Below are 56,224 nucleotides of genomic sequence, written 5' to 3'. Positions count from 1 at the left end.
CCCTGATCCCGCTGGCCGTACCCCGCGACCGCTACCTGGAGACCTGGATCGCGCGCGCGGTCGCCAACTGGAAGGAGACCCGCGCCCGCGAACTCGACGTCCGGATCACCGAAGGCGCCGACGGCACACCGGCTTTCACCGAGGTGGTGCGGGCGCTGATGCGCGCGGACGGCGACCCGGTCACCGCCAGCCCCCGCGCCTTCCGCAGTCCGGCCTGGTCGAAGATCCCCGAGCACACCGCCCACATCCTCGTCTGCCGCGGCCCACGCTGCACCGTCTACGGCGCCGCCGAACTGCACCGCACCCTCCGCCGCGACCACCCCACCGCCCTGGTCACCCCCACCGGCTGCCTCAACCCCTGCAACCTGGGCCCGCTCTACATCACCTATCCCGACGGCGAGTGGCACACGAACGCCCTCGACCAGGTACCGGAAGCAGACGCCTAGCGCAGCGCCCGGTTCCGGTGGTCTCGGCTACGGGAATCGCCGGGTGATCGCCGTCGCGATCTCAGTGGGTGCGTATTCGGGTACGAAGTGGCGTGCCCGGGGCAGCTCGAGGATCTCGAGGTCGGTGAAGGCGCTGCGCAGGCGGGGCAGGCAGGCTTTCGGACGGAACACCATGTCCTTCATGCCCCACACCGCCAGCGCGGGCTTGTCGCCGAGCAGGGCAGGCACGTCGCGCTCGAGCTGGGCCAGGAGCGGGCGGGCAGCGAGGATCTGACCAGGTGTCACGGCCAGAGCGGCGCGGGCCGCCGGGGTGGGTTGCACGGCGCGGTAGTGCTCGGCCTCGGCATCGGTGAGTACGCCGCCCAGTTCACCGAGCAGGACGCGTTCGACGAGAACGTTGCGTTCCAATATCCGCCGACGCATCGGGCCGCTGCTCATGACCCGGCTGAATGCCCGATTGATCGGTGCCTCGATCGGCCAGAACGCGGTATTGCCCAGGGTGATTCCGCGTACCCGGTCCGCGCGCGGTACCGCCGCGCCGAGGCCGATGGGTCCACCCCAGTCGTGGCCTACCACGACGTAGCCGTCGAGGTCGAGGTGATCGATGAGTTCGCCGACCACGGCGGTGTGTTCGGTGATGGTGTAGCCGTAGCCGGCGGGACGTTCGGACAGACCGAAACCCGGGTAGTCGACAGCGACGCACCGGTATCGGTCGCGCAGCGCGGTGATCATCCGGCGGTACAAGAAGCTCCACGCCGGCGCGCCGTGACAGAACAGGATCGGCGGTCCCGATCCCTCGTCGATGTAGTGCACCCGTCCTGCGGACGCGTCGAACCAGCGCGACCGGAACGGGTACAGACTCTGGTCGGGAACGAAATCGATCAGCATCGGGCCTCCCCCTCGGACATCCTCGCTGCACCCTAATGCACGGCCGCGGGGGTGCGGGATCGCCGGTGCGGGAGCGGGAATCACGAAGTGGCCCGCAACATTTCGGCGGCCGTCTACGATGCGAAGCTCATGCGGGTGATGACACAGGACGACGAGCAACAGCAGGTGGCCGGGTTCGGCGCGTTCACTGTCGTGGACGTCGAGACCTCGGGCCTGCGGCCGCACCAGCACCGGGTGCTCTCGGTCGCGGCACTCACCCTCGACAGTGCGGGCCGGGTGAGCGAGGAGTTCCACACGCTGCTCGATCCCGGCTGTGATCCCGGACCGGTCCACATCCACGGCCTGACCGCCGACGTGCTGCGTGGATCGCCGGAGTTCGGTCAGGTGCGTGACCGCCTGTCCGGGTTGCTCGACGGCCGGGTGCTGGTGGCGCACAACGCGTTGTTCGACTACGGATTCCTCGCCAGGGAGTTCGCCAGGACAGGTGCTCGGCTGCCGGTGGACCGCCGCCTGTGCACCCTCGCGCTGGCCCGGCGGGTGGCGCCACCGACCCCGGACTACAAGCTGGGCACGCTCGCGTCGTATTACGGTGTGCCCCAGCGCAAAGCCCACGACGCCCTCGACGACTCCCGGGTGCTCGTTCAGGTGCTGCGCGCCTTGATCGCCGATGCCGCGCACCTGGGTATCGCCGCACCGCTGCTCGACTGCGCCGACGACACAGCCCGCGCCGCCGGACCCCGCTGGCCCGTCCAGCGGCGCGGCCCGAAACAGCCGTGCGCCTTCGCCTATCCGGGCACGATGCCCGCCGGAGGGCCGCTGCGGCAGGGCATGAAGGTCGCTTTCACCGGCGAGACCCGCATCGACCGGGAGGAACTGGTCGCCCGTGCCGAGGCCGCCGGGCTCGATGTGACCGGGGCGGTGAGCAGGCGCACGAGCGTGCTCGTCACCGACGATGCGGCCTCGGGGAGCGGGAAAGCCCGCAAGGCAGCCGAATTCGCCACTCCGATCGTCGGCGAGGCGCGCTTCCTCGCCCTGCTCGACGCCATCGAACCGGGACAGCCCCGCTCGGCCACAGGACAGCCCCGTCCGGCCGTCGAGGGCCGAACCGCGCCGCGTCCCCGGCCGCCGACCGGTCCGCTGTCGGGGCGCCGGGTGCTGGTCCTCGGCGGCACCCACGACGAGGCCGCCGCCGCGCGGGCGCGGATCGTCGCGCTGGGCGGCTCGGTCGCGGTGAACCTCTCGGCGACGGTGACCGATCTGCTCGTGCTCGACGGCGGCGACACCGACCGCCGCCTGCACAAGGCAGCCGACCTCGCGCTCACCGTCCACGGACCGCGACTGCTCGAATCCGGCGCCACCGCACCCCGCGAGCAACCGGCCCCGGAACCGGACGTGACACAGCTGTCGCGCGGCCAGGTGGTCGACCTACCCGCCACCGACCGCACCTGGGCACTGCGTGCCACCTGGAATCAGCTCGACGACCAGGCCGTCGACCTCGTCGCCTTCCTGGTGGACGACACCGAAAAAGTCACCGATTCCGACGATTTCGTGTTCTACAACCAGCCCGAAGCGCCCGGCGCCCGGCTGTCCGAGGACGGCCCGAACGAGCAGGCCATCACGATCACCCTCGAAGATCTGCCCGAACACTGCCGACGCGTCGTGTTCGCCGCCGCGCTCGACGGCGTGGGTCGCACCTTCGGCGAGGTCGGTGCCGTCGAGCTGGAGATCGCCACCGGCCCCGAATCGAGCACCCTGTTGCGTGCCACCCTCGACGCGGCGACCACGGAACGCACCCTGCTGCTCGCCGAGCTCTACCTGCGGGCCGACACCTGGCGCCTGCGGGCGGTCGGCCAGGGCTACGAAACCGATCTGGCCGCTCTCGTCGATCGCTACGGCGTGGAGGTCGCCGACTGACCTCGGGGACAGCGCTCGGTGTGAGTGTCGTTGCGGCCGAATAGGATTCGCGACGTGTCACATATCTTGCAGGTGTATCTCGTCGACCTGGCGGACCTCGAGGCCGTCATCGGTTCCGGGGACGAGGAATTCCTCCGACGGCTGCTGGCGGATCTGCCCGAGCACGATGCGGAGGACGAGTGCTGCGAACCGTGCGGTCTCCCCGAGTGCGAGGGTGCCGAGTGCGAGGAGTGCTACCTGTGCGAGGACGCCCAGGCGCCTCGCGCGCTGCGAGCGATCTTCGCCGGTGGGCCGTATACAGAGAGTCACGCGCACGCCTATGTCTCCGCGCTCGAGTCGATCTGCGCCGAACTGGGTGCGGGCATCGGAGGCGTGAGCTTCTGGTTCGGTTACGACGGCCTGCCCGATGTGATCCTGAGTCTGGCCGCCGACATGAACGGCGAGGGCCCGTTCCCCAGCACGGAGGAGAACGGCTGGGGCCACATCGGTAAGCGGAGGTGCGAGGAACAGCTGGCCGAGTGGGAGGCCATCGCCGCCGGACCCGACGACCACGGCGGCTATGCCGACGACATCGTCGAGTGGTTCCGCGAATCCAAGGCCGCCGACAAGGATCTCATCGGTTTCTGGGCCGGGTAGCGGCCCGAGGTTCAGTGGCCGAAGGCGGCGCGGACGGCGGTCTCGTCGCCATCGATCGCGATCAGGCCGAGAGCGCGGGCGTCGTCGAGGGGGATGGCGCCCGCGGCGAGGCCGAGAATGTAGGCCGGGTCGGCGCGCAGGGTGGCGTCGAGCGGTCGGCCGTCCTGCGGGGTGACCTCGAAGCCCGCCGAAGTCGCGCTCAACTGCAGCGGGGGGTCGCCGACCTCGATACCGATCGTCACCGGCGGAGGGTCGGTGACCCGGGCGTCGAGCAGTGCGGGGAGGGCGAGCGCGAGCCAGCCGGGGCGGAAGGCGTCACCGTCGGCGGGGCCGCGCGTCATCAGTGGGGTGGACCAGCGAATGAGCCCCTCGATCGGTTCACGCAGCTCGGCACCCCACGGTGTCAGGGCGTATTCGACCACGCTGCCCGCACCGGTCAGCCTGCGCTCCACCACACCCGCGGATTCGAGATCCCGCAGCCGGTCGGCGAGCAGGTTCGTCGCGACCCCGGGCAGGCCCGCGATGAGATCCCGGTAGCGGGCAGGGCCGACGAGCAGCTCGCGGACGATGAGCAGATTCCACCGATCGCCGACCACTTCGAGCGATCGGGCGAGCCCGCAGTACTGGCCGTAGCTACGCATCATTTCCTACATTCGCTTGAAATTCTCCAGTGCGCGTGAGATTCTCAAGTATACCTGTTGTCGAGCCCTGGAGGGGGCCGCCATGACCGGAACCACCGAAAGCGTGCGGCCCGGCTGGGTCGACGACGAGCTGTTCCCGTTCGAGAGCCGATTCCTCGACGTCGATGGGCACACCGTGCACTACCTCGACGAGGGATCGGGCCCCACGCTGCTGTTCCTGCACGGCAACCCGACCTGGTCGTTCCTCTGGCGCGACGTGATCCGCGATCTGCGCGCCGACTTCCGCTGCGTCGCCCTCGACTACCCGGGCTTCGGGCTGTCGACACCGAAGGCGGGCTACCGGTTCCTGCCGGAAGAGCACGCCGACGTGGTCACCGGGTTCGTCGACGCGCTCGGCCTCGACGCGGTCACGCTGGTGGGCCAGGACTGGGGCGGGATGATCGGCCTGGCGGTGGCGCAGCGGCGCCCGGGTGTCTTCGATCGGCTGGTGCTCGCGAACACCTGGGCCTGGCCGGTCAACGGCATCCCGCACTTCGAGGCGTTCGGCCGCATCGTCGGTGGTCCGCCTGCCCGCTTCCTGGTCCGCCGGTTCAACTTCCTGGTCGATACCTTCATCCCCACCGGCCACCGCAGGCGCAAGCCCACCGCGGCCGAGATGACCCACTACAGCAAGGCGCTGGACACCCCGGAACGCCGCCAGGCCTCCGCCGTACTGCCCGGCCGCGTGCTGGCCAGCCGGGACTTCTTCGCCGAGGTCGAGACCGGGCTCGCCGACATCGCCGACCTGCCGACACTGATCGTCTGGGGTGACGCCGACATCGCCTTCCGCGCCCAGGAGCGCGAGCGTCTGGCAGCCACCTTCAGCGACCACACGACCGTGATCGTGGAAGGCGCGGGGACCTACGTCGAATCCGATGCGCCCGAGGAGTTCGTCGCCGCGGTCCGCGAGTGGGCCGCGGCGACGAACGGGCAGGGGTAGCTCAGCGGCCGAAGGCGTCGGCCACCATCGCCTCGGTCAGGCCGTAGTCGGCCAGGGAGTAGCGGTGGGTGGGTTTGCGGTCGCCGGTGCGGCTTTCGTCGTCCAGCGCGGTGATGGCGGCGCGGGCCGCCGGGGTGAACTCGGCACCGATCTCGGTGTAGATGCGGTCGACCACGCCGGCGGGGTCGGCGCGCAGGTCGTCGAAGTCGACATCGAGGAAGGTGGCGTCGGCGTGCCGGGCGCGGGCGGCGGTGAACTCGCGCAGGCCCCGCGACCACAGGTCGAGCTGGGTGCGGCCGATGGTCTCCCCGGTGAACACGGTCGACCAGCCGCGCGTGGCGTGCTCGTTGAGACTGCACACCGACGGGATGATGGTGGCCGGGTCGCGGTGCGTCTGGATGACGATCGCGTCCGGGTAGACCGCGAGCAGCGCGTCCAGGCAGAACAGGTGACTCGGGTTCTTGAGCACCCAGCGCCGGGTGTCGTTCATCCCGATGAGCTGTAGATTGCGGCGGTGCCGCGCGTAGGCGGGCGTCCAATCCTGACGCGAGAGCCATCGCGCGTAACTCGGGACGTAGGCCAGACACTCGTAGGAGTGCGAGGTGCCCGACTGGCGTAGCAGCTGCCAGCATTCCTCCACATCGGCGGCGCTCATGTAGTGCAGGCCCATGAATTCCGGGTTCTGCACCTGATGCTGCTTGAGGCCCGCGTCGATCTGCCGGTAGGCGGGGTTGCTGTCCCAGCTCGCGCGCGGCGGGCGCGGCTGCGGGAAATCGGTCAGCCACATCTCGAGGCCCTGGTTCGCGGGGTCGGCGGCCAGCAGCCGGTGCAGGGCCGTCGTGCCGGTGCGTGGCAGTCCGGTGACGAAGATCGGCCGCGTGACGGGCGTGTCGACGTAGCCGGGGTTGGCCGCCCAGGCGGCTTCGCTCAACGCGCGGGCCACGAGGGTGCCGCGCAGGAAGAACCGCGACATCTTGCTGCCGAGCTCGGTGAGCCCGGCCTCGTCGCGATACGAGTCGAGCAGCACCTGGAGTGCCTCGGTGTAGTCGTCGGTCCCGAAATCGGTGAGACCGGTGAGTTTGGTGGCGGAGGCGTGCAGGTCGGCCACGGTGCCGACATCGGTGCGCACGGTCATCGGACAAGCTCCTAGTTGTGGTATTCGCCGCAGTTGACGTCGAGGGTCTGGCCGGTGATCGCCGAGGACCAGTCCGAGGCGAGGAACACCACGGCCCTGGCGATCTCCTCGGGCTCGGGCAGCCGCTGCAGATCCGATTTCGACGCGGTCTGCTCGTAGACCTGTTCGACGGTGATGCCGTACTTCTCGGCGACCTGCGTGAAGTACCACTTCAGCTGATCGGTCCAGATGTAGCCTGGCAGCACGCTGTTGACCCGCACGCCCTTGCCGCCGAGCTCGGTGGCCAGGGTCTGCGACATGGCCAGTAGCGCGGCCTTGGTCAGCTTGTAGCTGCCGTAGCGCGGTTCGGAGTGCCGCACCACCATCGAATTGATCATCACCACAGCGCCTTTGGACTCGGCCAGGGCCGGGGCGAACGCCTGGGTCATGCGCAACCCGCCCAGGACCGTCATGTCCAGGCTCAACCGGATGTGGTCGAAATCGGTGCGGTCCAGCGGCTTCATCGACGGCACCGAGAACGCGTTGTTGACCAGTGCGTCCACCCGGCCGAACGTCTCCACCGTGCGGCTCACCAGGTTCGCCACGGCGGCGTCGTCGGTGATGTCGGTCGGCACACACAATGTCGCGCCCCCGGCGGCCTCGATCTCGGCGGCCACCTCGAGCAACCGCGATTCGGTCCGCGCCGCCAGCACGACCGTCGCGCCCGCGGTCGCGGCCTCCAGGCAGATCGACCGGCCCAGGCCCGGGCCGACGCCGGAGACGACGACGACCTTTCCGTCCAGCAGTGCCCCGCTCATCCGAGCATCCTTTCCGCGAAAGCCCGCTGCCGGGCGGCGATCCGGTCGCGCCATCCGTTGGCGTCGATCCGGTTGTGGTCGAAGTGGGGGAGGTGTTCGGCGATCTCGTCGAACGGCACGACCGTCGCTGTCGGGCCGTCGGCCTCGGTCATGGGCCGGTCGGTGCGCTGCCAGCGGAACTGGAGGATGCCGCGGGTGCGACCGGTGGTCTCGATCCAGTTGGCGAGGCCGGGATTCTGTTTGCTCACCACCATCCGGATCAGGCCGTCCGGATCGACCTGGGCCTGGGTGTGGTTGAGGCTGGTCTGGTGGTTGACGTAGTCGAGCGAGATGTACCAGAGACTGCCCAGCTGGAAACCCTGGTACGGCGCATCCGATTTCGGCACGGTGATCACGAGTGCCTGATCGTCGGCGAGATCGAAATGACCCACCGACGAGTACTGGGTGCTCAATCCACCCGGAGTGAGCCGGGGTGCGGTGAGGGTGTTCACCGGCAGGTCCAGATAGAACCACTTCGGGAAGTTGAACCAGGTGTGCACGCGAGTGAGCAGCATCTTGGCCGCGGCGCCGTAGCGTTTGCGCATCCGGGCCAGGTCGGGCTCGACCGGCGCGGTGCCGAGGGTGTCGACGCGTTCGATCCGGATCGAGCCCTTGCGTTCGGTCCAGTCGCCGTAGACCTCGCGCACGGCCAGCATCGACGCGCCCTCACCGAGCGCGAAATAGCCGGGCTCGGCGGACGGCTTGGCCGGGCCGAAACGGATCGAGAAACTGCCGTCCTCGGCGATCGGGATACGCCGGTCGTCGAAGGCGTCCTCGCCGCCGGGAACCTCGGTCGCGGTGTAGTCGCCTTTGAGCACCTGGAAACTGAGGTCGACGGTGCTGCCGCGCACGCCGCTCACCACGTACTCGGCGCCCGGTTCGATATTCGCGTGGTAGTAGAGGGTGTCCGGATTGTCCAGGCCCATCTTGGCGTAGGGGCCGGTCGAGGACACGAAATACGGGTGGCTGGTGCCGTGCGCGCCGGACAGCCGCAGGCAGGCGGCGACGCTCGCGGCCAGATAGTCGTAGCCCTCGGCGAGATCGGCCTCGCCGCGGACGAATTCGGCGCCGGCGATGAGCTGTTCGGCCTGGGCCACCGCGGCTGTGAACGGCGCGGTGAGGGATTCCGGTGGCGCGGTGCTCCCGGCTTCGGTGGCGGTGCTGGAGTGGGTCAACGGACTGTGATTCCTAGCTCTCGGAGGATATGGGCGGCGATCTCGGCGGGGGAGCCCAGATCGGGGGTGATGACGAGATCGGCGTTCCCGGGTCGCTCGTAGGGCGAGCCGATGCCGGTGAAGCCGGGCAGTTCGCCCGCGCGGGCCTTGGCGTAGAGGCCCTTGGGGTCGCGTCGCTCGCATTCGGCCAGGGACGTGTCGACGAAGACCTCGTGGAACGGCAGACCCCGCCCGGTGTGGGTGGTGCGCGCCGCGGCCCGCTGGGCGGCGAACGGGCTGATCACCGACACGATCGCCACCGCACCGGAATCGGCGAACAGGGCCGCGACCTCGGCGACCCGGCGCACGTTCTCGTCCCGGTCGGCCGCGGAGAACCCGAGACCGGCATTGAGCCCGTGCCGCAGATTGTCGCCGTCGAGCAGATAGGCGGCCCGGCCCGCCGCGACCAGCAGACGCTCCACCTCGACCGCGATCGTCGACTTGCCCGACCCCGACAGTCCGGTGAGCCAGATCGTGGCGCCCGCGTGCGCGCGGTCCGCGCGTCCGACCGCCGAACGATGCCAGACCACCGTCGCCGAGGACGGATGCGTGCCGGTGTCGCGACCGGTGACCATGCCCGCGGCGACGGTCTGATCGGTCACCGGGTCGACGAGGATGAAGCTGCCGGTGCGCCGGTTCTCCCGATACGGGTCGAACAGCAGCGGCGCACGGCTGCGCAGCCGCACCCGAGCGATGTCGTTGAGCGACAACGCTTCTACGTCCTCGCGCCGGTGCAGGGTGTTCACGTCGAGCTGGTAGTCGATGGCGGTGACCTCGGCGGGCGAGATCTGCGCCGCCGTGCGCACCAGGTAGCGGGCACCCTCGCGCAGCTGGGTGGTCTCGGAGAACCAGCACACCATCGCGTCCAGGTCGGCGCCCTGCTGCGGGCGGTTGCCCGGCCGGGCCAGCAGATCGCCACGGCCGATATCGATCTCGTCGTCGAGGGTCAGCGAGATCGCCATGCCGGTGAAGGCTTCGTCGACCTTGCTGCCGCCGGGGCCCCAGATCTCACGCACCCGCGAGGTGTGCCCGGCGGGCAGCACCACCACCTCGTCGCCGGGTTTGAAGATGCCGCCCGCGACGGTGCCCGCGTAGCTGCGGTGATCGAGGCCCTGCTGCGCCCGGATGACGTACTGGATCGGCAGCCGCGCGTCGATGAGATTGCGGTCCGAGGCGATGTGCACGTCCTCGAGGTGGCGCAGCAGCGGCGGGCCCGGATACCAGGGCATGTGCTCGGAGCCCTCGACGACATTGTCACCGAGCAGCGCCGAGACCGGCACGAAGCTCAGATCACCGACGGTGAGCTTGGCGGCGAAGGTCGCGAACTCGGCCCGGATCTCCTCGAACCGCTCCTGCGACCAGCCCACCAGATCCATCTTGTTCACGCACACCACCAGGTGCGGTACGCCCAGCAGCGTGGCCAGGAAGGCGTGCCTGCGGGTCTGCTCCGACACCCCGGTGCGCGCGTCGACCAGGATCAGCGCGAGATCGGCGGTGGACGCACCGGTCACCATGTTGCGGGTGTACTGCACATGGCCGGGGGTGTCGGCGATGACGAACTTGCGCCGCGGGGTGGTGACATAGCGGTAGGCGACATCGATGGTGATGCCCTGCTCGCGTTCGGCCCGCAGCCCGTCGGTGACCAGTGCCAGATCGGCTGTGTCGCCCCCGCGTTCGGTGCTCAGCCGTTCGATGGCGGCGAGCTGGTCGTCGAAGAGTGACTTGGAGTCGTAGAGCAGCCTGCCGATGAGGGTGGACTTGCCGTCGTCCACGCTGCCCGCGGTCGCCAGGCGCAACAGGTTGCGGCTCATCAGAAGTAGCCCTCTCGCTTGCGGTCTTCCATGCCGGTCTCGGAGATCCGGTCGTCGGCGCGGGTGGCGCCGCGCTCGGTCAGCCGGGTGGCGGCGGTCTCGGCGATCACCTTCGCGGCGGTATCGGCCTCGCTCTCGACGCAGCCGGTGCAGGTCGCGTCGCCGACGGTGCGGAACCGCACCGTCGCTTCGACGGTGCGCTCGCCGGGGTGGGGGGTGACGAACCGGCCCGCCGAGAGCAGCATGCCGTCGCGTTCGATGACGGTCCGCCGGTGGGCGTAGTACAGCGTGGGCAGCTCGACGGCTTCACGATCGATGTATTCCCAGATGTCGAGCTCGGTCCAGTTCGACAGCGGGAACACCCGGATGTGCTCGCCGGGCTGATGCCTGCCGTTGTAGAGGTTCCAGACCTCCGGGCGCTGGGCTCGCGGATCCCATTCCCCGAACCGGTTGCGGAAGCTGAACACCCGCTCCTTGGCGCGGGCCTTCTCCTCGTCGCGGCGCGCGCCACCGAACACCGCGTCGAAGCGGTGCTCGCCGATGGCGCGCAACAGGGTGGTGGTCTGGAGCGGATTGCGGGTGCCGCCGGGGCGTTCCACCACGCGGCCCGCGTCGATGTCGTCCTGGACCTTCGCCACCAGCAGGCGCGCGCCGGTGCGTTCGACGGTGCGGTCACGGAAGGCGATCACCTCGTCGAAGTTGTGTCCGGTGTCCACGTGCAGCAGCGGGAACGGCAGCGGCGCGGGCCAGAAGGCGCGCCGGGCCAGATGCAGCAGCACCGCCGAGTCCTTGCCGCCGGAGAACAGCAGTCCCGGTCGGTCGAAGGTGGCCGCCACCTCCCGGAAGATGTGCACCGATTCGGCCTCCAGGGCCGCCAGATGCGACAGCTCGTACCCCGTCTGCACTCGTTCACCCACTTCGTTCGCGCAATCCGTGGGCTGCTCCAGCCCTCGGGTTGCGATGTCGAATATTCGACGCTATTGTTCGATATTGTGACACCGACGATAAGCCGGGCCGAGGGCGCCGGTCAAGAGGTGACGGCGGATCCGGGTGCCGTCTCGCCGCCGACCCAGCGCGTCGTGAGGGTCATCGAGCTGCTCTCACGCCATGCCACCGAGCGGCTGTCGCTGGCGCGGATCGTGCGCGAGGCCGGACTGTCGCGGGCCACCGCGCACGCCGTACTCACTCAGCTCTGCGCCGACGGCTGGACCGTGCGCGACGACGACGGCTGCTACGGCATCGGCCTGCGGCTGCTCACCGTCGCCCGGCGGGCCGAGGCGGCATTCCCACTGCGGCACACCGCCGCCCCGCACCTGCGCGCGCTCGCCGGACAGGCGGGGGTGCCGGTGTTCCTCGCCGAGCGCGACGGCGCGAGCATCGTGGTCACCGAAGTGGTGGGTGATCCCTCGGCGGGCTGGATCAGGCCGGGCCGCCGCCTGCCGCTCGCGCCACCGGTGTGCCGCGAATTCGTCGCCTGGGCACCGGAACCCGAACAGCGGGCCTGGCTGGCGCTCGCCGACCCGGCCCACCGTGCGCGCCTGACCCAGGTGCTCGCCGAGATCCGCAGTCGCGGCTACTCGGTCGAACGGCTCGTCGACGACTCCACCCCGATGCTGGAAGCCTTGGCGGGACTGCGTGATTCACCGATCACCGCCGCCCTGCGTGCCCAGCTCGGTTCGGTCATCACCGAACTGATCACCATCGACTACCTGCCCACCGAACTCGGCGCCGAGAACGCGGTGGTCACCCTCGCCGCACCGATCCGCGACGAGCGCGGCGCCGTCGTCGCCTCGGTGGTCGCCTGCCCGGACACCCGGCTGTCGAGCGCCGAGCTGGCCGGTCTCGGTGCGGCGACCGTCGCTGCGGCGGAACGGATTCGCGCGGGCACCTCGCTCGCCGTCGAGGCGAGGTGAGAGCGAAGCCGACGCTGGGGTCACCCGCCCGGGGGTCGCGCCGTTAGGCTGAAAGGGGACCCTGACCGGACGCGTTGTCGGGCAGGTGATGAGGAGGGACAGCTCGTGGCAGACAATGTCGATCGGTGGTGGGAAGCGCCCGGATTCTCGGAGCCGCCACCGGACCAGCAACCGGGCACCCCGCCAACCCCTCCCGGCCCGCCGGGCACCCCGCCCTCGGGCGCGAATTCGACTGTCCTGTACGGCGCGGGCCAAGTCCCGCAGCCCACTGCTCCGCCCGGGTCGGGGCAGTTCGCCCAGCCCGGTTTCCCGCCGCCGACGGGCGAGCAGCCCGGCGCGAACTCGACGGTGCTCTACGGTGCCGGGCAAGCTCCGCAGCCGACGGCGCCGCCGCCCGCCGGGTCGGGGCAGTTCGCCCAGCCCGCCTTCCCGCCACCGGCCGGTGACCAGCCCGGCGCCAATTCGACCGTGCTCTACGGCGCCGGGCAAGCTCCGCAGCCGATGGCCCCGCCGCCTGCCGGTTCGGGACAGTTCGCCCAGCCGGGCTTCTCGCCGCCCGAGCAGCCGGGGCCGAACTCGACGGTGCTCTACGGCGCGGGCCAGGCGCCACAGCCCATGGCTCCGGGTGGTTCGGGGCAGTTCGCGCAGCCCGCACCGGGGTATGCCGACCCGAATGCGCCTGGTGCGTACGGCAATCCGGGGTATCAGGGTGGATATCCGCAGCAGGGAGGGCAGTACCCGCAGCAGTTCGGCGCGCCCTACGGACAGCAGCCCTACGGCTATGCGCAGCAGCCACCCCGCAAGAGCAACACGGGGGTGATCGTCGCGGTCGTCGGCGTGGTGGTGGCGCTGGTCGTGGTGGTCACCGTCGCGGTCGTCGTCGGCAGCAAGGAACCCGACAAGACGACGGTCGCCGCGACCACGACAGTGACCACCACCGCGCCGCTGTCGGGCACCACCACCGCGCCGGTCTCACCGGGGTCGCAGGGCGTCCTCATCCCCACCTATCGTGTGGCCTACGACGTGCCCGCGAGCTGGTCGATCTCCTCGGCCGCGGACACCATGGACTTCTACAGCATCACCGGCAGCATCTCCGGGCGCGGCCGCAGCTACGACGGCGAGAACTACTGCCCCGGCTCGGCATACCGGGGACTGGCCGGTGTCACCACCGTCGACGAGACCGACCTGGCGGCGGCCGCGACCGAGGCCGCGACCATCGCCGCCGAAGGCGGATACTCGAGCTCGACCCACCACGGCCGCACCGTGCCCACGGCGCTGACCACCGCCAGCGGCGTCGTGGGGCAGTTCGTGGAGGGCGGCGGCCCGTGGGCCCCCTCGGCACCGGGCTGCACCGCCAACGCCTACTCCGTCTACTCCTTCGCCTTCAAGAACGCCGCAGGCGCCACACTGGCGTTGGCCATCCTCATCGACCGCGGCACCACCGGCGAACTACCGCGAGAACAGGCCAGGGCAATGATCGACAGCCTGCGCCTGGTGTAGCGGAACTACTCCGCCGGGCTGCCCGATTCCGGCAGCTCGGCGTAGAACTCGCGCAGCGCCGTGGTGATTCCGGCGAACACCCGATGGGCGGCGGCCAGGTCGGCGTCGGGTAGGTCGGCCAGGGCGGCGCGGGTGCGCGCGCTGAGGGGGCCGAAGAATCCGGCGGCCACCGCCATGCCGTGCTCGGTGTATCCGAGGTGGACCCGGCGCCGGTCGGTGGTGTCGGGGACGCGGGCCAGGTGCCCGGACTCGATCATGCGCTCGACCAGGTAGGTGACAGCGGGCGCGGACACGCCCATGAGCTTGCTGAGCTGTCCCGCCGTGAGCGGCGCTCCCTCCGCCTCGGCGGTAGCGATGTGCATCAGTGCGCGGAAATCATTGGGGCGCAAGGTGTTCGAGCGGGCGAAGACGTGCCCGATCTGTTCGGAGATCGCGGTCAGCGCGCGCAGATCGCGGGCGATCCCGATTTCGAGTTCCATCCGGCCGTCCGGCCCGGTGTTCGCGGCGTCCACCCGCTGCCTCCTCTCGCTTCCGGCTGTGAGCTTAACCGGTGACCGTCCGGACATTGCCATGTAGTTAAGTATCTGAAATAGTTCAGCGCGTGATGCGAGTGAACGAGGAACAGGGCTGGGACCGGTTCGCCCGGCTGGTCACCGGTCGGCGATCGTGGGCGGTGCTGCTGGCCGTGGTGGTGGCGGCGCTGGCCGTCATGGCGCTGGCGGGCGGCAACGACAGCGCGGGACAGGCGCCGGTTTCACTGCCGTCGTCGGCGGAATCGGCCAGGGCGGCCGCGGCGAAGGACCAGTTCCCGAACGCGGGGGAGTCGGCCGCGATCCTGGTCGCGACCCGCACCGACGACGCCGCCCTGACCGCGCCCGATCTCGCGGCCCTCGATACCGCCCTCGACCGCGCGGGTGTTCCCGCGAGCGACGGACCGCGTGTCGTGCCCGCCCCCGACGGACGCGCCGCGCTGGCCCCGATCCCGATCTCCGCCGAACTCAACGGATTCGCCCTCACCGACCGCATCGACGCCCTCCGCACCGCCGTCACCACCGATCTGCCCGCCGACCTGCGCGTGCAGGTGACCGGCGGACCGGCATTCGGCGCCGATATCGCCGACTCGTTCTCCGGCGCCAACACCCTGCTGCTGATCGTGACCGCGCTGGTGGTGATGGCGCTGCTGATCCTCACCTACCGTTCCCCGGTGCTGTGGCTGGTCCCGCTGACGGTGGTCGGGCTGGCCGATCGCGTGGCCACCAGCGTCGGCACCGCCCTGGCCGAGTTGACCGGCCTGACCTTCGACGGCTCGACCGCGGGCATCACCAGCGTCCTGGTGTTCGGCGCCGGAACCAACTACGCGCTGCTGCTGGTCTCGCGCTATCGCGACGAGCTGCACCGCCACACCGACCATCGCCTGGCCCTGCGTGCCGCGGTCCGCCACGCCGCGCCCGCCATCGTGGCCAGCAATATCACCGTCGTCCTCGCCCTGCTGACGCTGCTGCTCGCGCTGCTGCCCAATACCCGCAGCCTCGGTGCCTTCGCCGCGGCCGGACTCGTCGTGGCCCTGATCTTCGTCCTCACTGCCCTGCCACCCGCCCTCGCGCTGTGTGGGCGGCGGGTCTTCTGGCCGTTCGTCCCCGCCGCCGACGGCGAAGATCCCGCCGAGCAGGGCGTGTGGGCGGCCGTGGCCACCCGGGTGGTGCGCCGTCCGGCCGTGGTCGCCGGTGCCGCCGGGGCAGTGCTGCTGATCTTCGCGACCGGGCTGGCCACCACCGATATCGGTCTCTCGCGCACCGAGCAGTTCCGGGTCGAGGCCGAATCCGTCGACGGGTTGCGCACCCTGGCCGAGCACTTCCCCTCGGGCACCGCCGATCCGGCCGTGGTGATCGCGAACACCGCGGCCACCGGCGCGGTCCAGGAGCAGCTCGACGAGGTGCCCGGCGTCTCGCGGGCGACGGTGAACGGCGTCTCCGGCAGCGGCACCACCCGCTGGTCGGTGGTGCTGGACGCGGAACCCGGTTCGGCGGAGGCGTTTTCGACCGTCGAGGCGATCCGGAGCGCGCTGGCGCCGGTCCCGGACGCGGCGGCGCTGGTCGGCGGGTCCGACGCCGAGGCCCTCGACATCCGTGACGCCGCACAGCGGGACCAGGCGCTGGTCATCCCGCTGATCCTCGCGGTCGTGCTGCTCGTGTTGCTAGTCCTGTTGCGGGCTGTCCCGGCGGCCCTGCTGCTGGTCGGCGTGACCGTGCTCAGCGCGCTCGCCGCGCTCGGGGCGGGCAGCTGGATGAGCGGCGCGGTCTTCGGTTTCCCGGCGCTGGACACGAATGTGCCGCTGTTCGGGTTCCTGTTCCTGGTCGCCCTCGGCGTGGACTACACGATCTTCCTGGTGACCAGGGCGCGTGAGGAGGCGGCCACCCACGGCACCACCCGGGGCATGGTGCGCGCGGTCGCCTCGACCGGCGCGGTGATCACCAGCGCCGGAGTGGTTCTCGCCGCGGTGTTCTGTGTGCTCGGCGTGTTGCCGCTGATCACGCTGACGCAGCTGGGCATCGTGGTCGGCCTCGGTATCCTGCTCGACACCTTCGTGGTCCGCACGCTGGTGGTTCCGGCCCTGTTCGCCTTGCTGGGCGACAAGGTCTGGTGGCCCACGAAACCGGGAGGGCCGGCGACGGACACGAGCGTCTGACATCCGGGCCGGATCGTGGATCAGGGTGAACAGGGTCGGGCCCGTGCACCCTACGGCCGAATCTGGCCGACGGCTGTAGCACGGTATGCGGCAGTTCAGGACGTTTGTGAAAACGGCCTGAGTTCCCTTCCGACCCGGTTCAGCATCTGGCCGAGTAGGTGGGCAGATCGGGCTGATGTCGGCGCTGCGCGAGGGGTGCCCGCCCAGGCGGCGGTGGTGAGCGATTCGACGGCAGTGAGGGTTCGGGCGTTGTTCCCGGCGGCCAGTACCAGAATGAAGCGCACGTAGTCGCCGATATCGGTGCCCTGTGGGTGTTGCCCGACAAAACACTCGAGCCGCGGGGTCAAGGCGGGCAGCGTTCGGGCGGTGGGGAACACCACGGCGAGGGCTGCGAGTGCCAAGCGGACGGCCGGGCGTTCGGATGCCCATCGGGCGAGCAGGTCCGGGGTGCAGGATCGGACCGCTTCGCGGGCTTGGTTCTCGTTCCCAGGATCCGCGTAGGGTGTTGTGCCGGGCCAGTATTCAGCCACGTGGCGGTCCGTGACGGTGGCGATGTCGAACAGCAGGCTGATCACCCGGAAACGCTGCTGTGGTGGCACGCGGTCGTCTATGGCCAACGCCGCCAGTAACGGGACGCCGTCCGCGGTATAGGGCAAGCAGGTGTCCTGATGGAGGATCTCGCTGTAGAAGTCTGCGAGGAAGAACCGATCGTCGGTCCAGAACGGATCGACCGAGGACTGGAACAACATCGCCGCCTGCGGTGGGCGCGGGTCTGTCAGGCGATCGCTGATGACCTCCCGGAAGACCCGCCGGATCGGCGGCTCGTCGGGAAGGTCGTTTCGGTCGGAACTACGCGTCATCATGGCTATCGCCCGTCGATATCCCAGGCCCTGGCTCGACTCGTTGCCTGGATCCCGATCTGGGGCCTTCGGTGGGGTCAGCCCGCCGACTTCTCCGTGCTGCGGATCTCCACGATCGGCAGCACCAGCGCCGCGGGCGCGCCCTCGGGCACGACCGGCTGCACCGGGGCGACCGGCGCGATCCGGGTGTACCCGGCGCTCTGCTCGGGACGGGTGTCCACCTCGCCCTTGTTGGGCCAGTACGCGGCGGCGCGCTCGGCCTGCGCGGTGATGGTCAGCGACGGGTTGACGCCCAGGTTCGCCGACACGGCCGCACCGTCGACCACGCTCAGCGTCGGGTACCCGAACACGCGGTGGTAGGCGTCGATCACGCCGTGTTCACGGTCGGCGCCGATGGCCGCGCCGCCCAGGAAGTGCGCGGTGAGCGGAACATTGAACACCTCACCCCAGGTGCCGCCCGCGACACCGCCGATCTTCTCCGCCACCCGGCGGGTGACATCGTTGCCCGCCGGGATCCAGGTCGGATTCGGTTCGCCGTGGCCCTGTTTGGAGGTCAGCTTGCGCCGGCCGAACAGTCCACGCTTGGTGTAGGTGGTGATCGAGTTGTCGAGGTGCTGCATCACCAGCGAGATGATGGTGCGCTCGCTCCAGTTCTTCACGCTCAGGAAGCGCAGCATCAGCAGCGGGTGCAGCAGCACGATGCCCAGGAAGCGCAGCCAGCGCGGGATCTTGCCGCCGCCGTCGACCATGAGCGTCTGCATCAGGCCCATCGCGTTGGAGCCCTTGCCGTAGCGCACCGGCTCGACGTGGGTGTCGGGGGTGGGGTGGATCGAGGAGGTGATCGCCACGCCCTTGGTGAAGTCCTGGCCGGGCGCGAGGGTCTTGGTCGCGGCACCGACGATGGACTCGGAGTTGGTGCGGGTCAGCAGACCCAGCTTGTCGGAGATGTTCGGCAGCGCACCCTCGTCACGCATGGCGTGCAGCAGCTTCTGCGTACCGAGCGTGCCCGCGGCCAGCACGACCTGCTTGGCCGTGTAGGTCTTGGGGTCCTTGCGGACCCAGGCGCCGGTGCGCTCGGTCGCGACATCCCACGAGCCGTCGGGCAGCGGGCGCAGCGCGGTCACCGTGGTCATCGGGATCACCTGTGCCCCGGCCTGTTCGGCCAGGTACAGGTAGTTCTTCACCAGGGTGTTCTTGGCGCCGAACTTGCAGCCGACCATGCAGTCACCGCACTCGACGCAGCCGGTGCGCTGCGGGCCGACGCCGCCGAAGTACGGGTCGGACACGGTCTTGCCGGGCTCGCCGAAGAACACACCGACCGGGGTCTGCACGAAGGTGTCGCCGACGCCCATGTCCTCGGCGACGGACTTGAAGATCTCGTCGGCGGGTGTCATGTGCGGGTTCTGCACGACTCCGAGCATCTTCTTCGCGCGCTCGTAGTACGGGGTGAGCTCTTCGCGCCAGTCGGTGATGTCGCGCCACTGGGCGTCGCGGAAGAACGGCTCCGGCGGCACGTAGAGGGTGTTGGCGTAGTTCAGCGAACCACCGCCGACCCCGGCGCCGCCGAGGATGAGCACATCGCGCAGCGGATGGATGCGCTGGATGCCGAAACAGCCCAGCTTGGGCGCCCAGATGAACTTGCGCAGATCCCAGCTGGTCTTGGGCAGTTCGTCGTCTTCGAAGCGGCGGCCCGCCTCGAGAATGCCGACCCGGTAGCCCTTTTCGACCAGTCGCAGCGCGGTGACACTGCCACCGAATCCTGAACCGACGATCAAGACGTCGAAATCGGTGGTCCGCTCGGACATAGAGGAGCTCCTCGGTCGTGTCAACAGTGACGCCGGTAACGCTAACGGCGACAGTGTGGACTGTCAACGTAGGTAACCCTGCGCTCTATGCTGGTCGCGTGCCCCGATACACCCGCGCCCAACTCGCCGAGATCAGCGGCGTCGCGGCGCGCACGATCCGCTACTACCACTCCCTGGGTCTGCTGCCCAAACCCGGCCGTGCGGGCAAGGAAGTGGTGTACACCGCCGAACATCTGGACCGCCTGCGCGACATCGTCGCCATGCAGGCGCGCGGGCTGCGCCTGGAGGCGATCCGCGAGGTGTTCGACGCCGAACCCCAGGCCGGCGCCACCGGCGACTGGCGCTCGCTGTTCGATCCCCGGGTCGGTCCCGCCGAGGCGCACGCGGCCTCCATCGACGACCTCGAACTGGTGGCGCTGCTGGTCGACCGCGACGGTGACGTGCTCACCGAACTCGTCGCCGCCGGCTATCTCGAACGCCGCGGTGACCGCTGGCTCGTGCACGACCGCACCATGCTCGAGGCCGCACTGGTGCTCTACGACGTCGGCATCGACATCGCGCTCAGCGGCGTGCTGCGCACCCTGATCCACGGCAGGCTCGCGACCCTGGCCGACGACGTGGTGCGCACCGTGCGCGACGCGGCGGGCGCGGGTGGCTACGGCGGCGAGGGAGTCGCGGTCGACCTGGACCGCTTCCGCGACCGGTTGCTCGCCATGGCCTGGGGCGTCGCGGGCGCCACCTTCGCCGCCGAGATCCAGCGGGCCGCGGGCGAGGACGACACGATCGGGCGCCGCGATCTGTCCGGTGCCGCCGGTGGGTGATGATCGGGGGATGAGTTCCGACAGTCCCGGCCCCCGCGCCCGCGCTCGCGCCCAGACCATCGCCGACATCAAGCGGGTCGGCCGCGAGCACCTGGCCTCCGAGGGTGCCGCGGCGCTGTCGCTGCGCGCGGTGGCCCGGGACCTGGGCATGGTCTCCTCGGCGATCTACCGGTACGTGCGCAGTCGCGACGACCTGCTGACCCTGCTCGTCGTCGACGGATACAACGCCCTCGGCGACGCCGTCGACGCCGCTGTGGCCGAGGCTCCCGCCGACCCGGCCGACCGCTTCCGCACCGCCGCGCGCGCGGTGCGGGCCTGGGCACTGGCCGAACCGGCGTGGTACGGCCTGCTCTACGGCTCCCCGGTTCCCGGTTACGCCGCGCCGTTGGAGGACACCGTCGCCCCCGGCATCCGGGTCATCGGCGCGCTGCTGACCATCATCGACGACGCTCACCGCGCGGGCCTGCTCACGCCGCCCGCGCCCGCACCGGCGCTGTCACCGCGCACGGCCGCCGATTTCGCCACCATCCGCGCGCAGTTCGGTCTGACCGTGCCCGACGGGCTGATGACCGCCGCGCTCACCGCCTGGACGACGCTGTTCGGCGCCGTGAATTTCGACGTGTTCGACATGTACGGCGCCGACACCTTCGCCGACCGCGCCGAGGTGTTCGAGCAGCAGGTCGATCAGCTGTGCCACCTGCTCGGATTCCGCGCCGACGCGGCCGCCCGGCCGGTACCGGCGACGTGATTCCGGATCGAGCGGACCGATCGGTACGGTAGCGGGAGAGGTAGTTCCCGCGGTATGTGGGGAGAGGAATGTAGGACCGGCGACAGCGGTCGCCAACGAACGGGAGTGCCCGAGTGAATTCTCGCGAGGAGATCTTGCGCCGCGTCCGCGACGGGCTGCTCGACCTACCCGACGACGCGCGCCGGGTGCCCATGCGGCGCTCCTCCGGCGCCGCCCCCGCGGTCGACCCGGCCGAACGCGCCGCGGTGCTGGCCCGCTTCGCCGACCGCCTGCGCGAGTACGGATCGCTGGTCCGCACCGTCGACCTGGCCGGCCTGCCCGCCGCGGTGGCCGATGTGCTCTACGGGATGAGCGTCACCTCGGTGCTGGCCGCCGTGGAACCCGGTCCGGCCTGGCTGGACCACTGGGCGAGCGCGCCGGGGCACCAGGTGGTGCACGGCGGCGCGGCCTCGGCGAGCACCGGTGACGCGGTGGTGCGCGACGCGGTCGCGGGGGACGCCTCCAGCGGCTCGCTGGCACTGGAGGTCGACGGCGCGCCCGCCGTCTCGGAAGCGGTGCCGCAGGTGTGCGTGGTGCGGGCCGACCGCGTCTTCGGGTCCCTGACCGACGCGCTGGATCAGCTCGATCCGCGACGCCCCCTGATCTGGCTCGGTGGGCCCGGTGATGTCGAAATGGCCCGTCAGCTGGTGGTTCTGCTCGTCGAGTAGCCGCTCGTCTCGATGTGGACTCGCCGGGCGCCAGGGGTTGTCTGGGACCCGAAGTCTCAGTTATTCTCGGTGGTACCGGTGTGACGGCGCTAACAGCGCGCCCGCCGGACGCGAACCGAGGAGGCACCGATGACGCTGACCGAATCGAGCCGCGGCGGACTCATCACCGAGGAGTACCGAGATGCGCTGGCGACCCTGTCCCAGGGGTCGGTGGACCGGCATTTCGATCCCTACCTCGACATCGATTGGGACTCGCCCGAGCTCGCCATCGACCCGGACGACCCACGGTGGGCACTGTCCCCCGACGTCGACCCGCTGGGCGCCACCCAGTGGTACCGCGATCAGTCGCTCGAGCGGCAGATCGCGATCGGCAAGTGGCGCACCGCCAACGCGATCAAGGTGGGCGCCGCCTTCGAGAGCATCCTCATCCGCGGCATGATGCAGTACGCGATGAAGCTGCCCAACGGCTCACCGGAATTCCGCTACTGCATGCACGAGATGACCGAAGAGTGCAACCACATCCAGATGTTCCAGGAGCTGGTGAACCGCATCGGCGTGGACGTGCCCGGCATGCGGCCGCTGTTCCGGGCGCTGTCCCCGCTGATCGGCGTGGCGGGCGGCTTTGCCTACGCCATCCTGTTCATCGGCATCCTCGGCGGTGAGGAACCCATCGATCACTACCAGAAGGCGGTGATCCGCGAGGGCGAGCGGATGCCCCCGATGGTGTTGCGCACCATGCAGATCCACATCGCCGAGGAGGCCAGGCACATCTCCTTCGCCGGAGAGTTCCTCGCGGTGCACGTGGCCCGCATGGGCAAGTTCAACCGGGGTGCCTGTTCGGTGGCGTTCCCGATCGCCATGCGCTGGCTGGCCGGGGAGATCATGGCGCCGCCGCGCTCGTTCGCGCGCGAGTTCGGCATTCCGCGCGAGGTGATCGAGCAGGCGTTCTGGAAGTCCGAGCACTCGCAGCGCATCCTGTCGGGCTACTTCGGCGACATGCGCAAGCTCGCAGGCGATCTGGGCCTGATGAATCCGGTGGCCAAGCGGCTGTGGAACGCGCTCGGGGTCGGCGGTCCGGCTTCGCGCTACCGCAGTGAGCCCGAACGGCACGGACGCCGCGCGGCCTGAGCGCGGGTCAGGTGCCCGACATCAGCTGATTGAGGACCGTGGTGAGCGGTTGCTCGGCGTCGAGGGTGAGCCCGTGACGCCGGGCGACGCCGTCGACGACGTGCCACGCGTAGTCGGCGACCTCGTCGATGAGCTGTTCGCGGGTCAGTGCCGGATCGGGGTCGACCGCCCAGCGGGTGACGGTGGCCTCGGTCATCGACACGATGGCGAAGGTCATCGTGTCGGCCGAGCCGTCGTCGGCCACACCCACCACCCCGGCCAGACCGGTGACCAGGGCCCGGGTCGAGGCCGCGATGGACGCGATGAGGGCGGTCATCGCGTCGACGTCGGGCTCGGTCTCCGAGGGCCCGGTGCGCAGGAACTCGTGCAGGCGGGGGTGATCCTGGATCCAGGTGACCACGCCGCCGACGGTGCGCACCAGGATCTGATGGATCGAGCCGTCGCCGATGTCGAGGGCGTCCTCGATGTCGGCGGCGAAGCGTTCGGCGATCTCGCTGCGGATGCGGCGGTCCAGTTCGTCGCGCCCGGCGAACTGGCGGTAGACCACCGACTTGGCCAGCCCGGCGTTCTCGGCGATCTGCACGATCGACACCTCACCGCCCGCCGGAGTCTGCTCGAGCAACTCGATGGCCGACAGCACGATGCGCTCGCGGCGGCTGTCGTTGTGCGGTTGCCACCGGGCTTGCCTGCCACTCACGGCACTGGACGGGCGTGACGTTGCGCTCGACATCCGCCCGAGTGTAGAGGACACGCGCGCCGCCGAATTCGCGATCGGCGTCAGCCGGGGACGGTCACCGGGTCGGTGCAGCTGTACGGCGCGTCCACCAGTGAGCATGCCGCCACCGGTCGGGTGGGCCGGTAGCCGGGGGCGACGCCGTCGGCCGCGGTGATCTCCCGGTAGGCAGCGACCGCGTCGGTGGGCCTGCGGGTCAGGGTCGGGTCGGTCAGCACGTCGACCGTGTACAGGCCGAAACGCGGTGTGTAGGAACCCCATTCGTAGTTGTCGGTGAGACTCCAGTAGTTGTAGCCGATCAGCGGGATGCCGTCGGTCACCGCCCGCTGCAGCCAGTACACCGTGTCGCGCAGCGAGTCCGCCCTGGTGTAGCCGTCGGCGCGGGGCAGGCCGTTCTCGGTGGGGATGCCGTTCTCGACGATGTAGAGCGGCTTGCCGGGGAACCGGCGCGCGTAGTGGTCGAGGGCGTAGTAGATGCCTTCGGCCTGCAACGGCAGGGTCCAGAGCCGGTCGAGGTCGGGCACCCGCAGGTCGGTGGGGGAGAAGCCGTAGTAGTAGTCGATGCCGATGTAGTCCAGCCGCGATGCCATCCGATCCAGCAGCGCGCCGCTGATCGCGTCGTCGACCGCCGGGATGTAGGCGACATTGCTGGTGACCAGCGCACCCGGCTGCACCGCGTGGATGTGGTCGTAGATGCTGTTGTGCGCCTGGGCGATCCGCTCGGCCATCACCGGCAGCTCGGCCGGGCCGATGCCGCCGTGGCGCAGTTCGTTGACCAGATACATGGTCGGCTCGTTGAAGCTCACCCACAGCGGGTCGGTGCCGGCGAAGCGGTCGACCACGCGGCGGGCGTTGCTCAGCCAGTTCGCCACCATCTCCGGGTCGCGCCAGCCGCCCCGATCGGCGGCCCAGCCGGGATAGACCCAGTGGTCGAGGGTGAGCATCGGGCGCATGCCCGCGGCGACGATCGCGGCGACGACCTCGTCGTAGAAGGCGAGTCCGTCCTCGTCCCAGACGCCCAGTTGCGGCTGTACCCGGGCCCATTCGATGCCGACGCGGTACACCCGCACCCCGAGGTCGGCGGCGAGCGCGATGTCGGAGCGGAACCGGTGGCGGAAGTCCACGGAGTCCAGATAGGGATCCTCGGTACCGCCGGACTCGGCGTACCGGCGCCAATTGCTGTCCGGCGCATCCCCTTCGGACTGGAATCCGGAAGCGGCCACACCCCAGAGGAATTCGGGAGGTAGCGGGGCGAGCTGCGCGGGCGCGGGTGGTCGGGCGAGCGCGGGGGAGGTGCTGGTGGTGAGAAGTGCCGCGGCGGTCAGGGCGACCGTGGCGAGAAGGCGGCGACCGCTGGGGGAGGGCATGGCACTCCTGGCAGTTCGAAGGGCGGGGGAGTGCGTTTCAGTGTGCGGTATCGACGGCGGGGAATGCGGGAGGAACCTGGGCGCGGCGTCATCGAGTCATTGATCAAAATAACATTGCCTTACGTAGATATGCGCATCTACCTATGTATCTCACCCTCCATCATCCAGGCCAGCAAGCTCTCGACATGTCCTCACCTACACAACGCCCTTGCTCAGGAGGAGAGGGGTGAGTTGCCTCTCAGGAACGCCCCGCGAGTGGGTGCTGAGGGCTCGCTCGAGCCAGGATTCGAGGATGGTGTGGAATCCCTTGCCGGGTATCGCGCGGGTGTTCGCCGAACAGCCGTGGGTGATGCGTGGGGCCGGCGTCGTCTTGCCGACCGAGCGGTTGCTGCGCAGACTCAGTGGCGGCCGGTGGGGTGTCCTCGACCTGGCGGGGCTGCCGTCGATCGAGATCACCGTGGTCGGGCGCAAGTCGGGTCAACCGCGCACGACCTCGCTGCTGTGTGTGCCCGACGGCGACGGCTTCTACCTGGTCGGCTCGAACTGGGGCCGCCCCGAACATCCGGCCTGGTCGGCCAACCTGCGCGCGTCCCGTACCGCGGCGGCCCGCTACGACGGCAGCGCCTCGTTCCCGGTGACGGTCACCGAGATCACCGGCGTGGAGCGCAAGCGCGTCTGGGACCTGGTGGTCGAGTTCTGGCCCGGCTACGAGATGGAGTTCCAACGCTCCGGCGGCCGCGAGTTCCGCATCTTCCGCCTGGACCGCATCCTCTGAACCGCTCACTGATCGGTGCCGATACCGGTCGCCGTCGGCGCGCGACACCCTGTCCTGAACCCTGAGTCCGCGACAAGGACTTGCATCCTGTACCGGGGTACAGGCTTACCTTCGAAGTATGACGATTTCACCGGTTCAAGGCGACTGGGTGCCCGGCGCGTGCACCCTGCCCACCGTGGAGCAGCCTCTCCGGGTTGCCGAGTTCGACGAGTTGTTCACCACCAGTGCCCGCACCACCCGCCGCCCTGCCCCGGACCGGTTCGAGATCGTCCTCGACCCGGCCGCGGCGGAGCGGGCCCGGGCGCTGGCCGCCCGCGAGAGTAGCTGCTGCTCGTTCTTCATCTTCCACCTCACCACCACCGCCGAGGGGCTGGTGTTGGGAGTCGAAGTCCCGCCGGCCTATATCGAGGTGCTCGACGCCTTCGCCGTGCGCACCGACACCGCGATCGGCACGAACCGATGAACGGCCTACTTCGGCGCTTGCTAGCGGAACCCGCTCACAGGCCGAGTTTGGTGACGGCGTTGTCGTCGAGGGGGTTGGCGGTGCGGATGTAGCCGTGGACGGTGCGTGGGTTGGCCCAGCGGCCCTGGCGCATGATTTCGCGGTCGCTGGCGCCGCCGAGGGCGGCTTGGGTGGCGAAGCCGGCACGGAGGGAGTGGCCGGAGAAGAGGTCGGGGTCCAGGCCCGCGCGGGCGGCATAGCGTTTGACGAGTTCGGCGACGGCGCGGCCGGACAGGGCGGTGGGGCCGATGGAGCCGTGCCGGTTGACGGTCGGGAGCAGCGGGCGGTGCGGCTCGGCGCTCAGGGGCGTGCCGGTGAAGCCGTGGCAGCGGTGGATCGCGGGGTCGGTCGCGGTGTTCTCGCCGGTCCAGGCGCGGGTGGCGGGGTCACCGCCCGCGGCGTGAATCTCGAGCAGCCGGACCCAGTCGGCGTAGGCGCAGACGGGGCAGGTGCGGGGATGGGTGCCGCGGGGGAGGGCTACGCGTTGTTCGGCGGCACCGGTGGGGTCGGTCTTGGTGGTGGGCAGGTGCACGATCAGCAGGGGTTCGCCGGTGGTGTGATCGGTGCGCACGTGGACGTCGCTGATCCGCAGTCCGGCGAGTTCGCTGCGGCGCAGCGCGCCGGCGAAGCCGATCAGCAGGGCGAGCCGGTCGCGGCGGCGGGCGGGTTCGGTGGGCCAGCCGGGGGCGGGCAGTGCGGTGAGCAGCTGGTCGAGGGTGTGCAGCAGGACCGGTCGTTTGCGGGTGGGTGGCGTGCGGCGGGTGCGGCGGATGCCGCGCAGGGTGAGCCGGACGACGTCGGATCGCGTCGGGGAGGGCAGGCCGTTGGCGGCGTGGACGGCGGCCACGGCGGCGGATTTGCGGTCCAGGGTCGCGGGGCTGAAGGCCCAGCTGCCGTTGTCGCGGCGGGTGTCGGCGCAGGCGGCCAGGTAGACGGCGAGGTCGAGTGGGTCGGCGGGCAGGGCCTGCCGGTGTTCGGCCTGGCACCAGCCCGCCCAGGCGATCCAGTCGGTGCGGTAGGCGCGCAGGGTGTTGGCCGATTGCGAGGCTTCCAGGTAGCGGCTCAGCGCGCCGGCCTGCTGGTCGTCGAATCGTTCGCGGACCAGGCGCAGGGCGGCGGTGTCGACCAGGACGCTGCGCACTCCCCGGCGCAGTTCGGTGCGGACCTGTTCGGGTACTACGACCGCCGCGTCGCCGTCCACGCCCCTCCTGGGTGAATCAGTGTGCCGCCGATGACGTGTCGATCGTAGTCGCCTGCGCCGTGGTCACGGCATTTCGGCGAGTTCGGCGAGCTGGGTGTGGATGTAGGCGGCGAGGCGGTGCCGGGCGGCGGTGGTGAGGAAACTGGTGTCGCCGAGTCGCGGAAAATGGTCGTCGACGGTGTCGGTGGGGGCTTCGGTGGTGTCGGGCGAATCGCCGACTAGTTCGAGACGTGCCGGATGCTGCTGGGGGAGAGGAACATTCGGTTCGTCCGGGTCGGTGGTTGCTGCTCCGGTACGTACCATGCCCAGACCATAACGTTTTGATTGCGACCGTTGCCAACATGATAGGCCCCGGAGTGATGACCGCCACGTTTTGCCGCGCGCGGTTCTGACCGATCATGGATCGATGCTGTTCGTCCTCGCCGATGGTGAGATCCGCTACGCGAACTACCCTTTCGCCGGTGCGTCCGTGTATCCCGAGGGCGTGGTGACCGCCGCCGAGATCCGCGATGCCGATCCGCGCGGCTGGCCCCCGGAAGTCCGGACCGTGCACGGCGAGACCCTGTTCCTGCCGCGGGTGGACGAGGCGGAGTTGGTGGAGTTCTGCACCGTCAACGCGATCGCGGTGCGCCGGCGTCCCGATGTGTGGTCCGACCTGCTGGAACCCTTCCTGGATACGACCTTCGACCCGGAACACCAGCGAGCGACCGAGCAGCGGTTGCGGCGCGCGGGCCTTTCGGCGGCGCAGATCGTGGCGATCCGGCAGCACGTCGAGCGGGCGATGCTGTCCTACAACTTCGACAGCATGCTGTGGGATTGGGTGAATCTGGGCCTGTTCGAGCTGCTCTCGGCCGCGGCCGGAGTGCTGGCCCGGCCCGAGGCCGCCGCGTCGCTGGGTGACCCGGTGCGGCTGTACGGGTGGGCGATGCGGATCGCCGAGGGGCAGGCCGATGACCTCCGGTGAGGGTCAGGACGCGCGGGCGGCCGGTTCGGGTGAGGCGGCCTCGCGCACGTAGTCCGCGACGGGGCTGAGCTGCAGGACGGCGGGCATCCGGCGGGTGAGTGCGGGCAGGCCGTGGAACCGGACGCGGCCGGTGCGCTGGGCGTGGACGAGTGGCATGCGGCCCAGCCACACTTCGTAGAGTCCGGCGACATCGGCGACCACGGTGACGTCGACCGGGTAGCCGGGGTCGGTTTCGCAGACCGACGGGATGCCCGCTTCGATGACGATCCAGAACCGGCGCACGTCGTCGGTGAACCGGATCTGCAGTACCTGGCGGCGGCCGGGCAGGACGGTGGTGTCGAGGCGCTGGTGCATCCACCACACCAGCAGGGTGGCGTCGAGTTCGTCTTCGCGGGGTGCGCCGAAGGTCCAGCGTGCGCCCCATTCGCCCAGACCGAACAGGATCGGTTCGAGCGCGCTGCCCGCTTCGGTGAGCAGGTGCTCGGTGCCGATCTTCTCGAGCAGTCCCGCGCGTTCGAATTGGCGCAGGCGTTTGGCGAGCAGGCTGCGCGACAGGCCCGGTAGCCCGCGGGCCAGGTCGTTGAAGCGGGTGGTGCCGACGAACAGATCTCGCAGGATGAGCAGTGACCAGCGCTCGCCGAGCACGTCGAGCGCGCGGGAGATCGGGCAGTACTGGCCATACGCTGCGGTGGGGTCTGTCATGGTCACCTCGTCGACGGGGTCTATTTCTTGTACCGGGTGGGTCCATTTTCTGGACTATCTGGTTATCGCGGCGCTTTCTACGTTCGAAACATGACTTCCACAATTTCTGACTCCACCTCCGTCGTCGACCGCGTCGCCCTGGCCCGCGAGATCGGCGAATCCCTGCGTCCCGAGGTCCCCGAGCGGGACCGCACCGGCGAGATCTCGGTCGCCGCGTTCGACCTGTTGCGGTCGAGCGGTTTGTCGGCGGCTCTGGTGCCCGTCGAGTTCGGGGGCGGTGGTGCCTCCCATGCCGAGATGGGCGCGATCCTGCGCGAGCTGGGCCGACACGATCCGTCGACCGCGGTGGCCTTCGCCATGCATTCGCATCTGGTGGCCGCGCAGGTGTGGCGGCACAAGCACGGTGTGGACGCCTCGGCGGTGTTCGCGAAGGTGGCCGCGGGGGCGATCCTGGTGAGTACGGGCGCTTCGGACTGGGTCGATTCCAACGGCGAGGCCGTGCGGGTCGACGGTGGTTATCGGGTCGGTGCGCGCAAGGCGCCGGCCAGTGGCTGCGAGGTCGGCGATGTGCTGGTGACCAGTGTGCGCTGCGGTGACGAGGTGCTGCACTGCGCGATTCCGATGTCCGCGCCGGGTGTGCGGATCGAGAAGACCTGGGACGCTTTCGGTTTGCGTGCGAGCGGTTCGCACACGGTGGTGCTGGAGGAGGTGTTCGTCCCGGATGCGACGGTGTCGATGGTGCGTCCGGCCGGGGTGTGGCCGCCGGTGCTGAATGTGGTGATCGGGGCGGCGTTGCCGCTGGTGCTGGCGGCCTATCTCGGTGTGGCCGATGCCGCGGTGGAGTTGACGGCGGGGCTGCTGGCGGGCCGTTCGGAGCCGCACACCGTGCAGTCGGCTGGCGAGATGCTCAATGCCTACACCACGGCCGCGGATCTGATCGCGGCGATGTTCGGTGATTCCGACGACCTGATGTTCCCGAGCACGGAGGAGTACGCGTCGCGGACGTTGAGCCGCAAGACCGTCGCGGCGGACGCATTGATCACCACGGTCCGGCTGGCGATCGAAACCACCGGCGGGGCGGGCTATTCCCGGACCTGCGAACTGGAACGTCTCTACCGCGATGTGCACGGCTGCCAGTTCCATCCGCTGCCGCGGGCCAAGCAGACCCGTTTCAGCGGCCGGGTACTGCTCGGGCACGGCCCGCTGGGCTGATCAGTCGAACAGTCCACCGGCGAAGGGCTGGGTGCGCCAGTGCTCGATCGCGGGGGCCAGTGCGTCGCCGAGGATCGGTTGTTCGGCGACCAGCGGCAGGCAGGCGATGGTGCGGGCCGTGCCGACCGCTTCGACGAACCGCAGGACGCGCGGGTCGAGCCGGCGCAGGCCGAGGCGGTCGGCGGCGGTGTCGTAGGCCGCCGCCACGTCGGGTCCGAAGGCGGCGAGATCCCATTCGACGGGGCCGAGGGTGGCGAGTTCGAAATCGGCGTGGAGCGGGCCGTCGACGGTGGTGACGAGGTTGTAGGCGGGCGCGTCGCCGTGGAGGGGTTGCAGGTCGGTGCCGGGGAATTCGGCGTCGAAGGCGGCGCGGGAGGTGACGAGGGGTTCGAGTCGTTGCCATTCGCGTCGCGCGCGCTCGAGGTCTTCGGCGGGCAGCAGGTCGGGGAATTGTGCGAGCACGTCGTAGGAGGGGGTGATCGTGTGGGGTTCGGCGGCGGACAGGAACGGGAGTTCGCCGGGGTAGTCGCGCAGGGCGCGGTGCAGGTCGGCGACGAGGGCGGCGTGGTGGAGGTAGTCCGGTGCGGCGGCGGGATCGCGGTCGACGTAGCGCCAGAAGGTCATCGAGAAGCCGTCGCGCCGGACGGGTTGGGCGGGGACGAGCGGGCTCGGCGCGATCACCGGGATGTGCCGGGAGTCCAGCCAGCGCACCACGTCGAGTTCGGTGCGCTGACGGCGGGCGAGTCCGTCGAGGTCGCTGCCCGGTGCGAGCACGGTCGGCACCCGCACCACGACCGGCGCCGGAGCCAGATGCACCACGACGGAGAAGATGTCGTGCAGTACGACCGGGTCGCGCACGGTCAGGCCGTGTTCGCGGCCCGCGGCGACGGCGGCCGAGACGGCGCGTGCGGTGCGGGTGGCGAGCTGGTCGGCGGTCATGGCGGCGGGCATGCCGGGGATGGTGTCATGCGGGGGTGGCGGGTGCTAGGGGTTTTCGTCGAGCATGCGGGTGGCGCGGGCGGTGACATCGCGGCGCAGTTCGTCTTCGGGCAGGTTGTCGAGGCCGGTGGCGGCGCGCAGGAACGGGCCGAGCATTTCCCAGCCGACCAGCAGCGCGGCGGCATTGGCGGCGGCGAGGGCGGCGGTGCGGTCGTCGGCGCCGGTGGCGGCGGCACGGTCGACGAGTGCGGTCATGATCGGGAAGCGTTGTTGCAGGCGGCCGACGGGGTAGCCGTCGAGGAGGCAGCGGACCAGGACGGTGAGGTGTCTGCGGGTGTCGGGGTCGGTCGGGGTGGTTCCGGTGAGGTCGGTGTCGGGGCCGTGCAGGTCGCCGAGGTGGTCGAGGACGGCGGCGACGAGGTTCTCCTTGGCGCCGAAGTGGCGGAAGACCAGGCCGTGGTTGACGCGGGCGCGGTCGGCGATGTTGCGGACCGAGGTGGCGGCGGGTCCGCGTTCGGCGAACAGGTCGGCGGCGTGGTGCAGCAGTGCGGAGCGCACGGCGTCGCGGCCGGTGGGAATTGGAATCGGGTCGATTCGATTCGTCGTCGGGGGTGTAGTCATGTGACTACGGTAGTCCGTACGCACTTGTAGTCATGCGACTACATGAGACGAGGAGAGCCGAATGTCCGAATCCACCGCGGTCGCAGCGCCGGAAACCCCCAGCGTGCGACCGTTTCCGCTGCCCGGCTATTCCGTCTCCGTCGGCCCGTTCTCGCATCTGCGCGCCGAGCGGGAGCGGCTGGCAGCGCTGCGCTGGCAGCATTTCGACGCCCAGCAGGTGGGTGCCACCCTCGGAGCGGAGATCAGCGGCATCGATCTGACCGTCACCCAGCCGGGCGAGGTCATCGAGGAGTTGCGGCAGGCGCTGCACGACTACAAGGTGCTGTTCTTCCGCGACCAGCCGCTCACCCCGGCCCAACACGTCGGTTTCGCGCAGCGTTTCGGCGACCTCGAGATCCATCCCGCGCTGGCGGCCAGCGCCGAGCAGCCCGAGCTGGTGCGCTTCGAGAAGGGTTCGGAGATGGTCGGTGTGGAGAACGCCTGGCATCACGATGTCACCTGGCGTGAACGCCCCTCGCTGGGCGCGATCCTGCACGCGGTGGAGGTCCCCCCGATCGGCGGCGACACCCTGTTCGCGGACATGTACGCGGCCTACGACTCGCTCGACGAGGACACCCGGGCCGAGATCGACACCCTCGACGCCGTCCACGATTTCACCCGCGCGTTCGGCTTCCGTGCCTCACCGGAGCAGCAGGCCGCGATGCGCGAGCAGAACCCCTCCGTCCAGCACCCGGTGGTCGCCACCCACGCCGCGACGGGCCGCAGGCACCTGTATGTGAACCGTATCTTCACCGACCACATCGTCGGCTACGACGAAGAACGCAGCCGCGCCCTGATCGACCGCCTGGCCCGGCAGGCCGACTACCCCGAACACCAGGTCCGCCTGAAGTGGCGCCCCGACACCGTCGCGTTCTGGGACAACCGCGCCGTCCAGCACTACGCGGCCAGCGACTACTGGCCGCAACGCCGCATCGTCGAACGCGCCTCGATCACCGGACCCCGTCCCACCCGCTGATCCCGAACGTGTCGGTGCCCGGAGGTAGGGTTCGGGCACCGAAGCGAATCCAGGGGGTGGGGTTGTGGGGACGAGACCGTGTGTTCGGACGACAGCGGGAACGGTGCGGGGGCGGGTCGAGAACTCGGTTGCGGTGTTCCGCGGCATCCCCTACGCGCGACCACCGTTCGGCGCCTTGCGCTTTCGGCCGCCGGTCGCGGTTCCGGCGTGGGAGGGTGTGCGTGATGCGGGGGCGTTCGGCCCGGGCGTGCCGCAGGCGGGTCATCGCGGTGCGGTGATGACCGCGGTGGCCGGGGTCGTCGAGGACGGATCGGATGACTGTCTGTCGCTGAACGTCTGGTCGCCGGATCTCGGGGCCGGTGGGTTGCCGGTGATGGTGTGGATCCACGGTGGCGCCTACCTGGAAGGGCGTTCGGCGAATCCGCACTTCGATGCCGCGACGCTGTCGGCGTGCGGTGTGGTGGTGGTGAGCATGAACTACCGCACCGGATTCGAAGGTTTCGCCCACGTTGACGGTGCGCCGGACAACCGCGGTCTGCTCGACCAGGTCGCGGCATTGCGCTGGGTCCGGGACGAGATCGCGGCGTTCGGTGGTGATCCGGGCGCGGTCACCGTGTTCGGGCAGTCGGCCGGGGCGGGGTGTCTGGCTGCGCTGGTCATAATGCCGTCGGCGGCGGGCTTGTTCCGTCGGGCGATCGTCCAGAGCCTGCCGGGCACATTCTTCGCGCCGGAGTTGGCCGGTGCCGTGTCGACGGCGATCGCGGCGCAGGTAGGGGCCGCCACGTCGGTCACGGATCTGGCCTCTGTGCCCCCGCAGGTGCTGGTCGACGCGACGGCGGCGATCATCGCGACGATGCCCGGGCGCGTCGAGGTCTGGGGTCCGATGGCGACGACTCCGACACCGTTCTCGCCTGTCGTCGACGGTGAGGTACTTCCGCAGGATCCCTGGCGGGCACTCGCCGCGGGCGTCGGCCGGGATGTCGAGTTGCTCGTCGGGCACACCCGGGACGAGTACCGGTTGTTCACCGCGGATCTCGGCCGCACGGTGACCGACGCGGATGTGAAGTCCGACCTGGCGGTTCTCGCTCCGTCCTTGGATCCCGGCGTGTACCGGGCGGCCCACCCCGACGTCTCCTCCGTGTGGTTGCTCGAACTCGTACATGCCGACTGGCTGTTCCGCATGCCGAGCCTGCGACTGGCCGAAGCCCAGCACATTGGCGGCGGCGCCACCTGGACCTACGAGCTGTGCTGGGGCTACAACCGCGACGAAGACGCTTCCCACAGCCTCGACGTGTTGCTGGTCTTCGGCACCCTCACCGCCGACGAGATCCGCCACCACCCCACGGCCTACCCGCACGCGGCGGAGCAAGCCGACGAACTCGGCCTGCGAATGCGCACGGACTGGGTGAATTTCGCGACCACTGGTGACCCCGGGTGGGCTGCTTACACCCCCGCCACGCGGCGTACCCGCGTCTACACCGCGGAGCCGGCCGTCCGCGCCTACCCCGAGGAGATCTCCCGCCGGATCTGGCGCGACATCGAATTCGGCACCCTGTACCCCGTTCCTGGGACGACGGCCGATGCGGGCCTGCCGGTGTCACCGGAGCCGACTAGCCTGAGCGGGGTGACGAGCACCGAGTTGCCCTTCGGGTCCTGGCCGACTTCCATCACCTCCGAAAGTGTTGTCGCCGCGGCGGTCCGCCTGGGTGAGGTGCGGGTGGACGGGTCCGATGTGTACTGGTCGGAAGGTCGGCCCGCCGAGGGCGGCCGAACCCAGATCGTATGCCGCGCCGCCGACGGAACCCGGACCGACCTGCTGCCGTCGGGCATGGACGCGCGCACCGCCGTACACGAATACGGTGGCGCCGCCTGGTGGGTGCGCGACGGTGTGCTGTTCTTCGTGAACTGGGCCGATCAGCGCCTGTACCGGCTCGAACGCGACGGTGAGCCGGTCGCGGTGACTCCGGAGCCCGCTGTCTCGCGCGGCGACCGGTATGGTGACGGCGCGTTCGCTCCCGACGGGGCGAGCATCGTGGCGATCCGGGAGCGGCATCCGGTCGACGGGCGGGGCGCGGTGGATGTGCGCAATGAGATCGTGCGGCTGTCCGCCGACCGGCTTTCGGAGCCGGAGGTCCTGGTCAGCGGCCCGGATTTCGTCGTGTCCCCGCGAATCGACCCGTCCGGGACGCTGCTCGCCGTGGTGAGCTGGGATCATCCGTCGATGCCGTGGGACGACACCGTCTTGCGCGTGCGTGACCTGTCGACCGGTGCGGAAACCGTGGTGGCGGGCGGCCCCGGCGAGTCGGTGCAGGAACCGCGCTGGCAGGACGACGGGTCGCTGCTGTTCCTGTCCGATCGCAGCGGATGGTGGAACCTCTACCGGTGGACCGCGGGCGGTGCGGTCGAGGCGGTGATCCAGACCCACGCCGAGATCGGCGTGCCCGCCTGGCAATTGGGTTCGGCACGGTACGCGGTGCTCGGGGCCGACCACGGCATCGTGTTCGCGCGGTGGCGCGACGGCTACGACGGGCTCGCCGTGCGCCGCGCCGACGGGTCGATCACCGACCTGGAGCTGCCCTTCTCCGCCGTCTTCGCGCTCGTGCGAGCCGACGAGAATTCGGTGGTGTTCACGGCGGGCACGCCGACCACGGAACTCGGCGTCTACCGGCTCACCTTCGGCGGCTCGTCACCGGAACTCGAAGCCTTGCGCGCTCCCCGCGATCTCGGCCTCGACGCCGCCGACGTCTCGGTGCCCGAGCCGATCTCGTTCCCGTCGACCGACCTCGACGGCGTCCCCCGGACCGGGCACGCGTTGTTCTACCCGCCGACCAGCACCCGCCACCGCGGCCTCGACGGTGAACGTCCCCCGTTGCTGGTCATGATCCACGGCGGCCCGACCGCGCAGGCGCTGCCGGTGCTCGCGCCCTCGACCCAGTACTGGACCAGCCGCGGTTTCGCGGTCGTGGACGTGAATTACGGCGGCTCCACCGGTTACGGCCGCGCCTACCGCGACCTGCTGCACCAGGCCTGGGGCGTGGTCGATGTCGCCGACTGCATCGCCGCCGCGCGATGGCTGGCCGACACCGGTCGCGTCGACCCGCACCGGCTCGCCATCCGCGGCGGCTCGGCGGGTGGATACACCACCCTGGCCGCCCTCGCCCGCCCCGACACCCCGTTCTCCGCGGGCGCCGACCACTACGGTGTCGCCGACCTGGAAGCCCTCGCCGCCGACACCCACAAATTCGAGAGCCGCTACCTCGACGGCCTGATCGGCGACTACCCCGCCCAGCGCGACCGCTACCGCGAACGTTCCCCCATCCACCACATCGACCGCTTCCGCAGCCCTCTGATCGTGTTGCAGGGCAGCGAAGACGCGGTCGTCCCACCGAACCAGTCCGAAATGATCGTCGACGCACTGCGCGAACGCGGAATCCCCGTCGCCTACCTGCTCTTCGATGGCGAACAGCACGGCTTCCGCCGCGCCGAGAACATCCGCACCGCCCTGGACTCCGAACTGAGCTTCTACGCCCAGGTCTTCGGCTTCCCCCTCCCCGTCGGCGAAGGAATCGTCCCGGTCGAGGTGGAGAACTTCGCGAGTATCCGGGTGAGCGAACCGGGATGAGTCACACCGAATGACGGCTCACTCGGAATCTGTGGTCTGGATACCCGCGTAGCGGGCGGCGATGCGGTGGCAGGCGTCGAGGAGTTCGGGCGGGTGCAGTTCGGTGAGGTCGGTGTCGAAGGTGGCGAGAATTCCGGCGATACCGGCCCACGACCAGGCGCCGAGGGTGAGGCGGCAGTGTCCGGTGTCGAGGTGTTCGACCACGGAGCCGCCCGGTGCCCAGCGGGCCACGATGTGAGCCGGAAGGGCCAGGCGTGCGCTGCCGGTGCACGGCCAGGTGGCGGGGGTGTCGCCGCGGTCGTGGCTGCTCATGACGAAGTGCGCGAGATCGCCGTCAGGTAGTTCACGGGGTGCGAAACCTCGGGTGGTCGGCCGCGGGTGCAGCCGGTCCACCCGGTGGACTCGCCACCGGTGATCGGCCAGGTCGTAGGCGATGAGATACCACCGTCCCGCCCACACGACCAGGTGGTGGGGTTCGAGGCGGCGGGCTGGCGTGAAGTCGGGTTCGCCCGGGTCCGGGCGGGTGCCGTCGGCGCGCAGCAGTTCGGCGAGGAGGATGTGGCGCCGTCGCACGGCGGTGCCGACGACGGTGAGCGCACCGGCGTCGATCGGGGGCGCGGGGAACTCCCAATAGTTCTGCAGTGTGGTCAGGCGCAGGGATTCCATGGCGGCGCGCAGCGTGTCCGGGATGGCTTGCTGCAGGGTGGTCAGGGCCCTGGCGGTGTCGTCCTGCAGGCCGAATACGGAGCTGGGTGCGGTTTGCAGCGCGATGGCGATCGCGAGGGCTTGGTCGTGGTCGAGTAGCAGGGGCGGCAGGGTGTGTCCGGTGCCGAGTCGATAGCCGCCGTCCGGGCCTCGGACGGTCAGGATCGGGTAGCCGAGTTCGCGCAAGGTGTCCAGGTCGCGGCGCACGGTGCGTTCGCTGACGGCGAGCCGGGCGGCGAGATCGCGGAGCTGCCATATCCGGCGTGAGCCGAGCAGCGACAGCAGCCGCAGTGCCCGGTGTGACGTACTGGCCATCGGTTCATCGTGCCAGCGGTACCGGCCATCCCGTGTCCACTACCGCTGGCACCGTCTGTGAGGAGAGCATTCGACCAGGGAAAGGCAGCTGAACATGCGTGTTGTCGTGGTAGGCGGAGGTATCGGTGGGCTGGCGCTGGGTGCGGGGTTGCGCCGGATCGGCCACGAAGTGACAGTGTTCGACCGCGACAGCGATGTCGCCGCGACCGGCGGCTACCACATCACCCTCGACGAGCGAGCGCAGTCCGCACTGGCGCGACTGGTGGCACCGGAGATCATGCGCCGGCTGCTCGCCTCGGGATCGGCACTGCGCCTGCGGGATCGGGACATGCTGTGGGACTACCGCGGCCGCCTGCTCGGCTACGGCCCGGACCTGTCGGGCAGCGCGAGCATCGACGTGGACCGCATCACGCTGCGCACCCTGCTGGCCGAAGCGGTCGGCGAAGATCTGCGTCTCGGCAGGACCGTGTCCGGCGTCGGCACCGACGACGACGACGGTATGCCGCGGGTGGTCTTCGTCGACGGCACGTCGGTCACCGCGGATCTGGTGGTCGGCGCCGACGGAACCCATTCGCTCGTCGCCCGCCACCTCGCGGCGGGCTCCACCAACCGTCCGGCAGGTCTCATCGGATTCTCCGGCCGCACCCGCCTCGCCGACCTCGACCCCGCCGAACGGCAACGGCTCGGCACCCGCTCGACCATGGGCATCGGCCCCCGAGGTGCCGCGCTGTATGTCGGATTCCTCGACCCGATCGGCAACGCCGCCCTCGCCGCCCCCGAGCTGAATATGTCGATCACGACAGGCCCGACCTACATCTGGGGAGCGATGTTCCCCGAATCCGCCGACACCGACGCCCTGCGCCGACTGCACGGCAGTGCCTTGCAATCCGCGCTGATCGAAAGGTTCCGTGACCGCAAGTGGGCCCACCACACGCTGGAAGTGATCGCCCGCGCCGAACCGGCCGGTGTGGCGGCCTTCCGGTTCAACGCCGCCTCCACCCGCGCCACCGACCTCGCCCCGTGGACCGCGGGCCGCATCACCGCCCTCGGCGACGCCGTGCACGCCACACCACCCACCGCCGGAATGGGTGCAGGCGCGGCGATCCAGGACGCGGCCGACCTGGTCACCCAGCTCCGCTCCCTCTCCACCGACACCACCGACCTCCCCGCCGCGATCGGACGCTACGAAGCACAGGCCCGGCAACGCGGTGCGGCGGTCCTGACCGCGGCGATGAGAACCGTTCGCCTCATCCTGGCCACCGACACCACCCCCGGCGCCGTCGCCACCGCCACGCTCACCCCGCTCCTGGCCGCGGCCGCCCGCCTCCGACCGAACCGTCGGCGAAAGGCTGACAACGACGACATCTAGTCGGTGTCGGTGGCGGCCAGAACCGTCACGCCGGGTTCGGGCGTCAACGCGGCAATACCGATATCCCAGGCAACCCTCTCGAACCATGCGGTGGTGGCGGCGAAGGTGAACCACCGGGCATCGGCCGCGAGCCGCGCGATGTGGTCGACGGCGTCGAATTCGCCTGCGCCACACAGCGCACCGAGTGACCGCCATGCGTACAGGCGCCCATATGCGGCGCCCTCGCCGGTGTTGTAGGCACCACCGTCGGCCGCCGCGGCGAACAGAATCGACCAGACGTCGGCGGGGGTCGACTCAGTCACCGTGAGATCCGCGGTCGCGCCGTGATCGCATCGTAGGCACTCCAGTGCGAGGGTGCCGAGTAGTGCGGTGACCGCGTCCGGGGCGGGGAGATGATCGAGCGTGAACGCGCGCGCCTCGCTGCGGCCGTTGGACTCCTGTTGCCAGTTGGCGACAGCTTGTCGCACCTGATCGGCGTGAAGGGAGGTGGTGGTTTCGATGGCCGCCGGAATGCGAAGGGGAGCGCTGTTGATGGTGGACGGCAGAGCGCCGCTGCCAACTGTATGGGAAGGACGTATGTGCTCGAGAGGCATGCGTTCCAGGGGAAGTACTCGCAGCGGATGCCAGGCCCAGTGCGGAGAAGTCGCCCACTGCATGAGCTGGTCGTGCTCGGCGATGACGACACCGCGCACGATCAGCTCATGCAACAGACACCCCCGCAACTCGTCGGCGATGGGTCCCGCGACACCGGCTGCGCCGAACGCGGCCACCGCCTCCTCGTGTTTCAGCGATTCGGCCAGCCAGGTGGCGATGCGGCGAGCTCGGGCTTTCGGTGGGCGCATCACCGCCACGACTTCCAGCGCTGCCGCGACCTTCCCCGACACCGGCCGCGCCAGAATCGCCCGCAGGCACTGCGTGACGAGACGGTGGTCGCCGCCGTGGGCGGTCGCGGCCGCGCGGGCCAGTGCCACCACGAATTCGACATCGTCGAGGGCCAGCCGTTCGTCGATGCGTTCCTGGATGCCGAGGCGGGGAAGGTCTTGGACTATCCGGTCGATCTCGGCGTGCACGGCTCCAGCGTACGGAACCGCAGCGGCAGAAGGATTCTCATGGCGCGGCAGGGTTCGGCGGGAAGACCTGGTGGTAGATCTCGTCGGCGTGGCTGGTGGGTTCCGGGGCGCCGGGGGTGAGCTGGTAGGTGCGGTGGCCGTCGGGGGTGCGTCCGGCGCGCAGGAACAGGTCGGTGGGGTGGGCGGCGGCGTGGCGGTGGTGGGCGAAGTCGTAGAGGTGGGTGACGAGGACGGGTTTGACGCCGGTGTCGACGAGGGCTTCGACCAGTGGGGTGAGGATGTGGGTGGCGTCGCGTTCGCTGGTGGAGGCGAAGGATTCGTTGGACAGCAGCAGCGCGCCCGGGGTGATGTGGTCGACGACGGCGCGCATGCGCACGAGTTCGTCGACGAGTTTGCCGTAGGTCATGGTGCGGTCTTCGTCGGTGACGAAATGGGTGAAAACGCCGGTGCTGATCTCGGAGTCGAACCTCTCGGCCAGGACGAACATGCCCGCCTGCATCATGATCTGGGCGGTGCCGAGGCTGCGCAGGAACGTCGATTTGCCACCGTTGTTGGCGCCGGTGACCACCAGCAGGGAGCGCCCGGTCGCGTCGAGCTCGTTGCCGACCACGTCGCGGGCCGACAGCGCCAGAGTGAGGTCGCGCAGTCCGGCGGCGCGCAGACGAGGTGCTCCGGCCGGGTGGACGGTCGGCAGGCAGTGGGGAATCCCGGCGCGACGCAATCGGTCCGACAGGTTGAGACAGCCGAGGTAGAAGGCCAGTTCGGTGCGCAGCCGCTGGAAGAAGTCGTGGATGTGGTCGGCGGCGTAGCTGACGGTTTCGGCCAGATCGGCCAGCGCCCGGTCGCGCAACTGCACGATCGGATTGAGGGTGGGGTTGGCGTGGGCTTCGGGGTCTTCGATCGGGTGGAACGCGGCACGTCCCGAGCGCAGACCGAAGCGGGTTCTGCGCGCGGGCAGCGGGTCGTGCACGACGATGTCGGCGATCTTGTTGCCCAGGCCCAGGCTCGCCCCGAGATGGATGCCGTGGTCGAAATGTAAAGCGGTCAGGTGTTTTTCGACGGTGTCGAGGTAATCGTCGTCGAAGTGTTCGGTCACGGTGGCGGTGAGGCCGCGCAGGCCCGCCGAGGTGAAGGTGTGTGCGCGGCAGTGGGCGCGCAGCCTGCGCAGGTAGGTGAGTAGTTCGGTGAACGGTGGCAGCGACAGGACCAGTTTTCCGCCCGCGCGCCGACCGCCACCGGCGGGCCAGCGCCGGATACGGGTCGGTGCGACCGCGATCCGGTAGAGCTCGCGGACCGCGTCGGGCTGCGCCCAGCAGTCAGCCAGCACGTCGTGCCGGTAGGCGATGGTGTCGATGTCGGTGAGTGTGGCCGGTACCGTCGCGCGGACGGTGTCGAGGATGAGTGGGTCGCCGTCGGCCATTGCGGTGAACAGCGATTCCAGACCCAGGTCGGTGACGAGGTGGTCACCGTTGACGGCGGTGCCGGGCACCCGGTCGGGCGGGTGCAGCAGGTTCACTCGCATGCGGTCATCCTCACGGTGACGAGATCGTAAGTGAGCCCGTAGCGTTCGGCGAGGACCACCGCGTGTGCGTTGCCGTCGGCTGCGCGGCGTTCGATCCGGAATGCCCGCCGGGCCGGGTCGTCGGGGTCGGTGGCCGCGACCATGCTGACCGTTTCCGGCCGGGTGGCGGCGAGTTCGTCGAAGAACGTCACCCACACCGCCATCGAACCGGCGGCGATGATCTTGTCGAGGACCCGGCGGCCGATCCGGACGGCGTCGGCGGTGCTGGTCGAACTGAAACTCTCGTTGAGGATGAGCAGGCTGTCGGCGGTGGCGTGGTCGAGAGTGTCGCGGACACGGTCGAGTTCGGCCAGCAGGCGTCCGTCGGCGTCGGTGGCCTGTTCGGCACGCTCGAAATGGGTGGTCAACCGGTCGGGCAGGGTCAGGCGGGCCGTACGTGCCGGGACCGGGCAGCCGAGCGCGGCCAGGTAGGCGAGCTGGCCGATCATGCGGGCGAAGGTGGTCTTCCCGCCCTGATTGGGGCCGGTGACCACCAGGACCCGTTCCGGCCCGGACAGCGTGAAGTCGTTGCACACCAACGGTTGCGCAGACCCGCCCGGCTTACCGGCCAGCGCGAGGTCGAAGGCGTCTTCGGCGCCGAGGTCCGTGCCGTCGGTGACCACGGCCGGCAGTGACAGGGGCGCGCTGACGGTGGCGGCGAAGTCGAGATAGCGCAGATAGAAATGGATCTCGCGGTCGAAGGTGACGACAGCGGGGTTCGAGGAACTGTGCGTGCCGGTCGGCGAAGCCGGCCAGGCGTGCGAACGGTTCGGGGAACAGGCCCGCGACACGGTCGAGGATCTGTTCTTCCATCTGGTTCATGTCCGGCCACTCGGGTTGCGGACGCAGCGGCGGCGGGGGACCGGCACCGAAACGGGCGAGCAGCCCCGACACGGTGGCGCTGTAGTCGGTGTCGCTGTCGTCGGGCCCGACGTCGATCGTGTCGGTATCGAGAACGCGGATGCTGTAGCGGACGGCGGCGAGGGCTTGCTGTGTCGTGTGCACATCCTCGGCGAGAGTGCGGATCACCGGACCTTCGACGGCCTCGGTGACCGTGTCGCGCCATCGACGCAATGCCCTCGACGAGAGTGTGAGCGCGGGCAGCGCTTCGGCCATCGTGGTGAGGGCGGCGAGGTAGTCGGCGGCGGCGTCGAGATGCCAACGCTGGCACTGTCGCGGATGCTGGAGCCGGGCAGCACCGGCTACGCGTCGGCGCACCCGCCGCATTCCGGCCGCGAAATCGTCGAGAACGGTGCGGACCTCGATGTCGGCCAGATCGGCGAACACTTCCTGACGGAATCGCACCGTGTCGGGATCGCAGACCGGGTGGCGCAGCAGCGCGGTGAGCCCGAACTCGTCGGGCGCACCCGCGATCGCGGCGATCACCTGGTCGAGCCGCAGATCCGTGACGGTCGCGTCGTCGACGACCATCGCCGCGACGGCCGAGGGATCCGTCGGCCAGACCACGCTGTCCGCGCGCATCGACGCCCTCCCTCCGCTGTGCCGTCGGCACCCGTCACGCAGGCTAGGGAGCGGCGCCGTGATCGTCAAGGATCAGGCGGGCAGCGCCGCGGTGAACACCACCTCGAGTTCATCGATGACATCGTCGAGCGCCGCCGTCGACCGGTTCACCCGGCACAGGATCACCGCACCCTCGACCGCCGCGATCGCCATCGTCGCCAGGCGTCGCGCGCGCTCCGGTTCCACCCCGTCGGTTTCGATCGCGGTGACCAGCCCGGTATGCCAGCGCTGGATGATCGCCGCGACCGATGGTTGCAGATGCTCGTCGTCGGGCGAGCTGCCCACCGCCACCGACACCACCGGGCATCCGGCCGCGAAATCGGACTGCGCCAGCAGGGTGTTCCAGAACTGCCCGAACTGCCGCAGGGTCACGACCGAGTTCTGCGCCGCGGTCTGCTCGATGATGGCGCCGATGGTGTCACCGGCCAGCGTCAGCGATTCGGTCATGATCTGCGCGCGGCCACCGGGGAAATGGTGATACACCGACCCCCGGGGTGCGTCGCTGCGCGCCAGCACGGCGTCGATGGTCACCCCGGCCGCGCCGCGCTCGCGCAGCAACTCGACGGCGCTGTGCAGCATTCGCTGGCGGGTGTTGGTGCGGGCTCCCACGACGGTGGCACTCCTGACAGACGAACGGGTCCGGACCTCGCTATGCTACCTCGCATAGTCCCTGCTCCTGGCCGCCGGACCGGTAGGTTGAGCGGAAACCACCTGTACTCTCCGCGCGAAGGACCACCACGTGAACCGGCCGGTGTTCGACGCCCACCTCCACATCATCGACCCCGCCTACCCGCTGGTGGAGAACGACGGATATCTGCCCGAACCGTTCACTGTCAGCGACTATCAGGCGCGGATCGCCGGGCTGGGCATCGCCGGCGGCGCGGTCGTGTCGGGTTCATTCCAGGCCTTCGACCAGGACTATCTGATCGATGCGCTGCGGGTACTCGGCCCCTCCTATGTCGGTGTCACCCAGACCCCCGCCGACACCAGCGACGCGCGGATCCTCGCCCTGCACGAGGCGGGCGTGCGGGCGGTGCGGTTCAATGTGCGCCGCGGTGGCTCGGCCGGTCTGGACGATCTCGACCGCCTCGCCCGCCGCGTCCACGACCTGGCCGGTTGGCACACCGAGCTCTACATCGACGCCCGCGCGACCGCCGACCTCGCCGACCGCCTCACCGCCCTGCCCGCCGTGAGCATCGACCACCTCGGACTCCACGCCGACGGCCTCGACGACCTCCTGCGGCTGGTCGAACGCGGTGTGAAGGTCAAAGCGACCGGCTTCGGCCGTATCGATCTGGACCCGGCCGCGGCGATCACCGCCATCATGCGAGTCGACCCCACTGCACTCATGGTCGGCACCGACTTACCGTCCACCCGAGCACGCAGGCCCTTCGAGAACACCGATTTCGCGATCGTCGAAAGCGCACTAGAACCCGATCAGGTATCGGCGGTCTTCTGGGACAACGCCGCCGCCTTCTACCTCCGCGACCCCCGCGAGCCCAGGTCAGTGTGATCGGTGGGCATACAGCGCGGCCTGGTCGATGACACCCCAGACGCGGACCTCGAAGCGGTACTCGCCGGGGAGCGGTTCGAGCAGGCCCTCGACCGCGTGGATTCCGGGTACGGGGGTGCGCACCGGGTGCAGGCCGAGGGCACGGCCCCATTGATCGACGACCCAGCCGGGGTGGTGCGGAAGGTGGGTTCCGGCTTGGCCTTCGATGGACAGAACTGCTTCCATGTCGGTGTCGTCGGTCACCGACGGGGCGACGAACCAGGTCAGCGGGAGCAAGCCTGAGGTTCGGCCGAGTTCGTTGAGGTGGGTGGCGACTGCCGCCTCGATGGCCGCGCTCAGCTGAGTCAGGTGCATGACAGTCATCTTGCTCCGGGTCCCGCGGTCGCGATGTGGCAGCCCGGGCTCGTCGTTGCCCGGATCAGGCTGTGGTGGGCGACTTTTCGCGTTCGGCGGCCGACGTGGCCTTGAGAGCCTCGAAGCGGACGACCGCGCCGGCCGCGCCCCAGCTGCCTTCGGGGATCTCGCGGATCAGTGTCCACACGTGCAGTGCCTGTGCGCTGTTCGGGTCGAGTCCGGCGGCGGTGACCACGGCGGTGTGGACGTCGGCGATGAGTCCTTCCTTGCGGCGAGCGGACAGGGCACCTTCGGGGACGGTGATCTCTATGCGGAAGCGGGGGCTGCCGCCGCCACGTCCACCGACCGCGAGCTGTTCGGCGTCGATCTCGTGGAAGTACACCCAGGTGATCTCGCGGAAGAACTCGGTGTCGGGGGCGCCTTCCCAGCGCAGCAGGATCGTGGCGAGCTCGTCGAGCAGCTGGGGGCGAACGGTGTCGGGGATGGAACCGCGGACGGCGGTGACATCGATCATCGGCATGGAGGACTCCTCGGTATGGGGGACCAGACTGCTATGCAGTATTGCATAACACTTAGGAAGTGCGACAGGTTGCGACGGCCTAGGCCGAGAGGTGCGTTTCGGCGCATGTCGAAGAGAATCGAGCACACCTTCACCCGGTGAGCGTGGTCGACGAGCGCAGTGCGCTCGATCCGCCGGTTTCGTTGTACGACCATGCTCTACGGCTACATCAGCTCGATCCCGGACAGCCGCTTCCCCGTGGTGGTGAGCCATATCCGCCCGGCGCCGTGCCGGCGGTCGATCCACCCAGGCCGGACTACACGGAACTGAAGTCCGCCGCGGTATCGGTGCTCCAGGACTATCTCGCTGATCCGTCCTCGCTCCCGAGCGACCTGCACGACCGACTCGGACGGCTCAGCCCGGGTTATCCGTATGTCGAGGGAATCCTCGAGGAACTTTCGCTCGAACCCTCGCCCCGACTCGGGGTTCCGGTAGTAACCGCCGAAAAACCAACGGATATGCGTAGCCGGTAGCCGTTCGCTGGTGAGACAGGGTTCAGCCTGCGGTGGTGGCTGATTGCTGGTTGGCTTGGCTCCCAACGCTATTGGCTGGTGTGGGAGGTGGGGTTCGTGGCGACGCGGGTGTTCGCGGATGAGGAGTTGGCGCGTCTGCGGGAGTTCCCGGAGATCGGTCGTGAGGAGTTGTTCCGGTTCTTCACGCTCTCTCCGGCGGATTTGGCGTTCGTCGATCCTGGTCGCGGTCGTGGTCCGGCCGATCGGCTGGGTATCGCGATCGCGTTGTGCACGTTGCCGTGGCTGGGGTTCGTGCCAGATCGGGTGGTGACTGCTCCGCCGGTCGCGGTAGCGCGGTTGGCCGAGCAGCTGCGGGTCGATGGCACTGAGATCCGTTCCTACGGCCGCCGCGCTCAGACCCGCACCGACCATCTGTGGCTGGTCGCGCAGTACCTCGGGTGGCGGGCGGCGGGTGCGCTCGAACTCAAGGAGCTCGGCGAGTTCCTGCTCGCGCGGGCGATGGAGCATGATTCCCCGACTCTGCTGTTCCGGTTGGGGTGTGAGTACCTGATCTCGGCGCGAGTGATCCGCCCCGGTCCGGTGAGCATGGTCGAACGCGTCGCCCATGCCCGCGAGCAGGCCCAGCGCGAAACCTACGATCGCCTGGCGCACGAGTTCAGCCCGGCCCGCTGCGCTGAGCTGGATGCGCTGCTGGTCACCGATGCCTCGTTGGGGGTTTCGCGGTTGCGGTGGTTGTCGACCGGGCCGGTGGAGGCGTCGGCGGCCGCGGTGCGTGCCGAGGTCGACAAGCTGGCGTTCCTGCGCGGACTGGGCGCGGATCGCCTGGATATGTCGGTGCTGCCCGCCGAGCGGCGGCGGTTCCTGGCCACGATGGGGCGCCGGTTGACCCCGCAGGCGCTCGAACGCCGGGACCCGCAGCGCCGGTACCCAATCCTGCTCACGGTGTTGGCACAGTCCGGTACCGACGTGCTCGACGAGGTCGTGGCGTTGTTCGATCAGGCGATCTCGGCGAAGTTCGGTGCCGCCGAACGCCGAATGCAGCAGGAACTGGCCGAACGCGGCAAATCCGGCGAGGACCGCCAGGGGTTGCTCGACGACCTGCTGGCGATTGTCACCGATCCGGCGGTGGCCGATGAGGAGATCGGCGCGCTGATCCGTGGGGAGAAGATCGGGTGGGAGCGGTTGCGGGCGGCGATCGCGCAGGCCAGGCCCCGGTTGCCGCGTGATCACGGGCATCTGGCCGCGCTGGATTCCTCCTACAACTACCTGCGCCAGTTCACTCCCGCGGTGCTGTCGACGGTCGGTTTCGCCGGCGGGACGGCCGCGTCCGAGCTGCTGATCGCGGTCGCGATGCTGCGCGAGCTCAACGCCACCGGGCGCCGCAAGGTCTTCGACGAGGCCCCCACCGGGTTCGTGCCCACGAAGCGGCGCGGATACCTCGATGCGGCGCGAAAGCCCGGCAGCGCCACGGCGTATCGGCACTACTGGGAGCTGTGCGTGCTGCTCGGGTTGCGTGACGGGTTGCGCAGCGGGGACGTGTACGTGCCGGGCTCACGCCGGTATGCCGATCCGGCCGCCTACCTGCTCACGCCCGAGCAGTGGGCTCCGCAGCGTAGCGAGTTCTGCCGCCTGGTCGGGCGCTCGGCCGACCCTGGCGTCGCCCTGGCCGCCGTGGTCGACGAGCTGCACGGCGCGGTCGGTGAACTCGAGGCGGTGCTCGCCGGGGGTGAGGGGCCGGTGCGGCTGGACGACGAGTCCGGGGATCTGATCATTTCCCCGTTGACCGCCGAAGACGTTCCGGCGGAAGCTGTCTCGCTCAAGGCCGAGCTGACCGAGATGTTGCCGTTCGCGCCGATCGTGTCGCTGTTGATCGAGCTGGACAAACGCACCGGCTACCTGGACTGCTTCACTCACGCGAGCGGGAAACAGGCCCGCACCCCGGAGTTGAAACGCAATCTGATCGCGGTGCTGCTGGCGCACTCGACGAACCTGGGTTTGGCGCGGATGGCTGAGGCCTGCGGCATCTCCTACGACATCCTGTCCTGGACCGACGAGTGGTATGTGCGCGAGGAGACTCTGCGCGCGGCCAACCTCGCGATCGTCGACTACCACCAGCGACTCCCGCTCACACCCGTGTTCGGCGCAGGCACGCTGTCGTCGAGCGACGGGCAGCGGTTCCCCACGCGCGGGAAGTCGACCACCGCGCGGCCGATGAGTCGCTACTTCGCAGACCAGGGCCTGTCGACCTATACCCATGTCACCGACCAGCACGCCACCTACGGCACCAAGGTGATCGTGGCGACCAAACGCGAAGCCCACTACGTGCTCGATGAGATCCTGGGCAATGCCACCGATCTGCCGATCACCGAACACGTCACCGACACCCACGGGGTCACCCTGGTCAACTTCGGCCTGTTCGACCTGCTCGGGATGCAGCTGTCTCCGAGGATTCGGGACTTGGGCCGCATCACCCTCTACCGGCCGGGTCCGCGCGCGGTCGCCGAGGACCGGTTCCCGCACGCGGGCCCGTTGATGACCCGGAAAGCGAACCTCGATCTGGTCGCCGAGCACTGGGACGACCTGCTCCGGTTGGCCGGCTCGTTGAAGTTCGGGCACGCTACCGCTTCCCTACTCGTCGGCAAGCTTTCCGCCTCCGGGCGCCAGAACACCCTGGCCGCAGCATTGAAGGAGTACGGGGCGCTGCGGCGCACCATCTACGCCGCGAAATACCTTTCCGACCCGGACTACCGGCGCAAGATCTCCCGCCAGCTCAACAAGGGCGAATCCCTGCACGCGCTACGCCGCGACCTGCTCTACGCCCACGAGGGCATGATCCGGGCTCGCCAGCTCGCCGACCAGACCGAGCAGGCGTGGTGTCTGACCCTGGCCACCAACGCCGTGATCGCCTGGACCACCGAGTACTACGGGCTCGCTGTGGAACAGATGCGCCGGTCCGGGCAGCGCATCGACGACGAAGTGCTGGCCCACATTTCCCCGGCGCACAGTGCCAACATCAACTTCTTCGGCGCGATCGAGGTCGACATCGACGCCGAGCTGGCCCAGCTCGGACCGACCGGGTATCGGCCGCTGCGGGTGCGCGACACTCTGTTCTGAACGGCCACCGCACCGGGGACGAACGGTGATGGCGGTGCGGCGGCGGTGAGAGGTAGGACACGATCGGCCGTTCCCGCTTGCCACTCTACCCTCCTGTAAGGGTAGAGTTTGGATCGCTGAGTGGTAGCTGATGTGTCCCGCGGCGTAGCCGATGCGATCGGCTCGTCACCCGTGACGGGGTCATCCACTCGCGTTCCCGACGACTTTCTCCCCGGCGACCGCTTTTCACGTTGCCCGGGTGCGCCCGCGTGCGCGTGAGCCCATGGAATGGAGTTTCCCGATGGTGTCGACGACACAGCGGCCGACCGACGCGGCTTCGGTACTGGCCGCGTTGCGCAGCCCGGCACGACTACGGACCGAGATATTGGCCGGTTTGGTGGTCGCGCTGGCGCTGATCCCCGAGGCGATCTCGTTCTCCATCATCGCCGGAGTGGACCCGAGCGTCGGGCTGTTCGCCTCGTTCACCATGGCGGTGACCATCGCGATCGTCGGTGGCCGCCGGGCGATGATCTCCGCCGCGACCGGTGCGATCGCGCTGGTGATCGCACCGGTGGTCCGCGAGCACGGCCTGGACTATCTGATCGCCACGGTCATCTTGGCCGGCGTGCTGCAGATCGTGCTCAGCGTGGTCGGCGTCGCGCGGCTGATGCGGTTCATTCCGCGCAGCGTGATGGTCGGGTTCGTCAACGCGCTGGCCATCTTGATCTTCACCGCCCAGATCCCGCACCTGCTCGGGGTGCCGTGGCTGGTTTATCCGATGGTCGCGATCGGCATCGTGATCATGGTGTTGCTGCCCAAGGTGTCGCATGTGGTTCCGGCGCCGCTGGTGGCCATCGTGCTGCTCACCGCCGCCACCATCGTGTTCTCGCTCAACGTGCCAAACGTGGGCGACGAGGGCGAGTTGCCGTCGAGTCTGCCGACCTGGCTGATCCCCGACGTCCCGTTCACCCTCGAAACGTTGAGCATCATCGCGCCCTACGCGCTGGCGATGGCCCTGGTCGGGCTTCTCGAATCGCTGATGACGGCCAAGCTGGTCGACGACATCACCGACACGCATTCGGACAAGACCCGTGAGGGCTGGGGTCAGGGCGTGGCCAATGTCGTGACCGGGTTCTTCGGCGGCATGGGTGGTTGCGCGATGATCGGCCAGACCATGATCAATGTGAAGTCCTCCGGCGCACGCACCCGCATCTCGACGTTCCTGGCCGGTGTGTTCCTGCTGGTCCTGGTCGTCGGGCTCGGTGATGTGGTCGCGTTGATCCCGATGGCGGCACTGGTCGCGGTGATGATCATGGTCTCGGTCGGCACGATGGACTGGCATTCGATCTCCCCGAAGACCTTGCGGCGCATGCCGATCGCCGAAACCACCGTCATGGTGGTCACCGTCGCGGTCACCGTGGCGACGCACAATCTCGCCTACGGCGTCATCGCCGGCGTGCTCACCGCGATGGTCGCGTTCGCGCACAGGGTCGCGCACTTCACCGAGGTGGACAAGGTCTCCGAGTCCGACACCGACCACGACGGGGCGATCGACACCCGCGTCTACAAGGTGCGCGGCGAATTGTTTTTCGCCTCGAGCAACGACCTGGTCTACCAGTTCGACTACGTGGACGATCCGGCCAATATCGTGATCGACATGTCGGATGCACACATCTGGGACGCCTCGACTGTGGCGACCCTGGACGCGATCAGCACCAAGTACGCCGCCAAGGGCAAGAACGTGGAGATCATCGGGCTCAACGCCGCCTCGGAAGCTCGCCACGACAGGTTGTCCGGGCACCTGGTCGGCGGGCACTGAGGTGGGAACCGACACCAGCGGCTACCTACAGATCGGGCAGGTCGCCGAGCGGACCGAGTTGTCGGTGAAGTCGATCCGCCACTGGGACGAGGTCGGGCTGGTTCAGCCCTCGGCCCGTTCCGGTGGAGGGTTTCGTCTCTACACCGAGGCCGATGTCGATAGGATGCTGGTCATCCGCCGCATGAAGCCGCTCGGCTTCACCCTCGCGGAGATGAAGCAGTTGCTCGAGGCGATCGAGGTCCTCGACGACGCCTCGGCTGAGCCTGCCGCGCGTGCGGCGGCGCAGGCGGATCTGCTCGCGTTCCGCGAGAAGGCCGCCGACAGCGCCGAACGTCTGCGGCGGCATCTGGCTTATGCCGAGGAGTTCACCGACTTGCTCACCACACGCTCCTGGGAATCTTCGGCATGACCTGACTGCTCGCCGCCGTAAGACGCGTGTTTCCCGGTGGGGTCGTCGATCCGGATGAGGAAGAGCCCGGCGAGGATGGTGGCCGCGATCGCGGCGGCGAGTAGGTATCCGGTGGTGATGGAGGTGGCGGCCATCAGCGGCCCGAACACCAGCGGGGATCCGAACTGGCCGGTGAACATGGCCGTGCCTGACAACGAGGTCGCCTGGCCGCGCCGCGTCGCCGGTGGTGTTTCGCCGATGAGCACGGTGATCACCGGCAGCAGTAGCCCGTTGCCGATGCCGAACAAGGCCGACGCGGCGAACACCGGTGCCGGGTGCGCGACCAGGCCCAGCACGAGGAAAGCGCCGATCAACCACCCCGGCGTCGAGGCCAGCCCACCAACCAGGCTCGCGACGGTGAACAACAGCAGCCCGGCGAGGAAGACCCGCTTGCGGCCGAACACGTCGGCCAGGCGGCCACCGACCAGCAGCAGGCCCGCGAATACCAGCGCATAGGCGTTGACCACCCACGCGAGCCCGGTGTCGCTGAAGCCGAGTGACGTTCGTATCGACGGCAGAGCGACATTCACCACCGAGATGTCGAGCACCACCATGAACTGCGCCGCGCACACCACCGTGAGCAGCGCGGCCGCGCGCGCCGGTGCCATCGCCGCCTTCTCGTTTGTGCCGGGTCGCCGCACACCCACCTCCAAGTTGATACATTTGTATCCGATACATCTGTATCACCGACTTCATGGTGATGTCGAGAGAGGTGACCGTGCCCCGAACCGTGGATCACGCCCAACGCCGCGCCCAGCTCGCCGACGCAGTGGTGGCCGTCGCCGCCCGCTCGGGCCTACACGCGGTCACCATCCGCGCCGTGGCCGCCGAGGCCGGGGTTTCGCTGCGGTTCGTGCAGTACTACTTCCCGACCAAGGCCGAACTGCTCGTCGGCACCCTCAACCACCTCGAAACCCTCAGCCACCGCCGCTGGAACCGTCGCCTGGCCGGCCTGCCCGATCCGCCACCGGCTCGCGCACTGATCGAGGCCTTCTGCGCCGAAGCCCTGCCCACCGATACCGCCAGCCGCGCCTTCCACCTCGTCGGCACCTCGTATGCGGTGCTGGCCATGACCGACCCCGACCTGGCCCAGCACCCCTTCGTTGCAGGCATCGATCGACTCGAACACCAACTTGCCCAAGCGCTCTCACGCGCGCAGACGCACCGGGAGATCCCCGGCGGCATCGACGTCACCGCCGAGGCGATCCGGCTGGTCATGCTCACCCACGGTCTGAGCACCAGCGTGCTGATCGGCCAGCACAGCCCCGACACCGCCCTTGCGGTGCTGACCGACCACCTGGACCGGCTGTTCGATACCACCGCCGGGACGAACCCGCCGAGCCCCGGATAACGGGCTGTTATCCCGGGTATCGTGAGACTCGACCTGCGGCGGACCCGTCGCGGCGAATACACGAAGCGACCCCGTTATCCGGGGCAAGCCGGAAACGGGGGAACCGATGGCCGCGAAGGTGACCCGGCTACGCACCGCCCCAACCCGCACCCTGCGCACCGCCGGCGAAGCATTCCTCGACACGATCGGCTCGGCGAACACCCGCCGCTCCTACGGCATCGCCATCGTCAAGACCGTCGACGCGATCGACGGCAGGGGCCCCGACGGGCTGAACGGGCCCAGCCGTGCCCTGGACTCGATCACCGACGCCGAAGTCGGTGCGGCGCTGGAAACCCTGTGGGGCAGCGCGGCCGTGAACACGTGGAACGCGCGCCGCGCCGCAGTCGGCAAATGGCTGAGCTGGTGTGCCGAGCAGGGCTGGACCGCGCCGACGCTCCCGGCCTCGGCCAGGCGGTCGACGCCGCCGGACTCCGAGACCCCGGCCCGCTCACGGACCGCGATCGATCGGCTCATCGCCCGCCGCGAGATCCACGTGCGGGAGAAGACGCTGTGGCGGATGCTGTATGAAACCTGCGCCCGCGCAGAGGAACTACTCCAGCTCAACATCGAAGACCTCGACCTAGCCGCCCGCAGCGCAGCCGTGAAGTCCAAGGGCGCCAAACCCCGCACCCGCCGTCGCGGACCCGCTCACCACGAACACGTGCTCGAGACCGTGTACTGGGACGCGGGCACCGCCCGCCTGCTGCCCCGGCTCATCCGCGGCCGCACTCGCGGCCCGGTGTTCGTGGGCCACCGCCGACCGGGGCCCGGCAAGTACCTCGCCGACCGCGACGTCTGCCCCGACACCGGCCTGGCCCGGCTGTCCTACGACCAAGCCCGCGACCTGCTCGACGCCGCCACCGCGGTCGACGGGCCCGGAACCGGCTGGGATCTGCACGAACTGCGCCACTCCGGCTTAACCCACCTCGGCGAATCCGGGGCCAGCCTGCTGGAACTGATGGCCAAGTCCCGCCACCGCAAGGCCGAGAACCTGCGCCGCTACTTCAAACCATCCCCGCAGGCGATGCGCGGGCTCACCGCGCTACTCGGCCCGGACGCCAACCGGCGCTGACCAGCAGCTACGCCATATCCGTTGATTTTTCGGCGGTTACTACTGGGACCCCTACTCGGTGCGGGCAGGCGTTCGAGCACGATCGCCCGGATTCCGGCCAGGCCCAGTTCGCAGGCCAGCATCAGTCCGTTCGGGCCTGCGCCACTGATCACGACATCGGCGGTCACGGGTGACTCTCTTTCGCTGGGAGGCGGGTGTGGTTTCGAGGCTAGACCGAAAAGATGCGTGCACGCAATATTGCGCACACGCAGAAATAATGGAATACTGGGCCGATGACGACACGACGGACCGGCCTGCGCGAGCAGAAGAAACAGGCCACCCGGGCGGCCTTGTCGGCAGCAGCCCTGCGGCTGGCCCTCGAACACGGACCCGACAATGTGCGCGTCGATGACATCGCCGAGGCCGCCGGCGTCGCACCCCGGACCTACAACAACTATTTCTCCAGCCGCGAACAGGCGATCGTCGCCGCCGTCACCACCGAACGGGAAACACGCATCGCCGCCGCGGTGACCGCCCGCCCCGATGCTCCCCTCGCCGACGCGGTCATCGACGCGATCGCCGAGCAGTACCTCCCACACAGCGAATCCGGCCGCGACACACTCCTGCTGATCACCACCCACCCCGCGCTGCGCACCGCCTACGTCCAGGCCACCGCCGCGATCGAAGACCCCCTCGCCGCAGCCATCGCCGAACGTCTCGGCGCCACCGACCGGCACACCGCCCGCGTACTCGCCGCCGCAGCCCTTGCCGCGGTCCGGATCGCCCTCGACCAATCGCTGCAGCCGGCGCCCGTGGCCGCCGGCCTCGTCGTCCCGACCGGACCGTTGCCGGATCTCCTGCGCACAACCCTCGCCCCGCTGGTCCCGGCCTTCGCCGCCGCCGAACGTCGGGCCACCGGCTGGTCCGGCGGATGATCACACCGGGTGGCTACCCAGCACTGGTCTCGCCCGGGCGTCACCGGGGACGGCGCTGTTCAGTCGGTGTCGGTGGCCGCGAGGATCGACATCCCCGGTTCCGGGGTGAGCGCGACGATGCCGAGGTCCCAGGCGACACGTTCGAACCAGTCCGTGTCGGCTTCGAAAGTGAACCAGTGGGTGTCGCTCGCACGGGCGATGATCTGGTCGACGGTGTCGAATTCGGTGGCGCCGCACAGCGCGCCGAGTGAACGCCAGGCCGCGAGACGGCCGTAGGCGGCGCCGTCGCCGGAGTTGTAGGCGCCGCCGTTGGCCGCGGCGCCGAACAGGATCGACCAGACGCGCGCCGGGGTCGAGGCGGTGACGGCGAGAGCGGTGGCCGCGGGATGACCGGCGTGCAGACATGCCAGTTCGAGCGAGTCCAGCAGGGCCGCGGCGACTGCCGGGTCGGGGCGGTGACTCAGCCGGTAGGTCCGGATCTCGGTGCGGCCGTTGGACTCCCGCTGCCAGTTCGATACCGCCGATTCGAGCTGGGCCACCTGTGCGGGTGTCGTCGTCTCGGTGGCGGACGGGACGGGGAGACGGGCTTGTCTGTTCAGCGCGGGCGAACCGTCGGTGCTGGACGGCTTTCCGACGCTGGACCCCCTCCGGCTGTACTGGCGCAGTGCCGGTGCGTGCTCGAACATGGTGGGTTCGAGGGGTAGGGCGCGCAGCGGATGTCCCGCCCAGTGCGCGGACTCCGCCCACCGCCGGATCTGTTCGTGCTCGGCCACGACGACCCCGCGCAGGATCAGTTCGTGCAGCAGGCATGCCCGCAGTTCGTCGGCGATCGGTCCGGCGAGCCCGGCAGCGCCGAACGCGGCCACCGCGTCGTCGTGGCCCAGCGAACCGGCCACCAGGGCGGCGATGCGCCGCACCCGTTCCTTGCGCACCCGCATCACCGCCACGACCTGCAACGCAGCGCTCGCCCCGCCGGGCGCGGCCAGCAACGCCCGCACCGCGTAGTCGACGAGGTACTGGTCCGGGCCGTGCGCGGTGGCGAGAGCTTCGGCCAGCGACACCACGAACCCGAAGTCGCCCTCGGCGACGCGCTCGTCCACGAATTGCTGTGATTCGGCGTCGAATTGGTCGCGCGCGACCACCCGGACGATCCGCTCGATCTCGGTATACACGAGCCCAGCTTACGGAGCGGATCGACCGGGAGTCAGCTCAGATTTCCACCATCTGGTGGTCACCGAGGTGGCCGGTGAGGTAGCGGAGGTGGTCGCTGGTGTCGCCGAGGGTGTGTTCGATGGCGGTGAGGCGGGCGGTGTAGTGGCCGACCGGGTATTCGGCGGTCATGCCGATGCCGCCGTGGAGCTGGATGGCTTCCTGGCCGATGTGTCTGCCGGACCGGCCGATACGCAGTTTCGCGCGGGCGGCGACCATCGGGTCGGCGATGCCGTCGGCCAGTGACATCGACGCGTACAGGCTCATGCTGCGTGCCAGTTCGAGTGAGACATACATGTCGGCGGCGCGGTGTGTCAGCGTCTGGAAGGTGCGCAGCGGGACCCCGAATTGTTTGCGGGTCTGCAGGTAGTCGGTGGTGAGGCGCAAGGCCTCGGCCATGGCGCCGACTGCTTCGGCGCCGAGCGCGGCCTGCGCGGTGACGATCGCGTCGGCGATCACCGCGGAGGTGTCGACGGGTTCGCCGAGGGGTTCGGCCGCGGCGCAACCGGATTCGCGCA

At 69.5% G+C, this 56,224-nt stretch carries 54 protein-coding genes and 1 pseudogene (1 of these 55 cut by a window edge); 26 read left to right on the top strand and 29 right to left on the bottom strand.

All coding sequences use genetic code 11. The features are described from left to right. On the top strand, positions 1-446 hold the 3' portion of the coding sequence (locus ACWEMY_RS12595; protein WP_452390115.1) for a (2Fe-2S) ferredoxin domain-containing protein. Its footprint begins 169 nt before the window's first position; only the last 446 of its 615 coding nucleotides appear in the window; its start codon lies off the left edge, out of view; it ends in the stop codon at positions 444-446. Between the two features lie 27 nt (positions 447-473). Here the strand turns inward: ACWEMY_RS12595 and ACWEMY_RS12590 are convergent, their stop codons facing one another. Next, positions 474-1,334: a haloalkane dehalogenase gene (locus ACWEMY_RS12590; RefSeq protein WP_452390114.1), complete on the bottom strand. Its 861-nt coding sequence runs from the start codon at positions 1,332-1,334 to the stop codon at positions 474-476. Positions 1,335-1,463: 129 nt separating this feature from the next. Between ACWEMY_RS12590 and ACWEMY_RS12585 the strand changes: the two genes are divergently transcribed. Continuing rightward, the gene (locus ACWEMY_RS12585) at positions 1,464-3,248 is read left to right on the top strand and encodes an exonuclease domain-containing protein (RefSeq protein ID WP_452390113.1); all 1,785 of its coding nucleotides are present in this window, start codon (positions 1,464-1,466) and stop codon (positions 3,246-3,248) included. 54 nt (positions 3,249-3,302) lie between these two features. Next, a complete protein-coding gene (locus tag ACWEMY_RS12580) occupies positions 3,303-3,884 on the top strand; it encodes a DUF7691 family protein (RefSeq protein WP_452390112.1) in 582 nt (193 codons plus the stop codon). An 11-nt stretch (positions 3,885-3,895) separates the two neighbouring features. On the opposite strand, the gene ACWEMY_RS12575 is transcribed toward ACWEMY_RS12580, so the two are convergent. Next, positions 3,896-4,525 carry a winged helix-turn-helix transcriptional regulator gene (locus tag ACWEMY_RS12575; protein ID WP_452390138.1) on the bottom strand — a complete coding sequence of 210 codons (630 nt, stop codon included), beginning with the start codon at positions 4,523-4,525 and terminating at the stop codon, positions 3,896-3,898. Between the two features lie 82 nt (positions 4,526-4,607). Here ACWEMY_RS12575 and ACWEMY_RS12570 point away from each other — a divergent pair, with 82 nt between their 5' ends. Beyond that, positions 4,608-5,504 (top strand): alpha/beta fold hydrolase, encoded by an 897-nt coding sequence (locus tag ACWEMY_RS12570; RefSeq protein WP_452390111.1) that lies wholly within the window; start codon positions 4,608-4,610, stop codon positions 5,502-5,504. A gap of 1 nt (position 5,505) precedes the next feature. On the opposite strand, the gene ACWEMY_RS12565 is transcribed toward ACWEMY_RS12570, so the two are convergent. The 5 genes from ACWEMY_RS12565 to cysD are packed head-to-tail and all read right to left on the bottom strand — an operon-like array spanning position 5,506 to position 11,405. Then, the gene (locus ACWEMY_RS12565) at positions 5,506-6,639 is read right to left on the bottom strand and encodes a sulfotransferase family protein (RefSeq protein WP_452390110.1); all 1,134 of its coding nucleotides are present in this window, start codon (positions 6,637-6,639) and stop codon (positions 5,506-5,508) included. 11 nt (positions 6,640-6,650) lie between these two features. Then, positions 6,651-7,436: an SDR family oxidoreductase gene (locus ACWEMY_RS12560; RefSeq protein ID WP_452390109.1), complete on the bottom strand. Its 786-nt coding sequence runs from the start codon at positions 7,434-7,436 to the stop codon at positions 6,651-6,653. After that, positions 7,433-8,650 (bottom strand): hypothetical protein, encoded by a 1,218-nt coding sequence (locus tag ACWEMY_RS12555; RefSeq protein WP_452390108.1) that lies wholly within the window; start codon positions 8,648-8,650, stop codon positions 7,433-7,435. Before ACWEMY_RS12555 ends, ACWEMY_RS12560 begins: the two co-directional genes overlap by 4 nt. After that, on the bottom strand, positions 8,647-10,500 hold the full coding sequence (cysC, locus tag ACWEMY_RS12550; protein ID WP_452390107.1) for an adenylyl-sulfate kinase: 1,854 nt from the start codon (positions 10,498-10,500) through the stop codon (positions 8,647-8,649). The genes ACWEMY_RS12555 and cysC overlap by 4 nt, the downstream gene beginning before the upstream one ends. Beyond that, positions 10,500-11,405 carry a sulfate adenylyltransferase subunit CysD gene (cysD, locus tag ACWEMY_RS12545; RefSeq protein WP_452390106.1) on the bottom strand — a complete coding sequence of 302 codons (906 nt, stop codon included), beginning with the start codon at positions 11,403-11,405 and terminating at the stop codon, positions 10,500-10,502. Before cysD ends, cysC begins: the two co-directional genes overlap by 1 nt. A gap of 87 nt (positions 11,406-11,492) precedes the next feature. On the opposite strand from cysD, the gene ACWEMY_RS12540 reads away from it, so the two are divergent. Then, positions 11,493-12,413 carry an IclR family transcriptional regulator gene (locus tag ACWEMY_RS12540; RefSeq protein ID WP_452390105.1) on the top strand — a complete coding sequence of 307 codons (921 nt, stop codon included), beginning with the start codon at positions 11,493-11,495 and terminating at the stop codon, positions 12,411-12,413. Between the two features lie 105 nt (positions 12,414-12,518). Then, on the top strand, positions 12,519-13,913 hold the full coding sequence (locus ACWEMY_RS12535; RefSeq protein ID WP_452390104.1) for a hypothetical protein: 1,395 nt from the start codon (positions 12,519-12,521) through the stop codon (positions 13,911-13,913). A 5-nt stretch (positions 13,914-13,918) separates the two neighbouring features. On the opposite strand, the gene ACWEMY_RS12530 is transcribed toward ACWEMY_RS12535, so the two are convergent. Next, positions 13,919-14,392: a MarR family winged helix-turn-helix transcriptional regulator gene (locus ACWEMY_RS12530; protein ID WP_452390137.1), complete on the bottom strand. Its 474-nt coding sequence runs from the start codon at positions 14,390-14,392 to the stop codon at positions 13,919-13,921. Between the two features lie 125 nt (positions 14,393-14,517). Here ACWEMY_RS12530 and ACWEMY_RS12525 point away from each other — a divergent pair, with 125 nt between their 5' ends. Then, positions 14,518-16,599: an MMPL family transporter gene (locus ACWEMY_RS12525; protein ID WP_452390136.1), complete on the top strand. Its 2,082-nt coding sequence runs from the start codon at positions 14,518-14,520 to the stop codon at positions 16,597-16,599. A gap of 95 nt (positions 16,600-16,694) precedes the next feature. On the opposite strand, the gene ACWEMY_RS12520 is transcribed toward ACWEMY_RS12525, so the two are convergent. Both ACWEMY_RS12520 and ACWEMY_RS12515 read right to left on the bottom strand, forming a co-directional pair. Continuing rightward, positions 16,695-17,462 (bottom strand): hypothetical protein, encoded by a 768-nt coding sequence (locus tag ACWEMY_RS12520; RefSeq protein ID WP_452390103.1) that lies wholly within the window; start codon positions 17,460-17,462, stop codon positions 16,695-16,697. A 74-nt stretch (positions 17,463-17,536) separates the two neighbouring features. Next, positions 17,537-19,264 (bottom strand): GMC oxidoreductase, encoded by a 1,728-nt coding sequence (locus ACWEMY_RS12515; RefSeq protein ID WP_375927350.1) that lies wholly within the window; start codon positions 19,262-19,264, stop codon positions 17,537-17,539. Positions 19,265-19,362: 98 nt separating this feature from the next. On the opposite strand from ACWEMY_RS12515, the gene ACWEMY_RS12510 reads away from it, so the two are divergent. The 4 genes from ACWEMY_RS12510 (at position 19,363) to ACWEMY_RS12495 (ending at position 22,668) form a co-directional block, all read left to right on the top strand. Further along, the gene (locus tag ACWEMY_RS12510) at positions 19,363-20,085 is read left to right on the top strand and encodes a MerR family transcriptional regulator (RefSeq protein WP_375927352.1); all 723 of its coding nucleotides are present in this window, start codon (positions 19,363-19,365) and stop codon (positions 20,083-20,085) included. Positions 20,086-20,095: 10 nt separating this feature from the next. Continuing rightward, a complete protein-coding gene (locus ACWEMY_RS12505) occupies positions 20,096-20,833 on the top strand; it encodes a TetR/AcrR family transcriptional regulator (RefSeq protein WP_452390102.1) in 738 nt (245 codons plus the stop codon). 113 nt (positions 20,834-20,946) lie between these two features. Continuing rightward, a complete protein-coding gene (locus ACWEMY_RS12500; protein ID WP_452390101.1) occupies positions 20,947-21,540 on the top strand; it encodes a hypothetical protein in 594 nt (197 codons plus the stop codon). Between the two features lie 129 nt (positions 21,541-21,669). After that, on the top strand, positions 21,670-22,668 hold the full coding sequence (locus ACWEMY_RS12495) for an AurF N-oxygenase family protein (protein ID WP_452390100.1): 999 nt from the start codon (positions 21,670-21,672) through the stop codon (positions 22,666-22,668). 7 nt (positions 22,669-22,675) lie between these two features. Here ACWEMY_RS12495 and ACWEMY_RS12490 read toward each other — a convergent pair whose 3' ends face one another. Then, positions 22,676-23,398, bottom strand: coding sequence for a TetR/AcrR family transcriptional regulator (locus ACWEMY_RS12490; RefSeq protein WP_375927360.1), 723 nt, complete (start codon positions 23,396-23,398; stop codon positions 22,676-22,678). 47 nt (positions 23,399-23,445) lie between these two features. After that, positions 23,446-24,768, bottom strand: coding sequence for a family 1 glycosylhydrolase (locus ACWEMY_RS12485; RefSeq protein ID WP_452390099.1), 1,323 nt, complete (start codon positions 24,766-24,768; stop codon positions 23,446-23,448). A 292-nt stretch (positions 24,769-25,060) separates the two neighbouring features. On the opposite strand from ACWEMY_RS12485, the gene ACWEMY_RS12480 reads away from it, so the two are divergent. Further along, entirely contained in the window at positions 25,061-25,543 is a 483-nt protein-coding gene (locus ACWEMY_RS12480) for a nitroreductase family deazaflavin-dependent oxidoreductase (RefSeq protein WP_452390098.1), read from the top strand. Between the two features lie 118 nt (positions 25,544-25,661). Then, positions 25,662-26,006, top strand: coding sequence for a hypothetical protein (locus tag ACWEMY_RS12475; RefSeq protein ID WP_452390097.1), 345 nt, complete (start codon positions 25,662-25,664; stop codon positions 26,004-26,006). Between the two features lie 34 nt (positions 26,007-26,040). On the opposite strand, the gene ACWEMY_RS12470 is transcribed toward ACWEMY_RS12475, so the two are convergent. Together ACWEMY_RS12470 and ACWEMY_RS12465 are read right to left on the bottom strand one after the other, a co-directional pair. Beyond that, positions 26,041-27,246, bottom strand: coding sequence for a site-specific integrase (locus tag ACWEMY_RS12470; protein ID WP_452390096.1), 1,206 nt, complete (start codon positions 27,244-27,246; stop codon positions 26,041-26,043). Between the two features lie 63 nt (positions 27,247-27,309). Then, on the bottom strand, positions 27,310-27,549 hold the full coding sequence (locus ACWEMY_RS12465) for a hypothetical protein (RefSeq protein WP_452390095.1): 240 nt from the start codon (positions 27,547-27,549) through the stop codon (positions 27,310-27,312). 103 nt (positions 27,550-27,652) lie between these two features. Here ACWEMY_RS12465 and ACWEMY_RS12460 point away from each other — a divergent pair, with 103 nt between their 5' ends. Next, complete coding sequence (locus ACWEMY_RS12460; RefSeq protein ID WP_452390094.1) at positions 27,653-28,210, top strand: hypothetical protein; 558 nt, start codon at positions 27,653-27,655, stop codon at positions 28,208-28,210. 3 nt (positions 28,211-28,213) lie between these two features. On the opposite strand, the gene ACWEMY_RS12455 is transcribed toward ACWEMY_RS12460, so the two are convergent. Beyond that, positions 28,214-28,912, bottom strand: a complete 699-nt coding sequence (locus tag ACWEMY_RS12455; protein ID WP_452390093.1) for a winged helix-turn-helix transcriptional regulator — start codon at positions 28,910-28,912, stop codon at positions 28,214-28,216. Positions 28,913-29,002: 90 nt separating this feature from the next. Here ACWEMY_RS12455 and ACWEMY_RS12450 point away from each other — a divergent pair, with 90 nt between their 5' ends. Continuing rightward, positions 29,003-30,124: an acyl-CoA dehydrogenase family protein gene (locus ACWEMY_RS12450; RefSeq protein WP_452390092.1), complete on the top strand. Its 1,122-nt coding sequence runs from the start codon at positions 29,003-29,005 to the stop codon at positions 30,122-30,124. Here ACWEMY_RS12450 and ACWEMY_RS12445 read toward each other — a convergent pair whose 3' ends face one another. Then, positions 30,125-31,075: an aminoglycoside phosphotransferase family protein gene (locus tag ACWEMY_RS12445; protein ID WP_452390091.1), complete on the bottom strand. Its 951-nt coding sequence runs from the start codon at positions 31,073-31,075 to the stop codon at positions 30,125-30,127. Positions 31,076-31,108: 33 nt separating this feature from the next. Then, positions 31,109-31,684, bottom strand: a complete 576-nt coding sequence (locus tag ACWEMY_RS12440) for a helix-turn-helix domain-containing protein (protein WP_452390090.1) — start codon at positions 31,682-31,684, stop codon at positions 31,109-31,111. 61 nt (positions 31,685-31,745) lie between these two features. On the opposite strand from ACWEMY_RS12440, the gene ACWEMY_RS12435 reads away from it, so the two are divergent. Together ACWEMY_RS12435 and ACWEMY_RS12430 are read left to right on the top strand one after the other, a co-directional pair. Beyond that, positions 31,746-32,699: a TauD/TfdA dioxygenase family protein gene (locus ACWEMY_RS12435; RefSeq protein WP_452390089.1), complete on the top strand. Its 954-nt coding sequence runs from the start codon at positions 31,746-31,748 to the stop codon at positions 32,697-32,699. A 64-nt stretch (positions 32,700-32,763) separates the two neighbouring features. Further along, positions 32,764-36,321, top strand: a complete 3,558-nt coding sequence (locus ACWEMY_RS12430) for a carboxylesterase family protein (RefSeq protein WP_452390088.1) — start codon at positions 32,764-32,766, stop codon at positions 36,319-36,321. A gap of 18 nt (positions 36,322-36,339) precedes the next feature. Here ACWEMY_RS12430 and ACWEMY_RS12425 read toward each other — a convergent pair whose 3' ends face one another. Beyond that, the gene (locus ACWEMY_RS12425; RefSeq protein ID WP_452390087.1) at positions 36,340-37,341 is read right to left on the bottom strand and encodes a helix-turn-helix transcriptional regulator; all 1,002 of its coding nucleotides are present in this window, start codon (positions 37,339-37,341) and stop codon (positions 36,340-36,342) included. 94 nt (positions 37,342-37,435) lie between these two features. Here ACWEMY_RS12425 and ACWEMY_RS12420 point away from each other — a divergent pair, with 94 nt between their 5' ends. Then, positions 37,436-38,710: an FAD-dependent oxidoreductase gene (locus ACWEMY_RS12420; protein ID WP_452390086.1), complete on the top strand. Its 1,275-nt coding sequence runs from the start codon at positions 37,436-37,438 to the stop codon at positions 38,708-38,710. Here ACWEMY_RS12420 and ACWEMY_RS12415 read toward each other — a convergent pair. The 5 genes from ACWEMY_RS12415 to ACWEMY_RS12395 all read right to left on the bottom strand — a co-directional run bounded on the left by ACWEMY_RS12415 (position 38,707) and on the right by ACWEMY_RS12395 (position 43,471). Further along, positions 38,707-39,780 (bottom strand): DUF6183 family protein, encoded by a 1,074-nt coding sequence (locus ACWEMY_RS12415; RefSeq protein ID WP_452390085.1) that lies wholly within the window; start codon positions 39,778-39,780, stop codon positions 38,707-38,709. The two genes, ACWEMY_RS12420 and ACWEMY_RS12415, sit on opposite strands and share 4 nt — an antisense overlap. Positions 39,781-39,817: 37 nt before the next feature. Then, on the bottom strand, positions 39,818-41,302 hold the full coding sequence (locus ACWEMY_RS12410) for a MutS-related protein (RefSeq protein WP_452390084.1): 1,485 nt from the start codon (positions 41,300-41,302) through the stop codon (positions 39,818-39,820). Next, positions 41,293-41,964 carry a MutS-related protein gene (locus ACWEMY_RS12405; protein ID WP_452390083.1) on the bottom strand — a complete coding sequence of 224 codons (672 nt, stop codon included), beginning with the start codon at positions 41,962-41,964 and terminating at the stop codon, positions 41,293-41,295. Before ACWEMY_RS12405 ends, ACWEMY_RS12410 begins: the two co-directional genes overlap by 10 nt. After that, the gene (locus tag ACWEMY_RS12400; RefSeq protein ID WP_452390082.1) at positions 41,903-42,823 is read right to left on the bottom strand and encodes a hypothetical protein; all 921 of its coding nucleotides are present in this window, start codon (positions 42,821-42,823) and stop codon (positions 41,903-41,905) included. Before ACWEMY_RS12400 ends, ACWEMY_RS12405 begins: the two co-directional genes overlap by 62 nt. A 72-nt stretch (positions 42,824-42,895) precedes the next feature. After that, positions 42,896-43,471: a TetR/AcrR family transcriptional regulator gene (locus tag ACWEMY_RS12395; RefSeq protein WP_452390081.1), complete on the bottom strand. Its 576-nt coding sequence runs from the start codon at positions 43,469-43,471 to the stop codon at positions 42,896-42,898. 130 nt (positions 43,472-43,601) lie between these two features. Between ACWEMY_RS12395 and ACWEMY_RS12390 the strand changes: the two genes are divergently transcribed. Further along, the gene (locus tag ACWEMY_RS12390) at positions 43,602-44,375 is read left to right on the top strand and encodes an amidohydrolase family protein (RefSeq protein ID WP_452390080.1); all 774 of its coding nucleotides are present in this window, start codon (positions 43,602-43,604) and stop codon (positions 44,373-44,375) included. On the opposite strand, the gene ACWEMY_RS12385 is transcribed toward ACWEMY_RS12390, so the two are convergent. After that, positions 44,367-44,729, bottom strand: coding sequence for a hypothetical protein (locus ACWEMY_RS12385; RefSeq protein WP_452390079.1), 363 nt, complete (start codon positions 44,727-44,729; stop codon positions 44,367-44,369). The two genes, ACWEMY_RS12390 and ACWEMY_RS12385, sit on opposite strands and share 9 nt — an antisense overlap. Positions 44,730-44,793: 64 nt before the next feature. Further along, entirely contained in the window at positions 44,794-45,249 is a 456-nt protein-coding gene (locus tag ACWEMY_RS12380) for a tautomerase family protein (RefSeq protein ID WP_452390078.1), read from the bottom strand. A 137-nt stretch (positions 45,250-45,386) separates the two neighbouring features. Between ACWEMY_RS12380 and ACWEMY_RS12375 the strand changes: the two genes are divergently transcribed. The 4 genes from ACWEMY_RS12375 (at position 45,387) to ACWEMY_RS12360 (ending at position 51,082) form a co-directional block, all read left to right on the top strand. Next, positions 45,387-45,761, top strand: coding sequence for a hypothetical protein (locus tag ACWEMY_RS12375; RefSeq protein ID WP_452390077.1), 375 nt, complete (start codon positions 45,387-45,389; stop codon positions 45,759-45,761). Positions 45,762-45,857: 96 nt separating this feature from the next. Next, positions 45,858-48,875 carry a Tn3 family transposase gene (locus ACWEMY_RS12370; RefSeq protein ID WP_452390076.1) on the top strand — a complete coding sequence of 1,006 codons (3,018 nt, stop codon included), beginning with the start codon at positions 45,858-45,860 and terminating at the stop codon, positions 48,873-48,875. A gap of 280 nt (positions 48,876-49,155) precedes the next feature. Next, positions 49,156-50,673 carry a SulP family inorganic anion transporter gene (locus ACWEMY_RS12365; RefSeq protein ID WP_452390075.1) on the top strand — a complete coding sequence of 506 codons (1,518 nt, stop codon included), beginning with the start codon at positions 49,156-49,158 and terminating at the stop codon, positions 50,671-50,673. 1 nt (position 50,674) lies between these two features. Next, the gene (locus tag ACWEMY_RS12360) at positions 50,675-51,082 is read left to right on the top strand and encodes a MerR family transcriptional regulator (protein ID WP_452390074.1); all 408 of its coding nucleotides are present in this window, start codon (positions 50,675-50,677) and stop codon (positions 51,080-51,082) included. Here the strand turns inward: ACWEMY_RS12360 and ACWEMY_RS12355 are convergent. Next, positions 51,025-51,729 carry an MFS transporter gene (locus ACWEMY_RS12355; protein ID WP_452390073.1) on the bottom strand — a complete coding sequence of 235 codons (705 nt, stop codon included), beginning with the start codon at positions 51,727-51,729 and terminating at the stop codon, positions 51,025-51,027. The two genes, ACWEMY_RS12360 and ACWEMY_RS12355, sit on opposite strands and share 58 nt — an antisense overlap. An 86-nt stretch (positions 51,730-51,815) precedes the next feature. Between ACWEMY_RS12355 and ACWEMY_RS12350 the strand changes: the two genes are divergently transcribed. Next, the gene (locus ACWEMY_RS12350; RefSeq protein WP_452390072.1) at positions 51,816-52,472 is read left to right on the top strand and encodes a TetR/AcrR family transcriptional regulator; all 657 of its coding nucleotides are present in this window, start codon (positions 51,816-51,818) and stop codon (positions 52,470-52,472) included. Between the two features lie 106 nt (positions 52,473-52,578). Further along, entirely contained in the window at positions 52,579-53,583 is a 1,005-nt protein-coding gene (locus ACWEMY_RS12345; RefSeq protein ID WP_452390071.1) for a tyrosine-type recombinase/integrase, read from the top strand. A 35-nt stretch (positions 53,584-53,618) separates the two neighbouring features. Here ACWEMY_RS12345 and ACWEMY_RS12340 read toward each other — a convergent pair. Next, a pseudogene (locus ACWEMY_RS12340) lies at positions 53,619-53,750 on the bottom strand (FAD-dependent monooxygenase); the annotation flags it as partial. A 105-nt stretch (positions 53,751-53,855) separates the two neighbouring features. Here ACWEMY_RS12340 and ACWEMY_RS12335 point away from each other — a divergent pair. Next, a complete protein-coding gene (locus ACWEMY_RS12335) occupies positions 53,856-54,497 on the top strand; it encodes a TetR/AcrR family transcriptional regulator (RefSeq protein WP_452390070.1) in 642 nt (213 codons plus the stop codon). A gap of 59 nt (positions 54,498-54,556) precedes the next feature. On the opposite strand, the gene ACWEMY_RS12330 is transcribed toward ACWEMY_RS12335, so the two are convergent. Next, positions 54,557-55,669 (bottom strand): DUF6183 family protein, encoded by a 1,113-nt coding sequence (locus ACWEMY_RS12330; protein ID WP_452390069.1) that lies wholly within the window; start codon positions 55,667-55,669, stop codon positions 54,557-54,559. Positions 55,670-55,706: 37 nt separating this feature from the next. Then, a partial coding sequence (locus ACWEMY_RS12325; protein WP_452390068.1) for an acyl-CoA dehydrogenase family protein occupies positions 55,707-56,224 on the bottom strand: 518 nt, incomplete at its 5' end.

The organism is Nocardia sp. NPDC004415 (assembly GCF_053602435.1).
Note: the sequence above shows the minus strand (reverse complement) of the source record. Positions and strands in the feature narration are given on the sequence as shown.

Coding starts and splice junctions, on each gene's coding strand:
- ACWEMY_RS12590 (WP_452390114.1), bottom strand. CDS start 1,334: ATGCTGATCGATTTCGTTCCCGACCAGAGTCTGTACCCGTTCCGGTCG.
- ACWEMY_RS12585 (WP_452390113.1), top strand. CDS start 1,464: ATGCGGGTGATGACACAGGACGACGAGCAACAGCAGGTGGCCGGGTTC.
- ACWEMY_RS12575 (WP_452390138.1), bottom strand. CDS start 4,525: ATGCGTAGCTACGGCCAGTACTGCGGGCTCGCCCGATCGCTCGAAGTG.
- ACWEMY_RS12570 (WP_452390111.1), top strand. CDS start 4,608: ATGACCGGAACCACCGAAAGCGTGCGGCCCGGCTGGGTCGACGACGAG.
- ACWEMY_RS12565 (WP_452390110.1), bottom strand. CDS start 6,639: ATGACCGTGCGCACCGATGTCGGCACCGTGGCCGACCTGCACGCCTCC.
- ACWEMY_RS12560 (WP_452390109.1), bottom strand. CDS start 7,436: ATGAGCGGGGCACTGCTGGACGGAAAGGTCGTCGTCGTCTCCGGCGTC.
- cysC (WP_452390107.1), bottom strand. CDS start 10,500: ATGAGCCGCAACCTGTTGCGCCTGGCGACCGCGGGCAGCGTGGACGAC.
- ACWEMY_RS12530 (WP_452390137.1), bottom strand. CDS start 14,392: ATGGAACTCGAAATCGGGATCGCCCGCGATCTGCGCGCGCTGACCGCG.
- ACWEMY_RS12525 (WP_452390136.1), top strand. CDS start 14,518: ATGCGAGTGAACGAGGAACAGGGCTGGGACCGGTTCGCCCGGCTGGTC.
- ACWEMY_RS12520 (WP_452390103.1), bottom strand. CDS start 17,462: ATGATGACGCGTAGTTCCGACCGAAACGACCTTCCCGACGAGCCGCCG.
- ACWEMY_RS12515 (WP_375927350.1), bottom strand. CDS start 19,264: ATGTCCGAGCGGACCACCGATTTCGACGTCTTGATCGTCGGTTCAGGA.
- ACWEMY_RS12505 (WP_452390102.1), top strand. CDS start 20,096: ATGAGTTCCGACAGTCCCGGCCCCCGCGCCCGCGCTCGCGCCCAGACC.
- ACWEMY_RS12495 (WP_452390100.1), top strand. CDS start 21,670: ATGACGCTGACCGAATCGAGCCGCGGCGGACTCATCACCGAGGAGTAC.
- ACWEMY_RS12490 (WP_375927360.1), bottom strand. CDS start 23,398: ATGTCGAGCGCAACGTCACGCCCGTCCAGTGCCGTGAGTGGCAGGCAA.
- ACWEMY_RS12485 (WP_452390099.1), bottom strand. CDS start 24,768: ATGCCCTCCCCCAGCGGTCGCCGCCTTCTCGCCACGGTCGCCCTGACC.
- ACWEMY_RS12480 (WP_452390098.1), top strand. CDS start 25,061: ATGGTGTGGAATCCCTTGCCGGGTATCGCGCGGGTGTTCGCCGAACAG.
- ACWEMY_RS12475 (WP_452390097.1), top strand. CDS start 25,662: ATGACGATTTCACCGGTTCAAGGCGACTGGGTGCCCGGCGCGTGCACC.
- ACWEMY_RS12465 (WP_452390095.1), bottom strand. CDS start 27,549: ATGGTACGTACCGGAGCAGCAACCACCGACCCGGACGAACCGAATGTT.
- ACWEMY_RS12460 (WP_452390094.1), top strand. CDS start 27,653: ATGCTGTTCGTCCTCGCCGATGGTGAGATCCGCTACGCGAACTACCCT.
- ACWEMY_RS12455 (WP_452390093.1), bottom strand. CDS start 28,912: ATGACAGACCCCACCGCAGCGTATGGCCAGTACTGCCCGATCTCCCGC.
- ACWEMY_RS12450 (WP_452390092.1), top strand. CDS start 29,003: ATGACTTCCACAATTTCTGACTCCACCTCCGTCGTCGACCGCGTCGCC.
- ACWEMY_RS12445 (WP_452390091.1), bottom strand. CDS start 31,075: ATGCCCGCCGCCATGACCGCCGACCAGCTCGCCACCCGCACCGCACGC.
- ACWEMY_RS12440 (WP_452390090.1), bottom strand. CDS start 31,684: ATGACTACACCCCCGACGACGAATCGAATCGACCCGATTCCAATTCCC.
- ACWEMY_RS12435 (WP_452390089.1), top strand. CDS start 31,746: ATGTCCGAATCCACCGCGGTCGCAGCGCCGGAAACCCCCAGCGTGCGA.
- ACWEMY_RS12425 (WP_452390087.1), bottom strand. CDS start 37,341: ATGGCCAGTACGTCACACCGGGCACTGCGGCTGCTGTCGCTGCTCGGC.
- ACWEMY_RS12420 (WP_452390086.1), top strand. CDS start 37,436: ATGCGTGTTGTCGTGGTAGGCGGAGGTATCGGTGGGCTGGCGCTGGGT.
- ACWEMY_RS12410 (WP_452390084.1), bottom strand. CDS start 41,302: ATGCGAGTGAACCTGCTGCACCCGCCCGACCGGGTGCCCGGCACCGCC.
- ACWEMY_RS12400 (WP_452390082.1), bottom strand. CDS start 42,823: ATGCGCGCGGACAGCGTGGTCTGGCCGACGGATCCCTCGGCCGTCGCG.
- ACWEMY_RS12385 (WP_452390079.1), bottom strand. CDS start 44,729: ATGCACCTGACTCAGCTGAGCGCGGCCATCGAGGCGGCAGTCGCCACC.
- ACWEMY_RS12380 (WP_452390078.1), bottom strand. CDS start 45,249: ATGCCGATGATCGATGTCACCGCCGTCCGCGGTTCCATCCCCGACACC.
- ACWEMY_RS12365 (WP_452390075.1), top strand. CDS start 49,156: ATGGTGTCGACGACACAGCGGCCGACCGACGCGGCTTCGGTACTGGCC.
- ACWEMY_RS12355 (WP_452390073.1), bottom strand. CDS start 51,729: ATGGCACCGGCGCGCGCGGCCGCGCTGCTCACGGTGGTGTGCGCGGCG.
- ACWEMY_RS12350 (WP_452390072.1), top strand. CDS start 51,816: ATGGTGATGTCGAGAGAGGTGACCGTGCCCCGAACCGTGGATCACGCC.
- ACWEMY_RS12345 (WP_452390071.1), top strand. CDS start 52,579: ATGGCCGCGAAGGTGACCCGGCTACGCACCGCCCCAACCCGCACCCTG.
- ACWEMY_RS12335 (WP_452390070.1), top strand. CDS start 53,856: ATGACGACACGACGGACCGGCCTGCGCGAGCAGAAGAAACAGGCCACC.